This window comes from Mesorhizobium sp. M0778, assembly GCF_040320105.1.
Taxonomy (GTDB): Bacteria; Pseudomonadota; Alphaproteobacteria; order Rhizobiales; family Rhizobiaceae; genus Mesorhizobium.
On sequence record NZ_JAMYPA010000010.1, the window covers coordinates 1 to 55,134 of the forward strand.

The 55,134-nt window shown below is 59.8% G+C and carries 59 protein-coding genes, 1 tRNA gene and 2 pseudogenes (1 of these 62 only partly in view); 26 read left to right on the plus strand and 36 right to left on the minus strand.

Going from position 1 to position 55,134, the window contains the following annotated elements; translation table 11 throughout:
* Positions 1-322, plus strand: a 322-nt coding sequence (locus NKI22_RS15870; protein WP_352958586.1) for a hypothetical protein, incomplete at its 5' end; no start/stop codon positions are given.
* Positions 323-755: 433 nt separating this feature from the next.
* Here NKI22_RS15870 and NKI22_RS15875 read toward each other — a convergent pair.
* Positions 756-1,649 (minus strand): AraC family transcriptional regulator, encoded by an 894-nt coding sequence (locus NKI22_RS15875; protein WP_352850939.1) that lies wholly within the window; start codon positions 1,647-1,649, stop codon positions 756-758.
* Positions 1,650-1,811: 162 nt separating this feature from the next.
* On the opposite strand from NKI22_RS15875, the gene NKI22_RS15880 reads away from it, so the two are divergent.
* The 3 genes from NKI22_RS15880 (at position 1,812) to NKI22_RS15890 (ending at position 5,578) form a co-directional block, all read left to right on the plus strand.
* Entirely contained in the window at positions 1,812-2,369 is a 558-nt protein-coding gene (locus tag NKI22_RS15880) for a type 1 glutamine amidotransferase domain-containing protein (RefSeq protein ID WP_352816100.1), read from the plus strand.
* Positions 2,370-2,413: 44 nt separating this feature from the next.
* Complete coding sequence (locus tag NKI22_RS15885) at positions 2,414-3,841, plus strand: NAD-dependent succinate-semialdehyde dehydrogenase (protein WP_352958588.1); 1,428 nt, start codon at positions 2,414-2,416, stop codon at positions 3,839-3,841.
* Between the two features lie 366 nt (positions 3,842-4,207).
* Entirely contained in the window at positions 4,208-5,578 is a 1,371-nt protein-coding gene (locus NKI22_RS15890; protein ID WP_352816239.1) for a class-II fumarase/aspartase family protein, read from the plus strand.
* Positions 5,579-5,771: 193 nt separating this feature from the next.
* Here the strand turns inward: NKI22_RS15890 and NKI22_RS15895 are convergent, their stop codons facing one another.
* Both NKI22_RS15895 and NKI22_RS15900 read right to left on the minus strand, forming a co-directional pair.
* Positions 5,772-6,527, minus strand: a complete 756-nt coding sequence (locus NKI22_RS15895; RefSeq protein ID WP_352816241.1) for an SDR family NAD(P)-dependent oxidoreductase — start codon at positions 6,525-6,527, stop codon at positions 5,772-5,774.
* 546 nt (positions 6,528-7,073) lie between these two features.
* Complete coding sequence (locus NKI22_RS15900) at positions 7,074-7,970, minus strand: DMT family transporter (RefSeq protein ID WP_352816104.1); 897 nt, start codon at positions 7,968-7,970, stop codon at positions 7,074-7,076.
* A 162-nt stretch (positions 7,971-8,132) separates the two neighbouring features.
* Between NKI22_RS15900 and NKI22_RS15905 the strand changes: the two genes are divergently transcribed.
* Positions 8,133-9,023, plus strand: a complete 891-nt coding sequence (locus NKI22_RS15905; protein ID WP_352816106.1) for a LysR family transcriptional regulator — start codon at positions 8,133-8,135, stop codon at positions 9,021-9,023.
* Positions 9,024-9,730: 707 nt separating this feature from the next.
* Here the strand turns inward: NKI22_RS15905 and NKI22_RS15910 are convergent.
* From NKI22_RS15910 to NKI22_RS15935, 6 genes and pseudogenes are all read right to left on the minus strand, one after another.
* On the minus strand, positions 9,731-9,913 hold the full coding sequence (locus tag NKI22_RS15910; protein ID WP_352816107.1) for a hypothetical protein: 183 nt from the start codon (positions 9,911-9,913) through the stop codon (positions 9,731-9,733).
* A gap of 29 nt (positions 9,914-9,942) precedes the next feature.
* Positions 9,943-10,644 (minus strand): annotated as a pseudogene (locus NKI22_RS15915) (hydantoinase/oxoprolinase N-terminal domain-containing protein); the annotation flags it as partial.
* Positions 10,645-10,648: 4 nt separating this feature from the next.
* On the minus strand, positions 10,649-10,987 hold the full coding sequence (gene fdxA, locus NKI22_RS15920; RefSeq protein WP_352816109.1) for a ferredoxin FdxA: 339 nt from the start codon (positions 10,985-10,987) through the stop codon (positions 10,649-10,651).
* Entirely contained in the window at positions 10,984-11,355 is a 372-nt protein-coding gene (locus tag NKI22_RS15925; protein WP_352816111.1) for a group III truncated hemoglobin, read from the minus strand. The genes fdxA and NKI22_RS15925 overlap by 4 nt, the downstream gene beginning before the upstream one ends.
* Before the next feature lie 63 nt (positions 11,356-11,418).
* On the minus strand, positions 11,419-12,105 hold the full coding sequence (locus tag NKI22_RS15930; RefSeq protein WP_352816113.1) for a CBS domain-containing protein: 687 nt from the start codon (positions 12,103-12,105) through the stop codon (positions 11,419-11,421).
* Positions 12,106-12,116: 11 nt separating this feature from the next.
* Entirely contained in the window at positions 12,117-12,644 is a 528-nt protein-coding gene (locus NKI22_RS15935) for a hypothetical protein (protein ID WP_352816114.1), read from the minus strand.
* A 323-nt stretch (positions 12,645-12,967) separates the two neighbouring features.
* Between NKI22_RS15935 and NKI22_RS15940 the strand changes: the two genes are divergently transcribed.
* From NKI22_RS15940 to NKI22_RS15955, 4 genes are all read left to right on the plus strand, one after another.
* On the plus strand, positions 12,968-13,267 hold the full coding sequence (locus NKI22_RS15940; protein ID WP_352642816.1) for an XRE family transcriptional regulator: 300 nt from the start codon (positions 12,968-12,970) through the stop codon (positions 13,265-13,267).
* Positions 13,268-13,836: 569 nt separating this feature from the next.
* Complete coding sequence (gene rnk / locus NKI22_RS15945; protein ID WP_352816116.1) at positions 13,837-14,361, plus strand: nucleoside diphosphate kinase regulator; 525 nt, start codon at positions 13,837-13,839, stop codon at positions 14,359-14,361.
* A gap of 161 nt (positions 14,362-14,522) precedes the next feature.
* Positions 14,523-15,086 (plus strand): GreA/GreB family elongation factor, encoded by a 564-nt coding sequence (locus NKI22_RS15950; RefSeq protein WP_352816118.1) that lies wholly within the window; start codon positions 14,523-14,525, stop codon positions 15,084-15,086.
* Positions 15,087-15,181: 95 nt separating this feature from the next.
* Complete coding sequence (locus NKI22_RS15955; protein ID WP_256753415.1) at positions 15,182-15,310, plus strand: hypothetical protein; 129 nt, start codon at positions 15,182-15,184, stop codon at positions 15,308-15,310.
* An 82-nt stretch (positions 15,311-15,392) separates the two neighbouring features.
* On the opposite strand, the gene NKI22_RS15960 is transcribed toward NKI22_RS15955, so the two are convergent.
* Positions 15,393-16,238, minus strand: coding sequence for a LysR family transcriptional regulator (locus NKI22_RS15960; RefSeq protein ID WP_352816120.1), 846 nt, complete (start codon positions 16,236-16,238; stop codon positions 15,393-15,395).
* A gap of 126 nt (positions 16,239-16,364) precedes the next feature.
* Between NKI22_RS15960 and NKI22_RS15965 the strand changes: the two genes are divergently transcribed.
* The 3 genes from NKI22_RS15965 to NKI22_RS15975 all read left to right on the plus strand — a co-directional run bounded on the left by NKI22_RS15965 (position 16,365) and on the right by NKI22_RS15975 (position 19,403).
* Positions 16,365-17,027 (plus strand): 5-formyltetrahydrofolate cyclo-ligase, encoded by a 663-nt coding sequence (locus NKI22_RS15965; protein WP_502897701.1) that lies wholly within the window; start codon positions 16,365-16,367, stop codon positions 17,025-17,027.
* A gap of 101 nt (positions 17,028-17,128) precedes the next feature.
* On the plus strand, positions 17,129-18,724 hold the full coding sequence (gene ctaD / locus NKI22_RS15970; protein ID WP_352816124.1) for a cytochrome c oxidase subunit I: 1,596 nt from the start codon (positions 17,129-17,131) through the stop codon (positions 18,722-18,724).
* A 184-nt stretch (positions 18,725-18,908) separates the two neighbouring features.
* Positions 18,909-19,403: a Tim44/TimA family putative adaptor protein gene (locus tag NKI22_RS15975; RefSeq protein ID WP_352816126.1), complete on the plus strand. Its 495-nt coding sequence runs from the start codon at positions 18,909-18,911 to the stop codon at positions 19,401-19,403.
* Positions 19,404-19,531: 128 nt separating this feature from the next.
* On the opposite strand, the gene NKI22_RS15980 is transcribed toward NKI22_RS15975, so the two are convergent.
* The 10 genes from NKI22_RS15980 to NKI22_RS16025 form a co-directional block, all read right to left on the minus strand.
* Complete coding sequence (locus NKI22_RS15980; protein ID WP_352816128.1) at positions 19,532-20,200, minus strand: universal stress protein; 669 nt, start codon at positions 20,198-20,200, stop codon at positions 19,532-19,534.
* 11 nt (positions 20,201-20,211) lie between these two features.
* Positions 20,212-20,352: a hypothetical protein gene (locus NKI22_RS15985; RefSeq protein ID WP_352816130.1), complete on the minus strand. Its 141-nt coding sequence runs from the start codon at positions 20,350-20,352 to the stop codon at positions 20,212-20,214.
* 205 nt (positions 20,353-20,557) lie between these two features.
* A complete protein-coding gene (locus NKI22_RS15990) occupies positions 20,558-20,854 on the minus strand; it encodes a hypothetical protein (RefSeq protein ID WP_352850864.1) in 297 nt (98 codons plus the stop codon).
* Between the two features lie 86 nt (positions 20,855-20,940).
* The gene (locus NKI22_RS15995) at positions 20,941-22,476 is read right to left on the minus strand and encodes an FAD-dependent oxidoreductase (protein WP_352958591.1); all 1,536 of its coding nucleotides are present in this window, start codon (positions 22,474-22,476) and stop codon (positions 20,941-20,943) included.
* Between the two features lie 262 nt (positions 22,477-22,738).
* Positions 22,739-23,395 (minus strand): fructose-6-phosphate aldolase, encoded by a 657-nt coding sequence (fsa, locus tag NKI22_RS16000; protein WP_352816136.1) that lies wholly within the window; start codon positions 23,393-23,395, stop codon positions 22,739-22,741.
* A 139-nt stretch (positions 23,396-23,534) separates the two neighbouring features.
* Positions 23,535-23,906, minus strand: a complete 372-nt coding sequence (locus tag NKI22_RS16005; RefSeq protein WP_352816138.1) for a DUF488 domain-containing protein — start codon at positions 23,904-23,906, stop codon at positions 23,535-23,537.
* Positions 23,903-24,124, minus strand: coding sequence for a hypothetical protein (locus tag NKI22_RS16010; protein ID WP_352816139.1), 222 nt, complete (start codon positions 24,122-24,124; stop codon positions 23,903-23,905). Before NKI22_RS16010 ends, NKI22_RS16005 begins: the two co-directional genes overlap by 4 nt.
* A 42-nt stretch (positions 24,125-24,166) precedes the next feature.
* Positions 24,167-24,574: a c-type cytochrome gene (locus NKI22_RS16015; RefSeq protein WP_352816140.1), complete on the minus strand. Its 408-nt coding sequence runs from the start codon at positions 24,572-24,574 to the stop codon at positions 24,167-24,169.
* A gap of 114 nt (positions 24,575-24,688) precedes the next feature.
* A complete protein-coding gene (locus NKI22_RS16020; RefSeq protein ID WP_352816142.1) occupies positions 24,689-26,458 on the minus strand; it encodes a GMC family oxidoreductase in 1,770 nt (589 codons plus the stop codon).
* Positions 26,459-26,484: 26 nt separating this feature from the next.
* Entirely contained in the window at positions 26,485-27,246 is a 762-nt protein-coding gene (locus tag NKI22_RS16025; RefSeq protein WP_352938106.1) for a gluconate 2-dehydrogenase subunit 3 family protein, read from the minus strand.
* 187 nt (positions 27,247-27,433) lie between these two features.
* Between NKI22_RS16025 and NKI22_RS16030 the strand changes: the two genes are divergently transcribed.
* Positions 27,434-28,285: a LysR family transcriptional regulator gene (locus tag NKI22_RS16030; RefSeq protein WP_352816146.1), complete on the plus strand. Its 852-nt coding sequence runs from the start codon at positions 27,434-27,436 to the stop codon at positions 28,283-28,285.
* A gap of 17 nt (positions 28,286-28,302) precedes the next feature.
* Here the strand turns inward: NKI22_RS16030 and NKI22_RS16035 are convergent, their stop codons facing one another.
* From NKI22_RS16035 to NKI22_RS16045, 3 genes are all read right to left on the minus strand, one after another.
* Positions 28,303-29,133 carry an ATP-binding protein gene (locus NKI22_RS16035; protein WP_352816148.1) on the minus strand — a complete coding sequence of 277 codons (831 nt, stop codon included), beginning with the start codon at positions 29,131-29,133 and terminating at the stop codon, positions 28,303-28,305.
* 110 nt (positions 29,134-29,243) lie between these two features.
* Complete coding sequence (locus tag NKI22_RS16040; protein WP_352816150.1) at positions 29,244-29,768, minus strand: plastocyanin/azurin family copper-binding protein; 525 nt, start codon at positions 29,766-29,768, stop codon at positions 29,244-29,246.
* Positions 29,765-30,178, minus strand: coding sequence for a DUF5602 domain-containing protein (locus NKI22_RS16045; protein WP_352816152.1), 414 nt, complete (start codon positions 30,176-30,178; stop codon positions 29,765-29,767). Before NKI22_RS16045 ends, NKI22_RS16040 begins: the two co-directional genes overlap by 4 nt.
* A 417-nt stretch (positions 30,179-30,595) precedes the next feature.
* Between NKI22_RS16045 and NKI22_RS16050 the strand changes: the two genes are divergently transcribed.
* The 6 genes from NKI22_RS16050 to NKI22_RS16075 all read left to right on the plus strand — a co-directional run bounded on the left by NKI22_RS16050 (position 30,596) and on the right by NKI22_RS16075 (position 35,198).
* Positions 30,596-31,141, plus strand: coding sequence for a PTS sugar transporter subunit IIA (locus NKI22_RS16050; RefSeq protein WP_352816154.1), 546 nt, complete (start codon positions 30,596-30,598; stop codon positions 31,139-31,141).
* A gap of 177 nt (positions 31,142-31,318) precedes the next feature.
* Positions 31,319-31,783 carry a group III truncated hemoglobin gene (locus tag NKI22_RS16055; protein ID WP_352816156.1) on the plus strand — a complete coding sequence of 155 codons (465 nt, stop codon included), beginning with the start codon at positions 31,319-31,321 and terminating at the stop codon, positions 31,781-31,783.
* Between the two features lie 61 nt (positions 31,784-31,844).
* Entirely contained in the window at positions 31,845-32,306 is a 462-nt protein-coding gene (locus NKI22_RS16060; RefSeq protein ID WP_352816158.1) for an RrF2 family transcriptional regulator, read from the plus strand.
* A gap of 173 nt (positions 32,307-32,479) precedes the next feature.
* The gene (locus NKI22_RS16065) at positions 32,480-32,623 is read left to right on the plus strand and encodes a hypothetical protein (protein ID WP_352816160.1); all 144 of its coding nucleotides are present in this window, start codon (positions 32,480-32,482) and stop codon (positions 32,621-32,623) included.
* A 182-nt stretch (positions 32,624-32,805) separates the two neighbouring features.
* Positions 32,806-33,120 carry a pyocin activator PrtN family protein gene (locus tag NKI22_RS16070; RefSeq protein ID WP_352816162.1) on the plus strand — a complete coding sequence of 105 codons (315 nt, stop codon included), beginning with the start codon at positions 32,806-32,808 and terminating at the stop codon, positions 33,118-33,120.
* Positions 33,121-33,716: 596 nt separating this feature from the next.
* Positions 33,717-35,198, plus strand: coding sequence for an aminotransferase-like domain-containing protein (locus tag NKI22_RS16075; protein ID WP_352816164.1), 1,482 nt, complete (start codon positions 33,717-33,719; stop codon positions 35,196-35,198).
* A 39-nt stretch (positions 35,199-35,237) separates the two neighbouring features.
* On the opposite strand, the gene NKI22_RS16080 is transcribed toward NKI22_RS16075, so the two are convergent.
* From NKI22_RS16080 to NKI22_RS16115, 8 genes are all read right to left on the minus strand, one after another.
* Positions 35,238-36,947 carry an IlvD/Edd family dehydratase gene (locus NKI22_RS16080; protein ID WP_352816165.1) on the minus strand — a complete coding sequence of 570 codons (1,710 nt, stop codon included), beginning with the start codon at positions 36,945-36,947 and terminating at the stop codon, positions 35,238-35,240.
* 45 nt (positions 36,948-36,992) lie between these two features.
* Positions 36,993-37,625 (minus strand): class II aldolase/adducin family protein, encoded by a 633-nt coding sequence (locus tag NKI22_RS16085; RefSeq protein WP_352850874.1) that lies wholly within the window; start codon positions 37,623-37,625, stop codon positions 36,993-36,995.
* 82 nt (positions 37,626-37,707) lie between these two features.
* The gene (locus NKI22_RS16090) at positions 37,708-39,225 is read right to left on the minus strand and encodes an amidohydrolase family protein (RefSeq protein WP_352958594.1); all 1,518 of its coding nucleotides are present in this window, start codon (positions 39,223-39,225) and stop codon (positions 37,708-37,710) included.
* A complete protein-coding gene (locus tag NKI22_RS16095; protein WP_352816169.1) occupies positions 39,226-40,269 on the minus strand; it encodes a s-methyl-5-thioribose-1-phosphate isomerase in 1,044 nt (347 codons plus the stop codon).
* 59 nt (positions 40,270-40,328) lie between these two features.
* Positions 40,329-41,159: a nucleoside phosphorylase gene (locus NKI22_RS16100; protein WP_352816171.1), complete on the minus strand. Its 831-nt coding sequence runs from the start codon at positions 41,157-41,159 to the stop codon at positions 40,329-40,331.
* Positions 41,160-41,190: 31 nt separating this feature from the next.
* A complete protein-coding gene (locus NKI22_RS16105; RefSeq protein WP_352816173.1) occupies positions 41,191-41,940 on the minus strand; it encodes an ABC transporter permease in 750 nt (249 codons plus the stop codon).
* Positions 41,937-42,719 (minus strand): ABC transporter ATP-binding protein, encoded by a 783-nt coding sequence (locus NKI22_RS16110; RefSeq protein WP_352816174.1) that lies wholly within the window; start codon positions 42,717-42,719, stop codon positions 41,937-41,939. Before NKI22_RS16110 ends, NKI22_RS16105 begins: the two co-directional genes overlap by 4 nt.
* A 5-nt stretch (positions 42,720-42,724) precedes the next feature.
* A complete protein-coding gene (locus NKI22_RS16115; RefSeq protein WP_352816176.1) occupies positions 42,725-43,795 on the minus strand; it encodes an ABC transporter substrate-binding protein in 1,071 nt (356 codons plus the stop codon).
* Between the two features lie 941 nt (positions 43,796-44,736).
* On the opposite strand from NKI22_RS16115, the gene NKI22_RS16120 reads away from it, so the two are divergent.
* The 6 genes from NKI22_RS16120 (at position 44,737) to NKI22_RS16145 (ending at position 49,680) form a co-directional block, all read left to right on the plus strand.
* Positions 44,737-45,072: a hypothetical protein gene (locus NKI22_RS16120; RefSeq protein WP_352640863.1), complete on the plus strand. Its 336-nt coding sequence runs from the start codon at positions 44,737-44,739 to the stop codon at positions 45,070-45,072.
* Between the two features lie 119 nt (positions 45,073-45,191).
* Positions 45,192-45,260 (plus strand) — tRNA-OTHER (locus NKI22_RS16125).
* 240 nt (positions 45,261-45,500) lie between these two features.
* Entirely contained in the window at positions 45,501-47,390 is a 1,890-nt protein-coding gene (locus NKI22_RS16130; RefSeq protein WP_352816178.1) for an adenylate/guanylate cyclase domain-containing protein, read from the plus strand.
* Between the two features lie 160 nt (positions 47,391-47,550).
* A complete protein-coding gene (locus tag NKI22_RS16135) occupies positions 47,551-47,736 on the plus strand; it encodes a hypothetical protein (RefSeq protein ID WP_352816180.1) in 186 nt (61 codons plus the stop codon).
* Positions 47,737-47,884: 148 nt separating this feature from the next.
* Positions 47,885-48,076, plus strand: coding sequence for a hypothetical protein (locus tag NKI22_RS16140; RefSeq protein ID WP_352640869.1), 192 nt, complete (start codon positions 47,885-47,887; stop codon positions 48,074-48,076).
* A gap of 26 nt (positions 48,077-48,102) precedes the next feature.
* On the plus strand, positions 48,103-49,680 hold the full coding sequence (locus NKI22_RS16145; protein ID WP_352816184.1) for a B12-binding domain-containing radical SAM protein: 1,578 nt from the start codon (positions 48,103-48,105) through the stop codon (positions 49,678-49,680).
* 298 nt (positions 49,681-49,978) lie between these two features.
* Here the strand turns inward: NKI22_RS16145 and NKI22_RS16150 are convergent, their stop codons facing one another.
* From NKI22_RS16150 to NKI22_RS16160, 3 genes and pseudogenes are all read right to left on the minus strand, one after another.
* The gene (locus NKI22_RS16150; protein WP_352640873.1) at positions 49,979-50,212 is read right to left on the minus strand and encodes a hypothetical protein; all 234 of its coding nucleotides are present in this window, start codon (positions 50,210-50,212) and stop codon (positions 49,979-49,981) included.
* A 191-nt stretch (positions 50,213-50,403) separates the two neighbouring features.
* Positions 50,404-51,427: pseudogene (locus tag NKI22_RS16155) on the minus strand (LuxR family transcriptional regulator).
* A gap of 8 nt (positions 51,428-51,435) precedes the next feature.
* Positions 51,436-51,621: a hypothetical protein gene (locus NKI22_RS16160; protein WP_352816186.1), complete on the minus strand. Its 186-nt coding sequence runs from the start codon at positions 51,619-51,621 to the stop codon at positions 51,436-51,438.
* A 481-nt stretch (positions 51,622-52,102) separates the two neighbouring features.
* Here NKI22_RS16160 and NKI22_RS16165 point away from each other — a divergent pair, with 481 nt between their 5' ends.
* On the plus strand, positions 52,103-52,891 hold the full coding sequence (locus tag NKI22_RS16165; RefSeq protein WP_352816187.1) for an extracellular solute-binding protein: 789 nt from the start codon (positions 52,103-52,105) through the stop codon (positions 52,889-52,891).
* A 596-nt stretch (positions 52,892-53,487) separates the two neighbouring features.
* Here NKI22_RS16165 and NKI22_RS16170 read toward each other — a convergent pair.
* On the minus strand, positions 53,488-54,525 hold the full coding sequence (locus NKI22_RS16170) for a phosphatidylglycerol lysyltransferase domain-containing protein (protein WP_352816188.1): 1,038 nt from the start codon (positions 54,523-54,525) through the stop codon (positions 53,488-53,490).
* Positions 54,526-54,790: 265 nt separating this feature from the next.
* Positions 54,791-55,134, minus strand: partial view of a glycosyltransferase gene (locus tag NKI22_RS16175; RefSeq protein WP_352640883.1) — the end only. Its footprint extends 379 nt past the window's final position; 344 of the gene's 723 nt are visible here — the last part of the coding sequence; its start codon lies beyond the right edge, outside the window; the stop codon is at positions 54,791-54,793.

The window sequence follows — 55,134 nt, forward strand, 5'->3', positions numbered from 1 at the left end:
TTTCATGAGAGATCTCCTTGGAAAATGCGTCCCTTCACCGCGTAAAACTGCGGCTAAAAAATTTTGTTCCAAACCAATGGAGCGAAACGGCAAGCGATCCGAGTGGCGGAACAAGCTCCACCTGATGACGTTACCCGCCTATGGCGACCCCGCTGCGAACAGCATAATCAGCATCCATGAGGTATCGATTGAGGATATCCCATTGCTAGTCTCCATTACGCGTTGGGCCAATCAACCCCTTCACTCGCAAGCCACCACCAGCGTCAGTGTCGAGGTTACCCTACTTCTGGAACCCGTCCTATCGCATGCGCGGCCGGGCTAGCTGAACAGCGCGCTCAGCCGTTGTCGGCCGGCCTATTGGCGAAAGCAGCTCTTCGTGCATCATCGCCCGCGGAAATCATCAGTGCTTCAGGGTACAAGCCCTCATTTTCAGCATGGTCCGTCAGGAACTCGCATTCGCTCACTCAGGATTGACAGCATCAAACTTGGGTACGCTTGCCGAATGGGAGCTCAACCGCTCTCGCCTGACCGGACCCAGCTTCTCTTGACGAGCATGGCTTTTAAACACCGCACGAGATCAGAATAACTGATGACCGGCCATTGCGCCGCGACATTCCATGGCTTGCTCGGCATGATGGTGGTGCTGCCGCCGTCCACCACCAGTGCCTGCACGGTGAACCACGGTCAGGCCCTGACCGAAAACTCGGTGACTGCGTCGTTGGGAAGCTTTGTCAGACCACGGCGCCCATCGCTAGCTATGCGGCAACGTTCATCCGCTCCCTGGCCTGCTTGATGTCACGGACAGGCGGTACGCCAAACATTCGGCCGTATTCGCGCGTGAACTGCGGCACGCTTTCGTAGCCGACCGCATAGGCGGCGCTGCTCGCGGGCATGCCGTCTGACAGCATGATGCGCCGCGCCTCAATCAGGCGCAACTGCTTCTGGAACTGCAGCGGCGAGAGCGAGGTGATCGCTCTGAAATGCTGGTGGAAAGAGGAGACACTCATGCCGGCCTTCTCCGCTAGCTGCTCGACGCGAAGCGGTTGCGCAAATCCTTCACGGATGAGAGCTACTGCTTTGCCGATGCGCTGTGCATGGCTATCGGTAACGCCCAGCGCGCGGATGGCCGAGCCATGTCTGCCCGCGAGAAGCCAGAAATGCAGCTCGCGCACGAGCTGATCCCCAAGCACGGGCAAGGCCGCCGGCCGATCGAGCACGCGCATCAGCCTCAAAGCGGCTTCGGCGACTTCTGCCTCGGTCATGTCGACGCGGACGGGTCCGCCGACACCTGCCTGCACGACGCGCATCTCCACGGCCAGCCGCTCGATCACCGCGGCGTCGAGCTCGAGGACCAGCGAATAATAAGGCACGCCGGCGTTCGCGCGGGTGATCTGGCTCACAGTCGGCACGTCCGCGGCGATCAATAGCGAGTCGCCGGCGCCGAACTCGAAGGTCTGGCTGCCCATGGTCACGCGCTTGCCACCCTGGACGACCAGAGCCACCAGCGGGCAGTTGATCGCATATTGCAACTCGCTGGAACGAGTGGCCCGGATCGTACTCAACCCCGGCACATCGGTTCTGGCAATGCCGTAACTGTCGGCATTGGCGTCGGCATGGCGGCGAACGGCTTCAAGCAGCGTGTGTGTCATTGCAGCGAGTATATTCCCAAGCGCGCGACGCACAATCCACCTCGGAGTAATAGGCAAGGAAGCCGAAGCTTTGGGCAACCGCGATGTCCGGGCCGGGGCGATTGTGCCGGTCAACGGGAGCGGGATCCTAGATGGCTCCCCCCGCAGTCGAGGAGAGTTCAGATGACCGACCTTTCGAACCGCCATGTCCTGATCCTGTCTGCTGACGGGTTTGAGGATGACGAACTGTACCTCCCCCGTCAGTCGCTGCTCGACGCCGGCGCGAACGTGACTCTGGCCTCGCCCGCTACGGGATCGATAAGCGGCGTCGTCTACGATATGGCGACGGGCCGCTCGAACCCCTCCGAGCGGGCGATTGCGCCCGACGTGCAATTGTCCGACGTCGATGGCGCCGCCTACGACGCGCTGATCGTGCCTGGCGGCGTGGTGAACCCGGACAGGCTGCGGATGACCGAGGAAGCAGTTCAGATCGTCCGGCAATTCGACGCGGCCGGCAAGCCGGTGGCCTCCATCTGTCATGGCCCCTGGGTGCTAATTGAGGCCGATATCGTGCGCGGCCGGCGCACCACCGGCTGGTACTCCGTCCGCACTGACCTGAGGAACGCGGGATCGCAGGTCCTGGACGCCGAAGTCGTCATCGATGGCAACCTCATTACCAGCCGCATGCCGTCCGACATCCCGGCCTTCACCAACGCCATTGTCAAAGCGCTCTCGGGCTGAACCGCCCCACCCGATCAGCGTGCCCGCAAGCCAGGAGACTTTCCATGACCAGCATGTTCCAGCTTCTGATCGCCGGCGAGAGCCGCGAAGGCTCCGACCGTATCGCAGTCGATGTCGTCAACCCCGCTACCGGCGAGGCTTTTGGCAGTGTGGCCTTTGCCTCCAAGTCCGATATCGACGAGACGATAAAGGTCGCCTTGGGCGGGCTCCGATCCTGGCAGGCCGTGCCGCCTTGGGAGCGCGGCCGCATCCTCAAGGACGCGGCCCAGCGCCTGCGCGCAGACTTCGTCCGCATCGCCAATGTCATCACCCGCGAGCAGGGCAAGCCGCTTCGCGAGGCTTGCATCGAGATCGAGCGCTCCGCCGATTTCCTCGAATGGGGGGCCGAACAGGCGCGGCGGATTTCCGGCCGCATCGTCCCGGCCCGCGCGCCCGGTCAACGCATTGAGGTGCAACCGCATCCGATCGGCGTGGTGGCCGCCTTCACGCCCTGGAACTTCTCGATGGCGCTTGCTGCGAAGAAATTCGCAGGCGCGCTTGGCGCCGGTTGCGCGATCATCTGCAAGCCCTCGCAGGAAACGCCCGGTTCGGTGATCGAGATGGCCAAGGCACTGCTCGAGGCGGGCGTCCATCCGGCCGCGATCGCAGTCGTGTTCGGTGACGCCAACGATGTCTCGACCCAGCTTATCAATGCGCCGCAAGTGGCTAAAATCACCTTCACCGGCTCGATCCCGATCGGCAAGCGCCTGGCCGCGGCCGCCGGGGCAGCGATGAAGCCGGTGACCATGGAACTCGGCGGCCATGCACCGGTGATCGTATGCGGTGACGTCGACCCCGAAGCGACGGCCGAACTGCTGGTGCATGCCAAGTTCATGAATGCCGGCCAGATCTGCCTATGTCCTTCACGTTTCTTTGTCGAGGCGAGCATTGCGCAGCGCTTCACGGCGCGCTTCGTCGAACTGGCCAATGCGTTGCGCGTGGGCGACGGCACCGATCAGCAGACACAGATGGGGCCGCTCGCCAACGAGCGCCGGGTCGACGCCATCGCAAGGCTTGTCGACGACGCACGCGCACGCGGCGCGACCATTCTTGCGGGCGGTAAGCGGCTGGACCGACGCGGCAACTTCTACTCGCCGACCGTGCTGATCGATGTGCCCGACGAGGCGGCCATTCTGCGCGAGGAACCTTTCGGTCCCGTGGCGCCAATCCTGCCGTTCAACGACGAGAAGTCGATGCTGGAAAGGGCGAACGGGCTCGAATTCGGCCTCTCTTCCTATGTCTTCACCCATGACGGTGCGCGGCAGCGCCGGCTGGTCGACGCCCTGCAATATGGCGTTGTCGGCGTGAACGGGGGCCTGACGCACCAACCCGAAGCACCGCTCGGCGGCTGGAAGGAAAGCGGCATCGACACCGAAGGCGGCATTGAGATCCTCGATCCGTACCAGATTACCAAGCATGTGAACCTGCAGTGAGACAGCCCGGCGGGAGCGATTCCGATCCACCGTGTCACCGCGATGGAGGGCGTCGTGACCCTGATCGACGCAGGGCCTACGCTGCTTGCCAATGTGTTGACGCTGTTCTCCAGAACGGCGTGAACATCTTGCACAGCCAATCTGTCGAGCAATGGCGGGCGCTGCAGGCGCCCATCCCCGGGCCGGCCAGCGCCCATGTGCCGATCGCCGCGTCCGTGTCGATCACAATGGTCGCCCGCGGCAACCATTTGGCTCGCCCTGCTCGCCACCGTCGTCCTCACCATCGAGAGGGAAAGCGACTGTGCTCGCCGCTTGATGCGCCTGCATGATCAAATCGACACTCAAGCAGCGTACCGGAGACCTGTGATGAACACCCTTTCCCTGATCGATTCTCCCTTTTTCGGCGCGAGCTTCACAGACCCCGAAATGCGCTCGATTTTCGACAGCGGCGCATTCATGGGCCGTTGCGTCGAGACCGAAGTCGCACTCGCGAAGGCACAGGCGCGCCTCGGCATGATTCCTGCCGAAGCTGGACTCGGCATCGCAAACGCCGCCAATCACCATCAGTTCGATCTCGAGCGCCTGGGGCGCGAAACCGAGATCGTCGGCTATCCGATCCTACCGATCGTCGAACAACTCGCACATGCGGCAGGGCAGGCCGGGCGCTATCTGCATTGGGGAGCAACCACGCAGGACATCATGGATACCGCAACGGTCCTGCAGGTCCGCGCAGCGCTGGACCGGATTGACCGCCAACTTACCGAAACGATGGGCGCATTGCGACAGTTGGCGAAGGCGCACCGCGCGACCCCTATGGCTGGACGCACGCATCTGCAGCACGCGCTGCCGATCACCTTCGGCTACAAGGCGGCCGTTTGGCTGAGCGCGCTCGAACGGCACCGCGAGCGCTTGGCGCAAATGCGCCCGCGCGTACTTGTCGTACAATTTTCCGGCGCCTCGGGCACACTGGCATCCCTTGGCGACAGAGGACTGGCGGTGCAGGAGGAACTTGCGCGGATCTTGGAGCTGGCTACGCCGGCGATCACCTGGCATTCGTCGCGCGACGGCATGGCCGAAGCTGTGCAACTGCTCGCCCTGATCTGCGGCAGCCTCGCCAAGCTCGCCTTCGATATCTCCATCATGATGACGACCGAACTCGGCGAAGTTTCGGAACCCTATGTGCGCCATCGCGGCGCATCGAGCACCATGCCGCAGAAGCGCAATCCGATCTCGTGCGAGCTCATCATCGCCGCCGCAAAGCTGGTGCGCCAGCATGCCGGATTGATGCTCGACGCAATGGTGCACGATTTCGAGCGCGCGACTGGCCCGTGGCATCTCGAATGGGCGGCGGTCCCCGAAGCATTCGCGCTGACGGCGGGCGCACTTAGCCCAACCCACTTCCTGCTTTCCGGGCTAGAAGTGCATCAGGAACGCATGCGCGCCAACCTGGACGTATCGCGCGGCCTGATCGTCGCCGAGGCGGTGATGATGGCGCTCGCGCCGATTACCGGAAGGCAAACGGCGCACGACCTCGTCTATGCCGGGTGCCGCCGCGCGCTGGAAACCGAACAGTCGCTCTTTGAGGTTCTCGCGGGCACGCCCGAGGTTGCCGCCCATCTTGGGCTGAAGCGTCTGCACAAGCTAACAGAGCCGACCAACTATCTTGGGTCCGCCCAGGAGATGATCGACCGCGTCCTCGGCGGCGCCAAGGCTGGCCAGCCAGCCGATCTGGCGTAGTCCTGCGGCCTTGCGGCTCGGCCTGAGCTGCCCGCATAAGCGGGCGCTTGGCGTCACAGAACCTTTCCAGCAACCGCCGTTCGATCCGAAGAAAGTACCGTCCAATGACCGCACCGCATGAGTGCCGAAAGGGCGCTGCCGCGAGACCGCGGCGGCGCCCTTGTTGATCTTTACCTTGACCGGGCCGGTTGCCTTAAATCACCTGCCCGCCAGAAACCTCGATCCGCTGCGCGGTAATCCAGCGATTGTCGGGGCCGAGCAGATTGGCGACCATCGGGCCGATGTCGTCGGGCAAGCCGACGCGGCCCAGCGCGATCATGTTGGCAAACTGCTTGTTCAGCTCAGGCATGTCACGCACCGCGCCGCCCAGGAAATCAGTCTCGATCGCGCCAGGCGCCACCGTGTTGACGGCGATGCCCCGGCTTCCCAGTTCCTTGGCCATATAGACCGTGAGGATTTCCACCGCGCCCTTTGCGGCGGAGTAAGCCGAAAAGCCGGGGTACGAGACGCGCGTCAATCCCGTAGAGAAGTTCACGATGCGGCCTCCGTCGGCAATGAGCGGCAGCAGAGCCTGCGTGAGGAAGAAGACGCCTTTAACATGGGTGTCGAAAAGTGCGTCGAATTGAGCTTCGGTGGTTTCGGCGAAACTTGCCATTTCACCCTGGCCGGCATTGTTGACGAGGTGGTCGAACCTATCCCGTCCCCACGTGGTCGACAGTTGGGACCTGACTGTATCAGCGAAGCGCCCGAACGAGCCGATGTCGGTCACGTCGAGACGCAGCGCCACGACCTTACGACCCATTGCCTGAATCTCGGCGACGACGGCCTTCGCCTGCTCGTCGCCCCTGCGGTAAGTGAAAATCACGTCGCCGCCACGGCGCGCGATGCTTATAGCGGTGTTGCGGCCGAGGCCACGGCTTGCACCAGTGACGAGCGACACAGTCGTCATTGAAATTCTCCTTCGGATCGATTGTTGCGACGCAACTGTTATGGGCGTGGGCGGCCCCCACCGGTTGCCCGTTCGTCGGGTAGACTTGCCTAATCCTGCGACGACGTCGTTATCCATCCTATCCATCAGTGGTGGGTGGGTTCGCCGCTTGCCATCAGCGTGATTTCGCTTCGGGATGCGCCAATACGCGCCAGTCGCCGTCGCGCACTCGCCGGCGACGCTGCTCCCGCGCGATAGCTGGACAGCAGGTTCGCAAATGCGGAACCCGCGGGCTTCGGCGGCAATCACCGGGGCGCCGACGGGAACGAGGAAGCGGTCACCGCAATGGCCAGAGATGTCGCTGCCTGTATGAACGGCAGATCCAGTGGGAGGGGCGCAGGCCACGGCCAAAGGCGCCGTCGAGGGCAAAGCGGCCAAGAGCGTTATAACCGCAACGGGCCGTATGCGGGCATTCAGCTTTTTGCTAAGGGCAAGCTAAAGCAGACTTGGATTCAGCGTGTGGACCGTGCGTAATATTGTTCCGGGTTGCTTGAAGTCCAACTGGGACTATCCGCGCGCCGTCAGCCAGACTCCTACGACCGTCACAGCCAAGCCGAAAAACATCGCCGGCGTGAGAGGCTCCGAGAATAGCACCCAAGCCCACAGCATAGTTACGGGGGGACTCAGATAGATGGCGGCGCTGACCTTCGCCACGGGGTACATGCTCAGCATCGTGTAATAGACCGAATAGGCGGCGAAGGTGGCAATAAACACGAGCCAAACCATTCCGATGGCGAACTCAGCCGTCATCGGCGGCTCAACCCCTCCCTGAGCGATGGCGCAGATGCCGAACAGGACCGCGCCAGTCAGCGTGTGAACGCAGAGGCTCTGGTGGACGGGCATGTTCAGCGACTCCCGGCCCCTGCGGAGGACCGACGCGAAGGAGAAGACCATCATCGAGCCAAGGGTTAACTCGTAGGCCCACAAGGGCGCAGTTCCGAAGCTCAAGCTGTCGAAAGATACAATCAGTACGCCCGTCACCGCGACGGCAGTGCCAAGCCACTGCCGCAGGTTTAGCCGTTCCCCCAGAACAGGCTGCGACATGGCCGCGACTGCCAGCGGCACAAGATCAGAGATCAGCGCGACCAACCCGGTCGGCACGCGTTGCTCGATCGCGAGCGCGAAGCCGCCGAGATAAATGAAGACGGCCATCACGCCGAACAAGGCTTGGGATATGACCGCGCGCAGGCGCATCCTCGGCCCGAACGCAAGTGCGAATGGAAGGAGGATGACTCCTGACAACAGTGTGCGCCAAAACAGTAGGACGGCTACGCTGGCTTCTTCGCTTGCGTAACGGATGCCAACGAAACCGGAACTCCAGGCGATGATCAGCAATCCCGCCAACAGAGGATAGAGAATACGGTGACGGGTCACAATTTCTGAAAACGAAGAAAGGGCTGTCACTTGCGTGCCTAGGTTGCATGTCGCTACCGAGTAGCCGACCTGCAGGCATCGGGCACATGACAAATATCGATTGGGTGATGACAAACATGCCATCAAGTTCATACCGTGTTGTCAAAATGATGCTGACGCGTTCATGTATAGCAATCACAGCGGAAGTCGCGGATGACCGACATCAACAGCAGACGACTGGACATCGACGCGTTGCGCGCAATTCGTGCTGTCAAGCTCCATGGCGGTGTCACCAGAGCAGCCGACGCGCTCGGGCTGACGCAGTCCGCGGTAAGCCACAAAATCAAACGCCTGGAAACGAGTCTCGGATGCGAGATTCTGAACCGACGGCCCGGTGGCGGGATGTTCACCTCCGACGGCGAAAAACTCCTCGAGTACGCAGCGAAGATTCTTGCGCTGCACGACGAGGCTCTTGTGAGCTTGGCGAAGTCGGACCTGGCAGGCCGGATCATGCTGGGCCTCACCGAGGACACGACATGTTCGGATCTATCGCGCATCCTCGGCCGCTTCCACCGCTTGCACCCCCAGGTCACCGTGAGGACGAAAGTCCGAATGAGTCTCGTGCTGAGGTCAATGCTTGAACGCGGTGAACTGGACATGGCGATGGTGCAGGTTTTCTCTCACGAGATCCGACCAACCGACGTCGTGCTGTTTCGGGAGGACCTGCACTGGGTCAAGTCCCGCGAACTGTCGTTCAGCCGTCAAGGCCCGATCCCGTTCCTTTCCTTCGACGACGACTGCTTCTACCGACGCTGGGCGATTGACATCGGGCAAGACGGCGGAGTGGAGCTCGAAACCCTGTTCGAATGCTCCAGCGCTGCGGGTATCGTAGCCGCCGTAAGCGCGGGATTGGGTGTTGCTCTACTCAGCGATCGTCATATTCTCAAGGACATGGAGGTTATCGACGGCGTCCTACCTGAACCTCCCGGGCTCGCCTATATTGTGCGGCGGGCCAAGAAGGTCCGAAATCCAGCGCTCGACAGTCTGATATCTGACATTGCGAGCGAGATCAGCCGATACGGCAGGCTAACGCTGGCCAGCTAGACTAGCGTCACTTAATAGGTGCGGCGCGTGATTTGCTCGCCGAAGCCAAGGGCCAGATCAACGCTCGTATCATCCTTTTGCGGCCGCGCTGCACGCCGGTTTCTATGCGGTGGTCAGCGGGCGGAGACCGGGTCATGGGCGGGCTGTACTTGGGCCAAGCCGCATGACGGCTAAACCGGCCCAGACCCGACCTTCTATCCGAGCGGTGAGTTGGATCGCTGGGACAGATTGATCCTGATCGTCCGCAAACCCACACGCGAACTGCCGCGGGAAAAGACGGCACCGCCAGAGTCGCAGAGAGGCGGTTCATTCGGCCCGAGAGGCGTTGGTTAGAGAAATTTGCGTTCGGAATCCGTGGTTGATCGGGACGTCAGAGCGCTGAGTAAACGCGATCATGCCCAAGCGTGGAAGATCACAAGTGGTCACTCGATACATGCCCCAGTTAACGGCACCACCTTTCCAGAAGAAAGTTACAAGCAATTGATAAATAACATGAATATGGCCACAGTGGTTTGATTCACAATGATCCTGCTTGATAGCCCTCGGGAATTCTAGATCATACTCGGGCACGCTTCGGATGAATTTTCTTTGAAAGCAGCTACTTACAAGAGTGTGTGAATCGGGCCCCAACGTGCCCTCAGTTATTGATCTTGGCCCGAGGCTAGGCGACGAGTTATCATAGCCAAGATCTAGGCCCCGTCACAGCGTCACGACGCGATCCGCGGCCGTCCGATGGCGGTCGCGACAACGATGGCTTCGACGAAACTGCGTTCGCCTTCAATTGTTGTAACCCTTATGTCCCGTGCGATTTCGATCCGCGCCTGATCGGTCCCGGCGCGCTCGGCAAGACCTGCCGCCAAGACGCGAATGTGCGCTTCGGCGGCGGTCATTGCTTCGTCTTCGGTATCGTAGTCGTCCAGCCGCTCGCCTGCATGAGCGGAGCGAAGATCCCGCGTCTTGCCAGAAAGCCTTCCGTGGCGTCGACAAGGCGATCGATCATCGAGATCAGTCGCGCATTGAGAAGCGTGGTTAGCGCCCGACGCGGGCCGCCGAGTTTCGACGACAGTTCGTGTGAACAGGTCACTGGGAGCCCGGTACGCTCGCGGATGATGTCACGCACCGTGATCTCATGTTCGGGATTGCGAACCGCAAAATAAGAGGCCACGGCGACGCCTGAAACCGTGTCGGCGAGAGACGGCAGCGCAGCCATGAGAGCGTCCAGCACGAGCTGACGCGGATCGCCGTGGACGTCGTGTCCGCCCGGGCAAAAAATCACGGGATCGGAGCCGAGGGCTTTTGACAATCCGTTCCGGGCAAGATCGGCTTCAGCGAAGCCGATCATCACCAGCGCGACCCGGCCGCCCTGCCCCTCTACGAGCGCGTTGGTTGCGAGCGTGGTCGACATCGAGACGAGCTTGATCGCGCTGGGTTCGCTAGCGGCCTCGGATAAAACAGCGTCGACCGCGCCGGCGATGCCCTCGGCAAGATCGTGCCGCGTGGTCAGCGATTTGGCCTTGGCCACGATGCCTGTTGATTCCGACCACAGTACGGCATCGGTGTACGTCCCACCGGTGTCGATGCCCAGATACAGAGGCGACAGCTGATGCGCATATGCCTTCATTTGATCAGTCGCCCAGCCCGGGTTCCGGCGAGAAATATTTCGCGAGCTTGTTCGCTTCGCCGTCGAACGCCTTGGCGTCGACGGGTGGATCACGCTTGATCGCAATATTAGGCCACACAGACGCGTACTCAGCATTCAGCGCAAGCCAATCGTCGAGACCAGGCGCGGTATCGGGAAAAATGGCCTTCGCGGGGCATTCGGGCTCGCAGACGCCGCAGTCGATGCATTCATCGGGATGGATGACGAGCATGTTCTCGCCTTCGTAGAAACAGTCCACAGGACAGACCTCCACACAGTCCATGTATTTGCATCTGATGCAATTGTCAGTGACCACGAACGTCATGCGGCGTTTCTCAGCCATGGCCGGTCAGAGCGATAGAACAAGAACAGCTTCAGACTTTCAGCTATGTGGGCGGCCTTCAGCCAACAGAGCCCCGCGGTCTCGCTGTCCAGCAATTCGTCGCAACTGTCGCCAAACAAGGCGAGGCACCGGTCGAGCAGACCGATCTCCAATCCGCCTATATGCGTGCGGACCGCGACGAGACTTCCCTTGTAGTACCCGGTGGTCAACATGACCGAGGACCAGAAATCGTACATCTTCGCCAGATGCGTTTCCCAATCGCCAGCAACGACGCGCTCGAAAATCGGCCCGAGTTCTGCGTCGGCGCGGATCTTGCCGCAGAAGGAGTCGACGAGTAATCGAATCTTCACTTCGGAAATCGGGGCTGTCTGCGTCAAGGGCATAGCGCTAATCCGACTCCTCAGACCACGCCGTTAGGTCATATCGAGCGGAATGCGGTGATCATCGATAGCCCGCACGCCAGCGGTGTTTTCAGCCAGAATGAGCGAGGCTTTCCGCTCCTGCTCCGAAAGGTAAGCTCCCCAGAAGGTGACCACGCCGTTGGTCACGGTCACGTCCGGACTTCGGGTCGAGGGCCATGATTCGGATCGCAAGGCGTCTAGAATCTCCAGTCTGATACTGCTGTCGTCATGCGAGACCGGAGCGCGCCAACCTTTCCTGGCGACGACTAGGGCTCGCACCAGATTGGCGCGACTGACGATCCCCACCACCTGTCTGTCGCGCAGCACGGGAACACGCTTGATCCGATTGTGTTCAAGCAGGGTTGCGATCTCGACGACTGGCGTACTCTCGACCACCGTCGCAACTTGCATTGTCATGACGTCGGTCACATGCGCGGAATGAGACTTGACGTAGCCTTCCGCAAGACCGGCGTTATTGGCAAAAAACCGAAGCCAACAGGAACGACCCTGCGGCGCCGTACCGATCTCCGCCCGGCGGATCAAGTCTCCTTCACTGACGATACCCAGCAGCGCACCTCGATCAATCACGGGCACGGCGCTGATCCCGTGAGACAGGAGAATATCGGCGACCTCATCCACCGTACTGTCAGGCCCTACCGCGATGACCGGTGACGTCATCACGTCCTTGGCGATCAGCATTTCGTTCTCCTTCACCTGTCTGCAGGCGGCGGAACCGGCGGCAAGGTCCTTCGAGAGCCTTGCCCGTTGTGTGACAGACCAGGATTGAGGCTGATCGCACGATAGAACTCCCTTGCATGGAAAGCATAGGCTTCCAGATCGGCCGGATCGCCAGCGAACAGCCCCATGTCCTCGGCTTTCCGGAAGAACCAGGGAGCGGGTAAACCAGGTTCGAGTGCCTTCACGGCAACAGCCGCAAGCAACGGCAGGCCTTCGGCCGCATCGTCGTCCATCAGTTGTTCGAGCGCATCACGGATCACGCCTGTTGCGTCGGAACCAACGATGCTCTCGGCCAGTCTTGCATAGGTGATCGGCAGCCGGGTCTGTGCTTGCAGGAGCAGTTCCTCGCGCAGCCGTGTCTTGAGGGCATTGTCATCCGAAGGAGTGATTGGACCGCGGTCATCTACGTCGAGGCGGCTGGCAGATACCATTCGCCCGACCACATGACGCTGAACCCTGCCGGAAAGTATTCTGCCGAAATCATGTTCAAGCCTGTCCATTATCATCATCGCCGAGCCCAAGGCGCCCTTCGCGCGATATCGCCAAGAACTCCCCTGGCGTTGAGACCTGCTGGCTGGCACCCAATCTGTCAATTTCGCTTCGTATGAGCTTCACTCATCCTTATCTGCAAGACAAACGAAATTTGTTGCCGCTTTAGCACAATTATTTTGCATCAGAATTCGATTGCGGGGCGTGACGCAGCCCTTCCCTTTTCGAATTCGATATGCACTTTTGATTGGGTTAAGCCATCGCACCCCGGAGTGTCCTTGGCTTTCAGCAAGCCGCGATTTCGGCCCCGAAAGCGGCAGCAGGAGATTTTGCGATGATCACTGGTGCTCAATGCCGTGCCGCTCGCGCGCTGGTCGAATGGACCCGTGACAAGCTCTCCGGCAGTTCAGGCGTGGATGCTTTGGTCATCGAGGAATTCGAGCGTCGGATCAGCCTTCCCGACCAGGATGTCTGCGACACGTTGCAAACCGCGCTTGAAAACGCCGGCGCCGTTTTCATTGCCGAAAACGGCGGCGGTATCGGCGTTCGTCTGAAACTCAACCGCTCGGAAGTCAGGCGGATCGGCGTTCTGGAGAATGAGGGTGGCATCGTCGGAACAGACGCCGTTCCATAGACTCAAGGTTTTCGGGCTCGATGAATTCACGGCCACAGCCCGTGGCTCGACAATCCAGAATTCGCATTGGTCGGACAATGCAAACAAGGGAGGTGGCCGTCATGACGGTTACCTGGGACGCTCTAACTCAGGAGGAGCAAACGGCACTCAAGCGAATGAACCGCGGGCCTTACCCATCTCTATCAAAAGCCTTGGCCGAACGCCTTGTCTTCCTCGGATTGGCGGAAGAAAGACCGAGCGGGACCGGGATAAACAGGGCCGGAAGAGAGCTGGTGATAACTACGCTGCTTGGTGCTCGCCCTGACTAACTTAGGGTTGATGCCCGCCATGGTGCACCAAGGCCGCTGGCTTGACTTCCCGGATTGCTTCACCAACTATGGTCTTATGAACGCCGCAGTCAAAATTCATCGCGATTTTCTTTTCCGGGTTTGTCCCATAGCGGGAATGTAGCCCCCGGCTCAGTTGCCATACGCCCTGAGCCGAGGGGCAGTGCGTTAACCCACATGGGATGATCCGCAGGGCCGCGAGCTTCTGGGGCATCGGCGTTTTTCAGCAAGTTTTTCCACGAATTGACTCAGTTCCGGCACCCTTGGTGGGCGGCTGGTCCGGGCAGAAGCACGAGTATTCAAATGCAAGACAACACGAAAACCCGGCGCAAGCCGAACATCCGCATCTCGCAGTCGGATCATACGCGTCTATCGGCCCTTGCGAGCACTGTGGCTGTACGAAATCCGGAGGCGGCAGATGAGCTGCTCGCCGAACTCGAGCGCGCGCGCATCGTTGCCGATGGTTGGGTCTCCGCCGGCACCGTCCGGATGGGCTCGATTGTGACGTTCAAGCCCGACACCGGCGATCGGAAAACAGTCACGCTGGTTTTTCCTGGCGATGCGGATATCTCCGAAAACAAGGTTTCAATCCTCACGCCGATCGGCACGGCCCTGATCGGTCTCTCGGCCGGGCAGTCGATCATGTGGACTGCGCGCGATGGGCGCCGGCACGAACTGTCGGTGCTTGCGGTGAGCCAGCCCGCTCCAGAAGGCGATATGGCCGATCGGCGCTTGCCAGCGTCTTCGACAATTGCGGCGGGCGTCTAGACATGGGCGTCTCCATCCGTCTCCTCAATCACGCGGGCAGCCTCATCGCGGGAGTGTGACCCCTGCGCCGGCCTATCCTGGCCCGGCACAGGGGTAGCTTTCCTCACCCGATCAATTGCTTGACGCCGGATCCCTTGCACAGGGCCGGCCGGAGACGCGCCATGTCCACTTTCGATAGCTGCCAACTGACCACCAAGGACTACACGATACTTGAAGTGATGCAGGAGCGCCGCCCTGCCCGTGGTGATGCCTTCTCGACGATACTTCAAGGGAAGATTTCGAGCGCAGTTGTGGTGTTTCGGGAAGACATCCCAGCAACCGTCGTGACGCTCAGCAGCCGCGTCGCGTATCGGGTAAACGACGGCCCTGCCGAAATCCGCATCGTCGCACATGGCGACATGCGCGGTCTGGTTGGCATGCTTTTGCCGATCACCAATCCGCGCGGCCTTGCGCTGCTCGGTCTGGCCGAAGGTCAGTCCATTTCCATTTCGACTGCGGACGGCGGCCTTGAAACGCTGACCGTCCAAGAAGTGGTTTATCAGCCGGAAGCCGCAAGGCGCGAAAGATTGAAGCTGGCGGGGGGTGTTGAGCCGGGCTCGTCGCGACCGGACGGACCGGTTCTCCGCGTCGTTCATCGTTCGGAGGAACTGCAGGACAAAGCGGAGAACAAAGTCGTGGCGGCTTTCGACACCGGTTTCGACGACCCTGGTCCGTCGGCCGCCTGACACTTCGACTATCCCAAAGGCTGTAAAGGCGGATAGACAAGCGTTCCGTTAGCCCTTGCCTGTACCAAGATAGGTCAACAAACTAGGATCTGATTATGGATGATTACGACAACCAGAAAGGCGCCAAGCCTGAAGATGTGCGAGCCGCGTTGAGAGGCTGGGCGTTCTTCGCCGTTCTAATGACCGGAATCTTTGGCTTGGCCTACGCTTTGATCGAAATGTAAATGACCGACGAAGCCGACCAGTTTGTCATTGGAGTCTTTGCGGGCCTTGCAATAACGCGAACCGTGGTGCCTGGAGGGAGGATCATTGCACAACCTGCTTCAATCCGCGTAGCGCCTCCTGCACGTCGGCGCGCGCCTCGCTTGCTTCTGGATAGACTGCATAGGCCGGATAGGTGAATTCGGGCGCGCCTTCCACGACCTCCAACTGGCCCGCCTCGATATGGGGAGCTGCTGCGCCCCTGCGGAAATAACCCATCCCGCCGGCGCGCAGAATGTAGCTCAGCCCAAGCGGGCCAAGGCCGACCATCAATCCCGGCTCGCCGAAGGCAGAGGAACTGGCACCATGCTGGGCCGCAAACAGCGGCCCCCAATCGACATAGACATAGTCCTTGGACCCGGCCGGTTCCCCATCCCTGTCGGTGGTCCGAACCAGGACGAGCTGCTCCTCGACGAGAAGCTCTACCCTGAAACCCGGCAGCAGCTTCGGCGCATAGAGTACCGCAATGTCCAGAACGCCAGTCCTGAGCTGCTCGAGGAGCTGGTCCGGCACGCCGACCTGGGCTTGGATGGCGATTTCCGGCCTGGCCTTCTTCATCCAGACCAGCCAGTCGAGCAGCAGCGGATTCCACAGGCTGAGCTCTCCACCCAAGGCAACGACGCTTGTCCGTCCCGATGGGATGGCGAGCTGGTGCCGTGCCCGTTCCCAGATTTGCACGAATGACTGGGCGAACCGCTCGAACTCCCGGCCCGCCGGCGTCAGCTGCGCGCCATTGCGGTTGCGGATAAAGAGCTGACGTCCGAGCTCTTCCTCCAGCGTGCGTATCCGAGCGCTGACCGTGGTCTGGGTGACGTGGAGCCGGTCGGCGGCTTTCAGAAAGCTGCCGGAATGAACGATTTCCAGAAACGTGCGAGCGCGGTCGATGTCCATCACAGCTTCCAGTTCAGTGCAATAATCTTGCACTAATACAGCATTTAATTCCGTTTGCCTTCCTGTTTTACGCAGCGCAACGTCCAGATAGGCGGGGTTTCCGCTGCAACCGATATGGAGCGTGCGATGTCTGATCAGGAGGATGTTCACCCGGAGACGAGAGAATATGCCTCTCCTCCGTGCTTCATGCACGAACTTGTTCCGGGATACGGCACCGAGTCGGTTGGGCGGGAAGACTGGCCGGATGTCTGTCGATGGCGCAAGGCGGAGCGCAAGCGCCTGATCGACGAGCGTCTCGCTGTCGATGCCGAGGAACGCCTTGCGAGGTCTTTACGCATCTCTTCCGCTTTCGACCTGGCTGTCGGCCGGGTGAGCGGCCGCATCATCAGTGGCTACTGGCCTTTTCGAGGCGAACCGGACCTTCGCAACTGGGCGATCCGGGTGATCGAGCGCGGCGGGCGGATCGCGCTGCCGGTCGTCATCAAGAAAGGCTGGCCGCTGGAGTTTCGTATCTGGGGACCGGGAGACCCACTTGAACGCGGCATCTGGAATATTCTTGTCCCGTCACACGGGCCTTCGGTCCAACCGGATGTGGTCATCGCGCCCGTTGTCGGTTTCGACCAGTCTAATTATCGCCTGGGTTATGGCGGCGGCTTCTTCGACCGGACCTTGGCCGCCGCGCCGAAGCGGCCTCTCGTCGTTGGCGTCGGCTACGCAGGCAGCAGAATCCAGACCATCTATCCGCAGCCACACGACATTCCGATGGATGTGATCGTCACGGATGAATGAATGATCGCGGGCAAGACGTAGCCTCCGGTGATGGCGGATCGCAGATGCCGTTCATCGTTGAGTCCGTCTGCCTGCCGGCAGTGAAGAGCAGGAAGTCCATCATGTCTAATCCAGCCACGACCTTGGATGATCACAGGCCCCCTTTTATCGTCCGGTGGCTGTTCTCCACCAATCACAAGGATATCGGGACGCTTTACCTGCTGTTCTCGATCATGGCGGGGGTCTTCGGTACCGCGCTTTCCGTGTTGATCCGCATGGAGTTGCAGCAACCAGGCTTGCAGATATTTAGCGATCCGGCAGTCTACAACGTCGTCGTCAGCGCCCACGGCCTGATCATGATCTTCTTCGTGCTCATGCCGGCCCTGATCGGTGGCTTCGGCAATTGGATGGTGCCGATCATGATCGGCGCACCCGACATGGCCTTTCCACGCATGAACAACATTTCCTTCTGGCTGTTGGCGATGTCGTTTATCCTCTTCATCACCTCGATGTTCGTTCCAGGAGCACCCGGCACGCTCGGCCATGGCGGTGGCTGGACGCTCTATCCGCCACTGTCGACCTCAGGCCAGCCCGGCCCTGCCGTCGACCTCGTCATCCTTTCGATCCACCTTGCAGGAGCGTCATCGATCCTCGGTGCGATCAACTTCATTACGACCATTTTCAACATGCGCGCACCCGGCATGACGATGCACAAGATGCCTCTGTTTGCCTGGTCGATGCTGGTCACCGCCTTCATGCTTCTCATGTCGCTGCCCGTGCTTGCCGGCGCGATCACGATGCTGCTCACGGACCGAAACTTCGGCACGACTTTCTTCGCGCCCGAAGGCGGCGGCGATCCGATCCTCTACCAGCATCTGTTCTGGTTCTTCGGTCACCCCGAAGTCTACATCATGATCCTGCCTGGTTTCGGCATCATCAGCCACGTCATCTCGACCTTCGCCAAGAAGCCGATCTTCGGTTACATCGGCATGGCGTATGCGATGGTGGCAATCGGCGCGATCGGTTTCGTGGTTTGGGCACACCATATGTATACGGTCGGCCTGTCCGCCGACACGCAGCGTTACTTCGCCTTCGCCTCAATGGTCATCGCCGTTCCAACCGGGGTGAAGGTGTTTTCGTGGCTGGCGACCATGTGGGGAGGATCGATCGGGTTCAAGACGCCGATGCTGTGGGCTCTCGGCTTCGTCCTGCTCTTCACCATCGGCGGAGTCACCGGGATCATGGTCGCCAGCCCCGGCATCGACCGCTCGTTGCACGACACCTATTTTGTGATCGCCCACTTCCACTACGTGCTGTCTTTGGGCGCGGTCTTCGCCATCTTCGCCGGCTTCTATTACTGGTTCCCGAAGATGACTGGCTACATGTACAGCGAGACGCTGGGCAAGCTGCATTTCTGGCTGATGTTCATCGGCGTCAACCTCGTCTTCTTCCCGCAGCATTTTCTGGGCATGGCCGGCATGCCGCGACGCTATGCCGACTATCCCGACGCTTTCGCTGGCTGGAATTTCGTGTCGTCCATCGGGTCCTACATTTCAACGGCCGGACTTGTCGTCTTCTTTGTCACGGTTGCGGAGGCCTTCACCCGCAAACGTCAAGCTGGCGCCAATCCATGGGGCGAAGGGGCGACCACGCTCGAATGGCAGCTGCCGTCGCCGCCGCCCTTCCATCAATGGGAACGCCTGCCGCGCATTGTCTAAAAATTCAGCTCCGGTTCCGAACCGGCGCCTGCTTCGACATTCTGTCGGGAGAACGTCATGAACGAAACCACAGATCCAAACAACCAGATCCTGCTCGTGGCGATCATTGCGTTTTATTGGGCATTGCTGGGCAGTTGGGGCCAAACTCTACCGCGCTCAGGCAACGACAAGGCCAAGCGGGACGATGCGCCGACAGAGCAACGAACCGGCAGTATCGACGACACGTCCTGCGCGGACACACGCTCCGGATGCGATCCGAGAGATCGACCCAAATTTCGACCTTGCCGCGTTTCTGACCGGCGCCAAGATGGCTTATGAAGCAATCCTGCGCGCGTATGCGGACAGCGACATCCCAACGTTGAAGCGCCTCGTCGGGCCGGAAGTGCTCGATATCTTCGAACGAGCGATTGCCGGGCGCCGGGATCGGGAGGAGATGCTGCAACTCACCTTCATCGGCACGAACGAAGCAAAGGTCGTCGACGCTCTTGCGGAGAATGGTACCGCTGAGATTGCCGTTCGCTTCGTTTCCGACGTGGTCAGCGTTACACGCTCGGCCAACGATGCGATCGTCGCCGGCGATCCCCAGCAGATCGTTGAGGTGATCGATACGTGGACGTTCGCCTGTGACACCCCGTCAACGAAGCGCAATTGGATGTTGATCGCCACGGAAGGCGAGTAACGAGTGAATGCTCTTCCGATGCCTGCCTGACAGCCTTGTCACTGTAGATGTGCGGTCAACCCGGAGCGCTCGAGCCGCGCGGAATTTGCAGGTTTTGACAATGTGCATCCACGACTTGCGGATCACGATCAATTCGACATGACCCGGTTCAGTCGATCGTTTTCAAGCAGCGAGCGGGTAGCACCGCCAAAGATCCACTCCCTGAACCTGCTGTGGCCGTAGGCGCCGGATATGATCAGATCCGCATGCATCGCTTCGGCCACATCAGCGATCGATCCACCATCAGATCTTTCCGGAAAAACATCAGCCTTCGCCCTTACGCCGTGGTTCGAAAGGAAGGCGACGACATCGTTCAGGCTGTTCCAGGTTTCATCGGTCGCGTCATCTTCGATCGTGATTACACGAACCTCCTGAGCCATTTGCAAAAAGGGCATGGCATCAGTAACCGCACGCCTGGCTTCACGCGTATCCTTCCATCCGACAAGAACCTTGTTGATGCGGAAGTTTTCCTGGTTGGTCGAGGCGACAAAGACAGGCCGTCCTGCCTGAAGGATCAGGTTACCGAGGTCGGTGGAACGATGAACGTTGCCGGGAGAGCCGCCCTCGGGCGAAGCTGTGACGATGAGATCGGCCACACGCGCCGAGCCGATCAGCAAGCGAGTGGGATTGCCCACCGCCCCGCGCCATTCCGTATCAACCGAAGCGCCGGCAAGCCCTTCGAATTCCGCGTGGAGTTCCTCGATTCGTCGCGTGATGTTCTCCCGTTGGCGCATCATGCTGTCGCCTTCGAAGACCACTCCTCCTTCCATTACGACAGGCGGCGGAACGTCGGCAGCCGTGAGACCGACCAGACGCGCATCGAATGCTGGGCCAGATCGACACCGAGCTTGATAACAGGAGCGACCATACCGTCGATGTCGAGATTGAGAACGATTGACTTGTAGCCCATTTGGGTTTTCCTTCCATGGATTGGAGATAATGCCGGCTCGGCAAAGGGAAAACGTCAACAGACGCCCTGCCGCGAAACGCGGCTTCGCAATGCGGCCAACCCTCAAAAGCCGGAGGTCTGCCTCGCAAAGTTTTCGAAAAACTGGTGACGAACGATCGGTGTCGTGAAGTGCGCCGGCCGGCGTGATCGTGAAGGTCCCCTGGCCCTACTCGAACATAATCCGAGCGGTACCTCTTTTGGCGATCAACATTCTCCGAGCTTCCTGGACCCGCTCAGCCTGTAGTTTGGTATAGGGCCCCATCGGCCGCGTCTTTTCATCGCCGCGACGGACCCGGCAGTACCAGTGGCCGCTGTCCGAGAAGATTTCAACCGAGGTCGGCGTCTCATCGGACGCTTCCCTGACGACCTCCTTGGCGAACTCGACGATCTTTGAATAATGCTGAGCGGGCGCAACCGTGGGCAAACCGCTGGTAGTGTCAAGTTCCTGTTGCACTGTGGACATAAGTCGAACTCCTTTCGGTCACGACGACACACCGCTCCGCCATTCTGGCTGCGCTCTCTCCGGATCGCGGTGCCCGAGAGCGCTTACTAGATTGCCATTTGGCGCTCCATTTCCAACTCCGCCTCCAGACTTTCGACGTCGCGAAAGATCGACGCGACAGCCAGCGTACGCCCTTCGCGTTTGAAGCGGAGCAGACAATCCTTGGCAGTGATGTCACCATCGACCGCAATCTCGTCCCATCGCCCCGCATGGCCGACATAGTTGATGGGAACATCGTAATGCTGGCTCCAAAAGAACGGCACGGCGGCGTACTTCTCACGCTGTCCGAGCATGTTGAGTGCTGCGGTTTGCCCCTGCCTCTCTGCAACCACCCAATGCTCGACCCGAATGTTCTCGCCGCTGTGAGGGTCTGGCCACCGCGCAATGTCGCCGGCCGCGAATATCCCCGATGCGCTCGTCTCCAGAAAGGCGTTCACGACGACACCGCGATCGACGTCGAGCCCAGCCTTTTCGGCGAGCCCGAACCGCGGTCGCACGCCGATGCCGGCGACGACGAAATCCGCCGTCAATGTAATGCCGCTGCTGAGTTTCACCTTGCTGCCATCAATGCTGCTCGCGGTATCCTCGAGATGGAATACGACACCATTTTCCTCGTGGAGGGCGCGGATGAAGTGGCCCATCTGCGGCCCCAGGACCCGCTCCATGGGCCGTTTACCTGGTGCAACGACATGAACGTCGATATCGCGCGCGCGCAGGGCCGCGGCAACTTCCAGGCCAATGAAACTGGCGCCAAGCACGATGGCGCGGCGCGTAGTCGTGGCTCGCTCGATGATCGCCTTGCAATCTGCGAACGAGCGCAGCGTGTGAACGTGTGGCTGGTCGGCGCCGGGTATGGTCAGGCGCACCGGTTCGGCTCCGGTTGCAAGGAGTAGCCTATCGTAGGGAGTCCGGGCTCCGTCTGCGAGTACGACCTCGCCAGAACGGGCATCGATGCCGACGACGTTCGCATTGAGACGCAGGTCGATGTCGTTCTTTGAATAAAAGCTTTCCCCACGCAGCGGAACCCACTCCGCCGGCGCCCTGCCGGCGAGGTAATCCTTGGAAAGATTGGGACGATCAACGGGTGGCGCTTCGTCGTTGCTGAGCATGACGATGCTGCCCTGATAATGTTCGCGCCGGAGTTTTTCGGCCGCCGCGAAACCGGCCGCTCCGCCGCCGACAATGACGATCTTCTCTGGAACCTTGCCAGAGCCCCCGTCGCGCAGCTTCGGAGCCGTCCGTTTGCGCTTCTCGCCCACGAATATTCGATCATCGCGTTGTTCCACCGACCAGCAAGCGAGTGGATTAAAGGCTGGCGCGCGTAAGGCCTCGCCTGTGCGCAAATCGAAGCACGCGTGATGCCAGGGACACCGAACGGTATCCTCCACCACAAGACCGTCGACGAGCGGCCCGCCGTAATGTGTGCAGGTCGCGCCGATGGCGAAGACCTCAGTCCCGCGGCGCACCAACAACACCTGTTCCTCGCGACAATGGCCAACGAGCTTTCCGCCATCGGGCAGATCCGAGAACGCGATGCCCTGGACCAGATCCGGCCCGATCAATTTGGTATGGCCTTCAGCCATTTTCTTCTCCTTGGCGAACCGGTGTCAAATCCCGAGACGCGGGAAATCTCCGGTCCACCAACCTCGGAACGCCGCGTGCCTGGCTGGCGTGCCGTCAGTGTCTTGGCATCGCTAAGTGCCTGAGCGTCCAGACACGTTACTTGATGCGGTTTGAGCCGCTGATACTACAGTCTCCCGCCATCTTCGGTGTCATGCAAACGAATTTAATCGGTGATTGTGTGCAAGTTTTATGCTGGCTTCCCGAGTAATTCCCTGCAGCCGATTACAGGATAGCTTGCCCCGTCTTACCCCAATCGGCGAGAAAGGACTCGAGACCCTTGTCGGTGAGTGGGTGCTTGGCGAGGTTTCTGAGTACTTGGGGTGGCACGGTCGCAATATTGGCGCCCGCGATCGCCGCCTGTTTCACATGGAGAGGCGTGCGAATTGAGGATGCCAGGATTTCCGTCGTGAACGTTTTGTCGTTGTCATAGATCGTGCGGATTTCTCGGATCACTTCCATGCCGTCCAGACCGAGATCGTCGAGCCTGCCGACGAACGGCGAAATGAAGGTCGCGCCTGCCTTGGCGGCGAGCAGTGCCTGGGTGGCTGAAAAGCACAGGGTGACATTGACCTTGTGTCCGAGCTGACTGAGTGCCCGGCAAGCCCTGAATCCATCCCAGGTGGATGGCACCTTGACGGCCACATTGGCGGCAATGCTGGCCAAACGCACTCCCTCGGCGATCATGCCGTCGAAGTGGATCGCGGTGACTTCCGCTGAAACCGGGCCGTCGATTGTCTGGCAAATCTCCTTGATCACATCTCTGATCGGTCGGCCGGTCTTTGCGATAAGGGACGGGTTCGTGGTCACTCCGTCGAGAAAGCCAGCAGCAGCAAGCTCGCGAATTTCAGATATGTCTGCGGTATCGACAAAGAATTTCATTGTTTTTTTCCTCAACTGAACGCGCCCAACGATGATTGGATGTATCTTCCTTGGTTTGGTTCCGGAGAGACGAGTTTGTTGTCGCGGTTGTGATCGCAGTCGGCGAAAGCAATGCAAGTGCAGGAGCGACGTGACGTCTCTATCGATGTCTCAGCAAAATCTCTCTAAGGACGACGGCATCGTTGTGGGCCTCGTCATGAGCCGAGTAGACGAGTGTGACGTCGCCCTGCCGTATCATGTCGCGCAGTCGGTCGAGTTCATCGCGATGCTCATGGATTTCCGCCGCATATCGCCGGCGGAATTCCTCCCAGCGGGCTGGATCATGTCCGAACCATTTCCGAAGCTCGGTGCTTGGCGCGAGTTCCTTCATCCAATCGTCTATGGCGGCCTCGGTCTTCTTGACCCCTCGCGGCCAGAGCCGGTCCACCAACACGCGTGTGCCATCGTCGGCGGCAGGGCTCTCATATGCTCTTTTCAATTTTACTGTCTCGTGAACCATTTTTGCGCTCATCGAAGTCGTGTCCTGTCGGTCTCTGTGTCGTTGACAGCGTCGAGAAGGTCGGAAAATTCGCTTCTAAGGATTGCCTCGTCGGCTGCATCCGACACGAACACGAAGATGTCGCCGCGATATCGCTCGATCCAGTGATGGCCCGCACCATGGCTGCGCAGGTAGTCGCCGATCTGATGGATCGTGGAATACCCCAGGCCTTGGTGCAGAAGGAACTTCATACAGCTTGTGCTTTGCAGCCGGGACAGGTCGCCCCGCCTAGCTCAGGGGCCGACCTTCTGACCCTGAGCGTTGAACTGTTTCAGGTAGGCGATGACGTCGGCGATCTCCTGGTCCTTGCTGAGACCGGCGAACGCCATCTTTGTGCCGGGAACCAGTTTGCGCGGCGCGCGCAGATAGGTCGTCAGCGTCGGTCCATCCCAGGTCAGACCCGAATTCTTGTTCGCCGCGGAATAACTGTAATCGGGATATGCACCGGCCGCTCGGCCCACAACACCATTTAGGACCGGACCCACTCCGTTCTTTGCGTCAGGGCCGACCTTGTGGCAGGCCATGCACCGTTTGAAGACGCCGGCACCGGCTTCGGCATTGCCGGACAATGTGTCCTGCGCATGGGCCGAACCGACTGCAATGAGAACCGCGGTCGCCAATCCAAGCATGGTCGATTTCATGTTTGCTACCTTCAATGAGCTGCGGGCTGGTTCCGGCCGAACTGGGCCTCGGTAACATGAGTTCGAACCATACCAGTCTGCCGGATCCGAACTGCGGATCCGGCAGACGTTGCCTCAGGAGGAAACCAGTGGGCCGGGGTTCTTCAGATACTGGTTCTTGATCGCGTCCACTGCCCAGTAGGCAAGAGCACCTACCGGTCCGGTCGGGTTCTTCCCGGCGTTCTGGGGAAACACGCAAGCGCCGGTGACGAATACGTTCGGGACATCCCAGACCTGAAGGTATTTGTTCAGAACGCTGGTGCTTGGATCAGCTCCGAAGACTGCCCCGCCTGTGTTGTGCGTGCTTTGATAAGGCACGATCGAATAGGGCACGGGGGGAATGCTCCGATCGACCTTGGTCGCACCCATCTCCTTGGCGATCTTTACGCAGATGTCAGCCTGACCGTTCATCTGCTTTACCTCGTTGTCCTGGAAGTCGAACGTCATCCTCATCAGCGGACGTCCAAAGACGTCGGTGTAGGTCGGATCAAGGCTCAGGTAGTTCTGGCGGTAGGCCATCACCGCGCCTTGATTGCCCACGCTGGCCGCGTGGTCATAATTGTCGACCACTGCCTTCTTCCAGTCGGAGCCCCAACGCGGCGTCCCGTGCGGTGTTGGATGCGACTGGATCGGCCGGGCACCCGAGTTGCTGCAGCTGATACCGCCGCCGCCGATGTAGCCGGCTTTCGCGAAATCGTAGTTATCGCCGTTGAAATCGTCCATGGTCGTGCCGAGCGCGCCTGCCCCCATGAAGCGATTCAGTATGGTTTTCTTGTCGAAGAAGGCGGTAGCTCCGCCACCGCACTGATAGGCATAGTTGCGGCCGACCACGCCCTTCCCTGTTGCCGGGTCATAGGGCGCGCCAATCCCCGAATGCAGCAGCAGGTTGACGTTGCCGAGGGCATAAGCCGACAGGATGATGAGGTCGGCAGGCTGTTCGAATTCGCGCCCGCGTGCGTCGAGATAGGTGACGCTGACCGCCTTCTTGCGGGTCGAGTCGAGATTGACCTTCAGCACGATCGAGTTGGTGCGCAACTCGAAATTCGGGTTCTTCACCGCCAGAGGAATGACGGTGAAATGCGGGCTCGCCTTGGCATTCGCCTCGCAGCCAAAACGCTCGCAGAAGCCACAATAGTGACATTGGCCGAAGGCCACGCCATCGGGATTGACGTAATCCCGTGACGCGTTTGACGAAGGATTGGGGAAAGGGTGGTAGCCGAGATTGCGGGCCGCCTTCTCGAACATCACCATGCTCTGCGCGGCAATCATCGGTGGATTGGGGTACTCGTCCTTTCGTGATCCCTCGAAGATGTTGCCGCCATCGATCTTCCGGCCGTTTATATTGCCCGCCTTGCCGGAGGTGCCGCAGGTTTTTTCGAACTTGTCGTAATAGGGCTCGAGGTCGTCATAAGTGATCGGCCAGTCCTGCAGGTGCATATCCGCAGGGATGATCTTTTCGCCGTATTTGTCGACCGTCCGGGTGCGCGCCTGATGATCCCATTCGAGCCAGCGCCAGGTCACGCCGTTCCAGTGCACGCCGGCGCCGCCGACACCCTGGCCGGGCAGGAACGAGCCGAGTTGACGCATCGGCAGCGCCGTTTGCGATTCACTGTTGCGGAATGTGATGGTTTCGCGCCGCACATTCTGCATGAGATCGTGGCGGGCGGCATACCGCAGTTCGTCGTGGATTTGTGGATCGATGAAGTCCGGATTGGAATCGCGCGGGCCTCCCCGCTCAAGGGCGACGATTTTCAGCTTGGTCGATGCAAGCTCCTTGGCGATGATGCCGCCCGTCCAGCCAAGGCCGACAATCAGGATATCGACAGCGTTGAGTTTGGTGGCCATGTTACAGTCTCCTCTTCTTCCGTCGACTAAATGAGATCCTGGATGCCCTTCGGTTCAGCCGTATAGGGCTTGTTCCGAAACGGCTCGATCTTGTCCATGTACATGGCGTCGGCGCCGGGGAACCCGATCATCTTCCAGGCGGCGCTGTCTTTGTTCCCGCCATACATCGGGTCGGCGAAGTAGCCCTCGATCGTGAGCTGCAGCAGAAGTCCGAAGAAGTGTGCGGTCGGGACCGTTGGAAGCTCAATCTTCTGGCCGTCGAGATCAGCTATCACCGCAGCACGATCTTTTGCTGACAGGCCGTTGAAGGTGCTCTTGTGGTTTTTCTGCACATAGGTGCTGACGTCGGCGATGCCGGCCCGGATCAATTCCGATGGCGTCATCGGCAGTTGATAGCCCTGCTCTGGCGTACCCTCACCAAACGGTCCTTCCAGATACAGACGGTCGCCCTTGCCGTATCCGCCGGCCATTTGCCGATCGATGTAGATCGCAACGCCAAGTTCCTTGGCGCCGGGGCCGGTTGAATCGCTGGGAATGAGGGTATCGACCGCCGCCTCGACGAAGGCGGATTCGTTGACATTGAAGAATTCGTAGCCCGAGTCCCCAGCATAGGGTTTCGTGGCGTCGGTTACGTGATGGAGCGGTTTGCCGGCCGTCGCGGCCACCATTTCGTCCGCCGATGCGGATCCTCCAAGCGGTAGTGTACTCGCGGCCGCGCCAGCCGCGCCGAACAGCTTCAGAAAGTCGCGACGCCCAACATCGCCTTGGCTCTTTTCTCTTGTCGACATGATTTCTCCTGTGACGCTGCAGGCAAAACGATGTCTGGGGATGGAGAGAGCTTGCGCCCGCTCCAACCGGCGCTGCGCAGCATCCAGCGCTAGGCTTGGTGGAATTCTTCGAGCCTAGTGCTGGAGCTAAGTATCTAGCAAACGAAATTGATTGACATTTAAACGCAACTTTTATGCTATATGTCTTATGGATATTGAGCTCGCCCGCACTTTTATCGAGATCGTTTCGACAGGGAGTTTCATTCGAGCCTCGGAGCGCCTGAATGTCGCCCAGACGACCGTAAGCGCACGAATCCGCAACCTCGAGCAGCAATTGGGACGGGCGCTTTTTGTTCGCCACAAAGGCGGAGCTTCGCTCACCCCGGCCGGTGAGCAATTTCTGCGCCACGCCCCGATGTTCGTCCAACTATGGCAACGCACCCTTCACCAGGTAGCCGTGCCCCCGGGACGCCGAGCTGTTCTGACGGTCGGCAGCGAAGTCAGCCTTGCGCAACCTCTGCTGCTCGATTGGGTCCGATGGATGCGCGGCTCGCTTCAGGATATTGCACTTCGAGTACACGTCGATGTGCCGCAGGATTTGATCAATCAGGTCGCGTCGGGAATGGTCGACTTAGCTATCATGTACGCGCCCCCGCACAGACCGGGTTTGAAGATCGATCTGCTTCTGGAGGAAAAACTCGTCCTTGTGACTACCAATTCCGAAGCGCGCCTGCTGGACGAATCCGATTATGTTTTTATGGATTGGGGGCCGGATTTTGGACTTCACCACGGGATGAATTTCCCGAGTGCCGCGCCGGATCTTTCTTTCGATCTCGGTCCGCTCGCACTGAGCTATGTTCTTGCGACTGGCGGCTCCGGATATTTCAGGATGAGTTCTGTGCAACCTCACTTAGAGGCCGGCCGGCTGCACCTTGTGCCTGAAATGCCGCAGTTCTCCTATCCGGTTTATGCGGTGCAATCCGCAAGTGCCGACGAGAGCGTAGTAGGTCCTGCCCTGGCAGGATTGCATTCCGTCGCACGCGACGAGACCAAATTGTAGGACCTCTCGTTGGAGTTTTAAGTATCCGTTTGGATTGACGGAAACAGAAGGTCGACCGTTGTTCCAATCCCGCGTTCGCTCCTTATTCGGATCCGACCATTAACCATCTGCGCCAATGCCTGCACTTGCGACATCCCTATCCCGGTGCCCTTCTCACCCTTCGTCGTGAAGAAAGGATCAAACACCTTTCGCAAGACTTCCGGAGGCATGCCGCAACCGTGGTCTTTGACCCGAACGCATGCGTAGGTACCCGGCCCGGGCGGGTCAGGTGTCGCGGTCGTCTGCACAAATCGCTCAGTGGTGACGTGGATCTCCCCACCATTTGGCAACGCATCTCGTGCGTTCATGACGAGATTAAGCACTGCGCTGTCGAAAAGTGCGGGATCGATCAAGCAGTCTGGGACATCGGAGCCAAGCTCCAGCTTGACGCGGACATCAGATCCCGCGCCATACCTCAGGAAAGGCTCGAAAGACCTCAGGAACTCATTCAAATTGCCAGCGTGGGCATCGAGTTCCTGGTGCTTTGTGAAGGCGAGTAGCTGTGAGGTTAGCTCGATCCCTCGATCGATCCCTTCCCGTGCTGCGGCAATGTAGGCACGCACGCTTTCGGGCGCCTCGGCTCTCCGCTCGGCGAGCCCGAGCCCGGATTCGATTACTGCCAACAGATTCCTGAAGTCATGGACAATACCGCCTGTCAGCTCGCCTAGCGCAGCAAGCCGGTGCGTTGCACGCTCGCGTTGCTCGGCAGCAGTTCGGACATCGAGACGCGTGTCCGGCACCGGGCTGCTCGCGTCGCTTTCGGCCTGAGAGGGTGGTTGAGTTTCACACGGAAACACGCAGCCTGTCATGAAAGTCGCCCCTATAGGTCACTGACGACACCCAAGAAACTCGCGCTCCCAATAGCATCGTCGTATTCGATCCCATTTGTGCTGAGGGCTGCGCCTTTCATGCGCATGATCTAAGCGCGCCGGACGACCCTTTTCGCCATGATGTCTTCGACAGTCGGGAATGCCTTGAGGGCCTCCTCCGGTAGGTCGCCATTTGCCCCGATCAGTTCAGCCCAGCCATGTGCCTCTGGTCCGCCGACGATAATACGGCCAACCATTCCGGCATGCTCATGCGGGATACAATAATAGTCGTAGACCCCCTGCTCGGTGAAGGTCACCGAAAAGCTCTCGTTGGGCAGGAGATAGTCGGAATCCCATGGCTTTGCCGCCTTGGGCATGCGAAGCGGTCGCTCGAAGTTTGCCGGATTGTACGCCGTGGTCGTGTGCGAATTGCCAGGATTGAGATTGGTCCAGCGGACCGTCTGTCCTGGTTTGATCACAATGCCGATCGGGTCGAACCAAACGTGTGAACCGTCCTCGCGGCCTTGCATCTTGATTTCGACCATCTCGGCAGCCCACCCCGAGAGAGAAGACAGGGAAAGGGCGGCGGCAAGACCGCCGCCCGCGCCCAACACCTCACGACGCGTCAGTGTCATTTGGCGACCCGTGCCTCGTCTGCGGCTGAGACATGCCACAGCACCACGTGGACATGCGGCTCTTCGACCCCAGGATGGCCGGCATTGTAGTAGACGTCGACATGGTCGACATTGCCGCCGGGCGCGGCAAGGTCGTCAAAACGCTTGTCCGGATTGAGGTCTTTGATCGGCAGCATATAGATGGTGCTGACAAGCTTGCCTTCGTGATCATAGGCAAGGAACGGGCCGGCCGGTAATGTCGTAGGATCGACAAAAAGTTGGCCCATGCCGGGTAGGAAGTCGGGCAGCTTCACAAGCTTGCTGACCTGTTGGTAAGGTGCGGCTGGCGGGGATTTGGTGACCTCAGACGCCGCCATGGCGCAAAGCGAGCTGGCCATTGTCACGACAAGTGCGAGGGGGAGTATTTTCATCACGGTATCTCCTTGTTGAACTAAAAAACCGCGATGGCCGAAGATCTGGAAGAGGTCCAAAAATCCGATTTTCACTTGCTGGCGCGGCCTGTTCGCGTCCAGCCAGCAAGCAGGAGACTGTTCTGATCGTCAAACGAAATTAACTGGCATTTCAGTGCATTATTTCTGCTAATCGGGTGCGCACCTGTTTGCTTGATTTAGGAAAATCTTTCACTACCTCTGAATTGCTATGAATATTTTCCACCTCGATTTCCGGCCGCCGAGACTCCTCAAAACGGGTCATTAGCCCGGACGCGAGAATGCCTTGGCTCCGCGTCCGGAAAAGCCAGCATCTCAACACCTCATCTGCCCTGTTTAACCAGTGCGGCTGAACGCTGATTTGCGATCGCCGTTTGGATCGACTTGGAGTTGACCCTGATGATCTCCCCCGTCTTGTCAGAGGAAGACATTTCGCTTGACCTTGCGACAAAGGGAAAGCAGTCAGCCTTATCAAAAATCGCGATCAGGATTGCGCGAAGAGCCGAGCTTGACGAGCAGGTGGTTCTCCGTGGTCTCTTCGACCGCGAGGGTTTCGGCTCGACGGGCATAGGTCGTGGCGTCGCAATCCCCCACGCTCTACTGGGTATGATCTCTTCGCCTGTCGCGTCTTTGACGCGCTTGGCCCAGCCTATCGATTTCGGCGGCCCCGACGACGACCCCGTCGATCTCATTTACACTGTACTCTGGCCGCGCTCTGCCAGTTCCGCCTTCCTCCCTGCCCTTTCGCAAATATGCCGGGTGCTTCGGACATCTCAAGTTCGGGAGCGACTCCGAGTGGCAGAGTCATCCGATGAGGCGTTGGCGATTCTGGAAACTGAGCCGCTTCCGGCGCATTCTTGCCGCGTCGGGCATGGTATCGAAATACCTAAGCAGTTCAGCAATGCCTTAGAATCCAGTGGCGCGGCAAGAACCACAGCCACCTAAGAGGCTCGTCACCAGCGGATTGGGCCAGGCAGATCCGCTTCAGCGTCGGATTCCCACTGCATGTGTGCTTTGTTGCGCCATAACATAGATTGACAATCTATCTTTTATGTCGCATCCATCGAGGGGCGAACCCAAGGCTTGAGCCCGCTCGCATTGGGGAAAAACAGGAGCGTCCAGATGAGTGAGAAAGGTCAGAGTAGGAGAACTATCGTCGTCGACGGCGTCATGTTGCCGGACGTGCTCGACGAGACAATGATCCGCGGCGTGGTCCACGGTTTTTATGACGAAATTCGTCGTGATGACATTCTCGGCCCCATTTTCCACGACCGGATTGAGCCCGACAAGTGGCCGCAGCATCTGGCGAAGATGTGCGACTTCTGGTCTGCGACGCTACTTCGGACTTCGCGATATGTAGGCCGGCCACTACCGCCACACCTGGCCATAGCCGGTCTCGGCGAGGCGCATTTCCGTCGCTGGTTAAAGTTATTTCGCGCAACGGTACGCCGCATTTGCCCGCCCGAGGTGGCAGCGCTCTTTATGGAGCGCGCGTTGCGCATCGCTCACAGTTTCCGTCTCGCGGTCGCCTTCAGCCGTGGCGAGACTACGATTGGCATCGAACCTATTGCCGAGAAAGACCTGTGATGCCGAATTGGTTTGTTAGTGGTTCCCATAACGGCACGCCAACCCAGGAGGGGAACCACCGGTGAGGCTGACCAACTTCTCGGACTATGCTTTGAGGATGCTGATGTACGCGGCCTCCGCCGGCGATCGCCTGATCACGATCGAGGAGACTGCTCGCACGTTCAAGGTGTCGAAGACACACCTCAACAAAGTCGCCAATACCCTGACACGCGGCGGTTACCTGAAGGCGGTCCGCGGCCGTTCCGGCGGTCTTGTTCTGGGGCTCCGGCCCGAGATGATCCGAATCGGCGATGTCATACGGCTGACCGAGCCGGATTTCGCGGTTGTGGAGTGCTTCGCCACGGGAAACCAATGTGTGCTCACCGGCTCCTGCAAGCTTTCCGGCATGTTTGGCGAAGCGATCGCCTCCTTCCAGAGCACCCTTGACCGCTACACGCTGGCCGACGTCACGCTGATGCCTCAGGATTTCCTCGGCAAGCCGCCACCACTCCAAGTTTCCGGCGTGGCTCAAAGCGGCGAGTAAGGTCGACATCTCTTTACGATCGGAGACAAAATGTGACGCCGCGAAGGATCAAGAGCCGCACCATCTTGTCGCCGGATCGATTTGAGAACGGAGCAGACAGTCGTCACAGTCACCTACGCAGGGTTGCCCCTTTTACCGGACGCAGGCCGATTTTTCTCGCACGGAGACGAGCCATGGTTGAACCAAAGAAGAACGATAAGGCGATAACAAAGCAGTTTGACTCTGGTGTCGAGCCGGACAACAGTTTGTTGCCGATGCTGATCGGCGGCCTTGTATTGATCGTCATCGGCGCGATCATAGTCATGATGTTCGTCTAGTTTCGGAATGACTTAGGCGCCGCTCCGCAGAAATCACATTTTTTCACTGCGAACCTGCTCGCCATACTTTCCTTGTACACGCTTTGAACGACCGCGCTATCCATTTGGCGTCGATTGCTCCAATTGAACTTCGCTGCAACCCCGTTGATCATCCCTCGGATGGCTGGCGGCGAGCGAAGAAATTGAACACACTCTTCCTACTCATGGCGCAGTATGAGGGACGCGTGATTGTCCCCGCTGAGACCGTGTGCAAGGATTATTTTCCCCACCTGACGCTCACCAAATTCTTACGAAAAGTGAGCATTGGAGAAATTGAGCTTCCGCTAACCCGAGCAGAAAGAAGCCAGAAGAGTGCCAAAGGCGTTCATCTCCAAGACCTAGCTTCATACCTCGATAAGCGCCGCGAAATTGCACTATCTGAAGTGCTCGCCTTCCGACGTAGCAAGCGCTCCCGCGGCCCCTTTGCGCTTGGAGTTCAGCAGTCCCTAGATGACTGATAGGACGCTACCTCCCGTCCATTCGTGTCGCTTCCCCGAAAATACGCGCGATATTGCACAAGCGCTCCGGACGAGTACAACTACAGTACAACTTAAAGGAATTGATACCTCTTACTTGTTTAATATACGTTGCTTTTCGCGACGTCCGTCCAATCCATCATCGGCGCAATGGCAAAATTCATATATTTTTCAATCATTTATATACAGTTTTTAAACCACACCGAGATTGGACAGACTGACATTGCCGGCCTCTATGATATGTGCCCCATTTCATTCTATTTTTTAAGGCGTAACCATTCAATGTCACTCAACACCCCTTTTCTGCCCATGGCACAATACTAGGCGCGCCTTAAAGAGTGTCGGTGCCCGCCGCGATTCGAAACCTGGCGTCCGCCTCTGGAGGGCGACGTTCGAAATCGTTGCAATTGGGCGCACGAAGGCGCGGGGTCATGTTCGCTATGGCACGCATCGTCCGATTAATCCGATCACGCGCGACTCCACTTCAATCCTGAACAGATAGACCGGCACTCCCGTTTCGTCTAAGAACCAAGTTTTATTGTATACGGAACCAGTGTCGCAATCAGCGAGGGCCGCATTTGGGCATCAACAGCGTGCGAAAAAGCGACCCGACGCTTGTGTGGGAACAACTCCTCGCGAAACCAAGGAGATCAAAGGGTTCGCTGGCTATGCAACTTGTCGCGTCGTTTATCGACGCGATAGATAGCAAACAGATTCCGGAGGGGGTTCGCGTTCCCTCAAGCCGGGCAATCTCAGAGCATCTTGGCGTCGGTCGCAATACGGCAATTTCCGCCATCACTACCCTCATGGAGCAAGGTTACCTCGTTTCGAAGGATCGCTCCGGCGTATTCGTCGCCCCGACGATCACGCTGAAGCCGGCCTCAGTGCCGGCATGGGCTGGGTCGGATGCGTTCGACTGGAATGCGCGGCTCGGCCTTTGCCGTCCCGATCCGAACGGTGGTTCGGAGGAAGCTCCGAAAACCCTGGTCACCCATAATTTCAAGTATGGCCAGTTCGATCTCAGCACGTTTCCGACATTTCACTGGCGTCAGTGCGAGCGCAGCGCATCGGGCCTGTCAGAAATAGCGCAGTGGGGCCGGGACATGTTCGATCGCGACGATGCCGAACTCGTCGAAAGCCTGCGAAGGCACGTCCTGCCCAACCACGGCATATGGGCTGAACCGGAAGATATATTGGTAACGTTGGGAGGACAGGAAGGACGCTATCTCGTCGCGCAGCTCCTGAGCAAACCGGGTGTCACAATCGGCGTTGAAAACCCAGGACTGCCGGACGTCAGCGAGATGGTGTCGGCAACCTCAGCGGGCCGCGTGTGTCTGCCGGTCGATGAGGAAGGAGTGTGTCTCTCTCCGGAGCTCAAGCAATGCGATGTGGCCTTCATAATGCCCGGGCATCAATGTCCGACCACAGCGGTGATGTCATTGGAGCGGCGGGAAAAGGTGCTGGAGCTGGCCAAGAGAAGGGACATGATAATCGTGGAGGATACGTATGAAACCGAGCTCCTCAGCTACGGCAAGATGACACCCTCGCTCAAAAGTCTCGATCGAGAAGGGCGGGTTATTCACATTGGCAGCCTCTCGAAAGCTGTCGCCCCCGGTCTTCGCCTTGGCTTCGTCGTCGCCGCACCGGTTGTGATCAGGGAGCTTCGGTCAATCCGTAGGCTTGTTCATCGCCATCCGCCCGGGAACATTCAGAGGGCGCTCGCGATGTTCATCGACCGTGGCTACTACCATTCTTATATTCGGCGAGTGTCGCAAACGTTGGCAAGCCGAACGAAGATCTTTTTCGCGTCGGTGAAGCGCCACCTTCCTTATGTGACCATGCGACATCATGAGGGGGCGGCGTCTTTCTGGGCCGAGTTTCCATCCTCGGTAGACGCCGGAGAACTTTGCCGGGAAATGGCGGCGCGTGGAATTCTGATCGAGTCCGGCGCGCGGTTCTTTCTGGATGGGCCGAAGAACAACTATCTGCGCATGGCAGTGTCTCAAGTCCCGGAGAACAAGATCGATTCCGGGATCGCCACGATAGCGCAAGCGATCTGACCGTAGGTGGCGTGACCGATGAACGCTCCTGCCCTGCGTTCAGCATTTCGGCTTCGCTCGCAGGAAATTGAAATCACAACCGTCCTCGGCTTGAAGAACCTGCTCGAAATGCAGTCTTGCGTAGCCTCGCCGTGCGGCCGCATGGGAGGGCGGGCGCCACTCGGCGCGGCGCTGCCGGAGCAGTTCGTCGTCGACGAGCAAGGCCAAAACCCCGCGCTCGACATCGAGTTCGATATTGTCGCCGTCCCGCACCAGCGCCAGAGGGCCTCCCACCGCCGCTTCCGGCGAGACGTGCAGGACGATGGCGCCGAACGCGGTGCCGCTCATCCGCGCGTCCGAAATCCGCACCATGTCCTTCACGCCGGCTGCTGCCAGTTTGCGCGGAATCGGAATGTAGCCGGCTTCCGGCATGCCGGGAGCGCCCTTTGGGCCGGCGTTCTGCAACACGAGAACATCGTCCGCCTTGACGTCGAGATCGGCAGAATCGATTCGGGCGGCCATGTCCTCGAGCGAGGTGAAAACCACGGCCCGGCCCGAATGTTTCAGCAGGGCCGGGCTCGCGGCCGCCTGTTTTATAATCGCTCCGTTGGGTGCAAGGTTGCCGCGCAGGACACGTATGCCGCCCCCCTTGTGAATCGGATTGCTTATCGGACGCACGACGTCGTTCGGCCAGCTTTGGGGTTGAGCGGCGAGGTTCTCACCGAGGCTTCGACCCGTGACAGTGAGGCAGTCCTTGTCGATCAGATGCTCGATTTCACGCAGGATCGCAGTCAGCCCCCCTGCCTTGAACAGGTCCTCCATATAGTGTTGCCCAGATGGTTTGAGATCCACCAGAACGGGCGTTTCTGCACCAAGCCGATCCAGTTCGCTAAGGTCGAGATCGAAGCCAAGCCGTCCCGCGAGTGCGGCCAGATGGATCACGCCATTCGTCGATCCGCCCACCGCCTGCAGCACGCGCAGGGCGTTCGTCATCGACCGTCGGGTCATGATCTGAGACGGCAGCAGCCGTTCGGACGCCAGCGCGACAGCGCGTTCGCCCGTGCTCTCTGCGTGGCGCAGCCGGTCCGCATGGACGGCGGGAATGGCAGCGCCGCCTGGCATCATCATCCCGAGCGCCTCGGCGACAAGCGCCATCGTGCTGGCGGTGCCCATGACCATGCATGTGCCGGGGCCGGGAGCCAGCTTGTCGCCGATCTCCTCGATTTCGCTCGAATCGATCACGCCGGCGCGGTGCTGGCCCCAGAAGCGCCGGCAGTCTGTGCAGGCGCCAAGCCGCTCGCCCTTGTGGCTGCCGGTGATCATCGGGCCAGTGACGGTCAGGATGGCTGGCACATCGGCGCTTGCCGCGCCCATGAGGAGTGCGGGAACGGTCTTGTCGCAACCGCCGATCAGCACGACGGCGTCCATCGGCTGCGCTCGGATCATTTCCTCCGCGTCCATCGCCATCAGATTGCGCAGGAACATGCTGGTCGGATGCGAAAACGCCTCATGCATTGACACGATCGGAAACTCGATCGGCAGACCGCCAGCCAGCATGACGCCGCGCTTGATCGCCTCGATCATGTCCGGCACCGAGCGGTGACAGGCATTGTAGCCGGAAAACGTGTTGGTGATCCCGATGATCGGACGCTCGAGCGCGCTGTCGGAATAGCCCATCGCCTTGATGAACGCCTTGCGCAGAAAGAGAGAGAACCCCGCGTCGCCGTAGTGGGCCAGCCCGCGCTTCATGCCGATCGGCTTCTCAGCCATGAGACTGCATTCCTCCAACTGGATTAATCGGGCGGCGCGCCCTCGTCAGCCATAGCTCTTGTACCGTTCGATCGCGATGTCGAGTTCGCTCTGGCCCAGCATCACCACGTTGCCCGCCTGCCGGGTCTGGATGAACTGGCGGCAAAGAATTTCCAGGCGCAGCGCGGCGTTGAACGCTTTCCGTAGCGATGTGCCGTGGCTGATCATGCCATGGTTACCGAGCAGACATGCGGTCCTGCGTTCCAGCGCCTCCACGGCCGCCTCGCCCAGTTGCGGCGACCCGTAGGTGACATAGGGTGTGCACCGCACATCGTTGCCGCCAAAAGCGGCGATCATGTAGTGGAACGGCGGAAGCGCCTGCCCGGTGCACGCCATTGCAACGCAATGGTCCGAATGGGTGTGCACCACCGCGTCCGCCTCCGGATAGGCTTTGTAGATCGCGGCATGCATCGACCATTCGCTGGAAGGGCGCATGCCGGCCGCGCAATGTCCATCAAAGCCCGAAAGCACAAACGCCTCCGGCGTGATCGAGGCTGCCGAGGCTCCGGTCGGCGAGATGATCATAGAATCATGATACCTGACGCTGATATTGCCCGCTGCCAGAAAGATAAGTCCGACGCTATCCATCTCGCGATAGACCCGGGCGAGTTCTTCGCGCTTCGCAGCTTCAGTGGACATTTTCGGCTCCTGCTTGTTGTTGGCGTCTGGCGACCTCTCGGATGTCGCCATGCCGCCGGAAAGAATTCGCGATCAGGATGGGCTAGGACGAGCCGCATCGATAAGCGTCGGTCCCCGATCCTCGACCGCATGCCGGACATTGATGGTCGGGGAATGCCCCTCGTTGCCATGCGGCGTACGGGGCATGCAGGCTCGCAATCTCGTCGCGGCGCTCTGCCGCAGCTGAGCGCAGGTCCTCGGCCAGCCGCCTTGCGTCAGCGAGCACCGAACTCTCATTGAGAGTCGTGATAGTCCCGTTGCGCAACAACCAACGGCCGTCGACCATGAGTGAATGGACGTTGCGTGGGTCGGCGTGGACGACGATGGAGTTCAGGCTCTTCGACGAGGCCGCCATTCCGACGGCCTCCAGATCGAGCACCAGAATGTCGGCAGCGGAATTCGCAGTAAGCAGACCTGCGGGTTGCGAGCCGCCAAGCGCCCGCGCCCCGGCTGTGGTGGCGGCATTGAAGACGTCGACCGGGGCAAGCCATTGGTCGAAATCCGTGCCCGGATCGCGTGACGAGATCAGCATATGGCGCATGACCTCGAAGAGGTCGTGCCTGCCGCCGGTGTTGGAGCAGTCCGTGCCAAGTGCCAGGTTCAGACCTGCATCAAGATCCTCCCGGACACGCTTCCGTCCGGAGCCGAGCATGCCGTTGCTGAGCGGGTTGTATGAAACCGTCACACCAGCCGAAGCGAGGAGTTCGCGCTCGCCAGGTTCGAGCCAGATGGCGTGCCCGACCGACAGCCTGCTGTGGAGCAGTCCGGCATCCGCCAACGCCCGGATCAAACCCTGCGGCCAACGCTTCCGCGCGGCCTGCGCCTGGGGGAAGGTTTCCAGCAGATGCGTATGGCTACCCAGCCCAAGTCTGTCCTGAAGGTCCCGCCACAAGGTCCAGAGCGCCGGCGAGCAGCGCTGCGGCGAGTTCGGGCCCGCAAGCAGCGTCACGCGTCCGTCACCCTTGAGCCGTATTTCGGCGTCGAGCCCTACATAGGCGGCCCAGATGTCTTCGAGCCGCTTCGGCGCCAGCGGCGCGATCTTCTCGACAACTTTCCGGTCGAACGGTATGTCGAGAATATCTTCATCCCACATATCGGCGAAGAATGGCGCGAACCCGATGCGCAGGCCGGACTCGATATGCGCCGACAGGGCCGATTCCGCCCGGTGCGTTTGCGGAAAGTGGTCGATGTAGCCGCCGATGCCGTTGCGGATCATCTCGACATTGGTCAGTTGAGCCGCGACGCGCACCGCTTCGTCGGTGAACTCCCGGCCATAGTTGATCGCGTAGTAGGACCACAGTTCCAGCGGCAGCGAGTTCTCGGTGCCTCTGAGGAGCGTCGAGTTCGAATGCACATGGCAATCGAAAAACGGCGGCATGAGCACCATGCCGGACACGTCAATAACCTCGTCGGCACCGATCGCGGCTGCTTCCGCTTCCGCCGGCGACAGGACAGAGATGATCCGGCGTCCGCGGATCAGAATACCGCCTTCCGCCAGGCCCGCATGACCACCGGGCCATACATGCCCTCCCTTCAGGCAAATTGTTCGATCGCCAGCCATTCAGGCCGCCGCCGGTTCTGCAAAACGGTCGCGGATCATGGTCGGGGCGAAAACGCCCGCGGCAGTCGCGATTGCCGAAACTAGCCTGGGCGGGGTCACGTCGAATGCCGGATACCAGCCCCTGGCCAGCGGCGTCGCCGTGCGCATGCCCAGGCAGTGCAGGACCTCTTCCCCGTCGCGTTCCTCCATTCGAACGTCGTTCGGCGTGGACGCCTTGGCGTCCGGGAACCGAACCATCGCCACGAAAGGGATGTCAAAATTGTTGGCGGCGATCGCGAGCTGGAGCGTGCCGACCTTGTTGATCACATGGCCCGAAAGGGTGACGCGATCGGCGGCAGTCATCAACTTGTTGACCATACCGCGGTCCATCGCATGGGCGGCCATGCTGTCGGTTATCACCGTTGCCTCGATGCCCATTTCCGCCACGCTGTGGGCGGTCAGCCGCGATCCCTGCAAGTAGGGACGGGTCTCGGTGCAGATCACCTTGATCCGCTTGCCGGCGCGAACGGCTGACGCCAGCGCGTCGATGATCCCCGATTCACCCCAGCAGTGCGTCAGGATCGTGTCTCCGTCCTCGATCAGTTTTGCGGCATTTTCGCCAAGGTTGCGGCTGTGTTCGTGCTGCCTCGCCCAGGCCTGCCGGGCCATCGCCTCGACGCGTTCGCCAAGTTTTTCCTCCCCGGCGACCGCGCGTGCTCCCGACAGGAGATACGTGATCACATCTCTGATGTTGTTGTTCGTGGGTCGCGTCCTCAGCAAACGTTCGGCAGCGCACGAGAGCAGTTCCAAACGCTCGTCCACCTTGAGGAGCACTTCCGCCCGCCGGGCCGCAAGCACGAAGCCGGCGCTCGCGGCAAAGAACGGTCCGCTGCTTTGGGTGACCATCTGCTCGATCGCGACGGCCACGTCTTCGAAGTCGCGGCAATCGACATATTCCGTCTTCAACGGAAAGATGCGTCGGTCGAGGATGCGCACCATTTCCTCCTCAAGCAGAATGCTTTTAGCAATAAGCGTCGGCATAGTGACTGGATCAACCATCACCATCTCCCATCCATCGTTGTTTTAGGCATATTCCCGGCGGATCCGCCGAGTGGATTACCGCACTAGATGTCGCGTGACGTTATGTTCACACGTTCGGCCTCTCGCGACCTGCCGTCCCACTCCGTCAACCGCTTGACAGCATCCGCCGCGACCTGGCAGGCCCGCGCCACTCCGCCGCTCTCACCCCAGACGCCCGTGATGCGGTTTGCGACGACGGAGCAGACGGAGCCCGCCCGGAAGCCGTACAGCCGCGACAATGTCAGCAGCGCCGCCGTCTCCATCTCGAAATTCAGAATGCCGGCTCGCTTCATCTCTTCGAGAATGCGCTCCCCTTCGAGCGACACGTAGCCATTGTATGCAGGACGGCCCTGTCCGGCGAAAAAGGAGCCGCTCGTGCAACCGGTTCCGACTCGATAAGGCTCGCCGTTGGCAACGGCCGCGTCGACGAGCGAGAAGGTGACTTCGAAGGAAGCTGCAGCCGGAAACTCGTTGCGCACGTAGAAATGCGACGTGCCGTCAAGCCGCACCGACGCATCATTGATGATCAGCGAGCCGGTCGCGATGTCCTCCTTCAGCGTGCCGCAGGTGCCGACGCGGATGAACGTATCGACCCCCAGTTGTGCCAGGTCAGCGAAGATGGAGTCGAGCGACGGCGCGCCCACCATGGTCGAGACGGCGCCGATGCGCGCACCCTTGTAGGTGCCGGAGGCGGCCCGATACCCCCGCGGCAGGTCGATCACCCTCGCCTCGTCCCACTGCCCGGCCATCAGGTCCACCCGGTCCGGGTCGCCGGGTAACAGCACATAGCGCGGCAGATCGATCTCGCTGAGCGCGTTGATGCGCCGCCGGTCGCCGCTGTTGGCGGTTGCTGTCTTCACATTCTCGTCGGTCATTTTCCAATACCTTTCGGCGACATCTGTTGTTCTAGTTGGCGCGCCATCTGACGATGTAGCGCTCAAGCAATGTGACCAGGCCGAACATCGACAGGGCGAGAGCCGATGAAGCGGCGATCGAAGCGTAGAGAAGTTCGGTCCTGTAATCGAAAGTCGACTGGATGATGAGCATGCCGATGCCTCGTTCGGCGCCGACCCATTCACTGACAATTGCACCGATCACGCTGCTGGTTGCGGCGATCTTGAGCGCTGTGAAAACAAACGGCATCGACCGCGGCAGGCGAAGCCTCAGGAAGACTTCACGCCGAGTGGCTGACAGGATCTTCATGAGCTCCATTTCCGAATGCGACACGGACTCCAGCCCCCTCAGCGTGTTCACCAGTGTAGGGAACATGCAGATGATTGCTGCGATGGCGATCTTGGAGGTCATCGTCAGGCCGAAGATCAGGATCAGCACCGGTGACAGGGCGATGATCGGAATGGTGTTGAACAGGACGACGATCGGGAAATAGACGCTCCTTATCCGCTGGCTGTGAACGAACAAGGTCGCGAGCAGGAACCCGATGCTGTTGCCGATGCAAAAGCCGCCGATGGCTTCGACCGCCGTCGGCCGGAGATTGTCCCACAGCAGCCATCGATATTGCCAGATCGCCCTCCCGACGGTGAGAGGGTCCGGCGCTATGAACGGACGAACCCCAAAGCCGACGATGACGGCCTGCCACAACGCGATCAGCGACGCGAACCCGATCAGTGGCCAAAGCCACGCGAAACCGTTCCTCATGGCCGCTCTCCGTGGCCATGAGCCTGTTCCAGAACGGTCCGCAGGTCTGCGGTGATCTCGAAAAAAGCGGAGGATTTGCGATCGATCGAATTGTCTGGCTTCTTCGCGTCGAGCCTGATCTCCTTCACGATGCGCCCGGGGTGGGCGCCCATCACGACGATTGTCTGGCCGAGGAAAGCGGCCTCGGAGAGGCTGTGGGTGACAAAGACGATCGTTGTTCCCGTCTGATGCCATATCTTCAGCAGTTCGTCGTTCAAAGTGTCCCGGGTGATCTCGTCGAGCGCACCGAACGGCTCATCCATCAGCAGAATGTCCGGCTGCGTGACCAGGGCTCTGGCGATGGCGACACGTTGCTTCTGTCCGCCCGACAATTGCCAGGGATAAGCATCCTCGCGTCCCTTCAAGCCGACGAGTTCCAGCAATTGCAAGGGGTCGCGGCTTTCTCGATTGAGGCGCGGCCATCCGCCCACCTGCAACGGCAGCGCGACATTCTGCAGCGCGGTACGCCAGGGCAGCAGGGTCGCCTCCTGAAAGACGAAGGAGAAGCGCCGATGGCGACGGGATGCGCCCGGGCTTGAACCGAACACCTCGATGTCGCCCGAGCTGCTTTCCAGCAAATCGGCGATGTTGCGCAGCAGGGTCGACTTGCCACAACCGGACGGTCCGATAAGGACCATGAACCGCCCTGTCGCGATATCGAGCGAGATGTTCTCGAAGGCAACGACCGCTCCAAAGGACATGGAGAGGTCGGCGACCTTGATGGCAAGCTGGGAGCTCATAAAGATCAACCCAGCTTGGGACGGATGTCCGCCGTCATCTCGAGGATTTCCCACGTGACGCAGTCGTCGACGACGGGGACTTTGCCCGGGAACTTCCCGATCTCCTTGAATAGATCGATCTGGGTCGAGAGCTTTTCGCGCTCATGCCAACCCCAGCCTTTCTCCTTTGTCGTTTCGTCAAAGGCGAGCGACATGATCAGGTCGACGGTCTTGTACTCGATCTCCCGATCGAGCGCCGGATACGCGTCGCATAAGATGTCCACCGCGGCGCGGCGGTTCTCGAACGCCCAGCCCCAGCCTCTTGCGACAGCGCGCAGGAACTTTGCCAGGTTCTGCTTCTGCGGTTCAAACGCATCGGCAGCGGTGAAATACGCATTCGCGTAGTTCGGCACACCCGTCTTGGCCGGTAGCAGCGTCACGATGTCGGGCCCAAGAATCGACAGTGCCTTGGTGTTGGTAAGGAATCCCGTGACCGCGTCGACCTGACCGGCGACAAGCGGCGTCATGTCCGCGCCCATGGTCACGACGTTGACCTTGGAACGGTCGAGGCCGTTCTTGGCCATGATCAGATCGAGCAGGTAACGGCCGTTCGGATTGATCGCGACCGTCTTGCCGATGAAATCCTGCGGCGTTCTGATCGGCTTGCCCGGGAGAGAGACGTAGGCATAGGGCGAGTAGCGGAAGCCGCAGGCGAAAAGCATCAGCGGCCGACCGGCCTCGAAAGCCGTAAAGAACTGGGCGGTGGACGAAAGCTGGCCGAGCTGCGCCTGTCCGGCAAGAATCGGCGGGACGGTCTGGGCATTGGGCCCTCCCGGGCCGAAGGTAACCTCCAACCCCTCATCCTTGAAGAAGCCCTTCTGCTGCGCGACGATGTCGCCAAGCTGGCCGTTTCCAATCAGCCAGTCGTATTGAATCCTGAGCGGAGTGACGTCATCCGCATGGGCAGGGCCAAACGAAACCACCGCGCCCCCACCGGCAGTCAACGCCGCCGCCTTCAAGAAGGTGCGTCTGTCCAGTTTAAATGCTGCAAATGGCGCTTGATAATCTGTTGTCATTACCAGTTCCCCTTTTGGCAAGTTTTTTCGTTGCACATGCTGTTACGCGCCCGCTCGGCCTTCGATAAGAACCAGTTCTGAATCAGTTCGGAACCAGCTAGCAATCAGAGGCATTATACGAAGGCTGGAAGTCCCGGTCTCTGCACGGGCGCATCGCGAGTTGATCGGCCGTGGCGATGCCGGCCCGCCCCTCACAGGAACGACCCCACGCTTCCCTCTGGATGTCCGATTTCAATCCTACTGCGGTGGAGGGCCAGAGCACCGGTCGAAACCGCCTTCGCATAAGCGCGGCTACGCTGCAGATCAAACGAGCCGGCACGCCCCACTACGAAATCGTATGGTAGCAATATGGTTGCAATCCTATCGCGCCCAACACTCTTCCGCACGCGACGATCTTATTGGCAATATTGGAGTTTTTGGCGCACCTGACAGGATTCAAACCTGTGACCTCTGCCTTCGGAGGGCTCAAAGCCGGCGCATAAGCCACATCACCGGTCGCTCGGAAAGGCGTTCATCTCCAGGACCTCGCTTCATACCTCGATAAGCAGTGCGAAACCGCACTGTCTGAAGTACGCGCCTTCCAAAGTAGCTAACGCTCCCGTGGCTTCGTTGCGCCTGGAGATCACAATCCCTAGATGACCGACAGGATACTACCTCCCATCCGCCATTCGTGCCTCTTCCCCGAAATGCGCCCGGTTTTTGCCCAAGCGCTCCGGACGAGTACAACGACAGTACAACTTAGAGGAATTGATTCCAGCTAAGTTGTTGAATATAAGTTGATTTTCGCGACATCCGTCCAATCCATCATAGGTGCAACGGCAAGTCTGTGGTCTTGATATTTCAGCATTTTTTCTTTTAACATCAAATCGTTAGACCCTGTCGAGCGCACACGAATTTACGCCAGAATACGACCCTTTTCGCCACGTTTCGATCTCTCAGTGCACACGGAGCGCACACGAAAAATGGCCACCTATACAAAGCTCTCGTCCGGTTCCTGGCGTGTCCAAGTCCGTCGCAAAGGTCGCTACGTCAGCGAGACCTTCCTGCGCCGAGACGACGCACGACGCTGGGCAACCGAAACCGAGCGCCAAGTCGATCGTAGTGAGACGCCGACCAAGTCCCGTATAGCGCGCCTGAAAACTTTCGGCGAACTCATCGACCTTCATATCGACGACATGTGCGATGTAGGCAAGTCCCCTCGCCGCTCCAAGGCCGCGGCCCTCGATATGCTGCAGAGGCATCTTGGGAAGTGCAGCATCGCGAGGCTGAATTCACGATTGAACAGGTTGCGCTGGTGACTGGGCACAAGGACTGGAAAATGCTGAAGCGGTATACGCACCTTAAGCCCGAGGCGCTCCACTCAGTGCTGGCGAGCCGTGCTGCCTAGCGCGATGGCCGCTTGCATATTCGGATTGCAGCGATAGCCGAAAGTTCAAACCAGACTACGAATCTGGGGGTCAGGAGTCGAATCTCTTCGGGCGCGCCAAATTTCCAACCTATTGAGTTGAACCAGTTTTCCGAAGCGTGCGCCCGAACAAAAGAGAGAACTGTCTGGGGGCCCATTCGGCACTATAAGCGACGTCTGTTTCCCAGGTGTGGTCCGCCTTTGGGACTCGGTGCCGATCTCGCCGCAGACGAACTTGAGGCAGTACACCTTCCGCTCGGATAGACTCCTGACCCGACCGTCCATACAATCCAGTCTGGCCTCCAGGAACAGAGGCATCACATGGTAGGAGAAAGCGTCCAACGCCGGCTTGCAGCGATTTTGAGCGCCGATGTGGTCGGCTACAGCCGACTGATGGAGCTTGATGAAGCAGGAACCCTTGAGCGTTTGCGAAACAATCGCAGCACGCTTGTCCTGCCCGAGATCCAGAAACACGGGGGGCGGGTCGTCAAGCTCATGGGCGACGGTTTGCTCGTAGAGTTCGCGAGCGTCGTTGCGGCTGTGAGTTGCGCCCTGGGTATCCAGCGGGCAACCGCCGAGTGCCAGTCCGATCTGGAGGAATCCCAGCGGATACGCTTCCGGATCGGGGTCAATCTGGGCGATCTGATCGTCGACGGGGACGACCTTTACGGCGAGGGTGTCAACGTGGCTGCCCGGCTCCAGACGTTGGCCAGCCCTGGAAGCGTTGTCGTTTCCCAGACTGTTCGCGACCACATAGCGGGAAGGCTCGCCGTGACGTTCGGCGATTTCGGAGAGCACGTCGTCAAGGACGGCGAACGCCCCATCCGCGTTTTCGGGGTAAGCCTTGTTGAGGCGAGTGGAGCACAAAATCCCAGAGCGGAGCGTTCGAGCGCCAGACCGGTGCGGCCTGCGATTTGCGTCCTGCCTTTCATCAACATGAGCGGCGATGCCGAGCAGGAGTATTTCAGCGATGGCATTACGGAGGACATCATCATCGACCTGTCCAAGGTTTCCACGCTCTCCGTCACCGCCCGCAATACCGCTTTCACTTTCAAGGGCAAGGCCGTCGATGTGGGGCAACTTGCCAGGCAGTTGGAGGTTACTCACGTTGTCGAGGGCAGCGTCCGCAAGGCCGGTGGGCGGGTGCGCATTGCCGCGCAGCTGATTGATGGAGCCAGAGGCGATCATATCTGGGCAGAGCGATACGACCGCGATCTGAACGACATCTTCGCGTTGCAGGATCAGATTGCGCAGGCCATTGTTGCCGCATTGAAGGTCAAGCTGTTGCCGGCCGAGAGGCGGGCGATCGAACACCGCGCGACCAATGATCCCCGCGCCTACCAGCTCTATCTGCTGGGCCGGCATTACCTGCAGCATGGGCCGCGGCAGGTGGAAATAGCTCTCCGATTCTGTCGGCGTGCCGTGGAAATCGACCCCAACTACGCCCAGGCATGGGCCATGCTCGCGCTTTACCAAGCGGATCGGTATCTCGCTGGAATGTCGCAGGACTCGGGCATGTCAGCCGCTGAGAGGGCCCTTTCGCTGGATCCGACATTAGCAGAGGCCCACGCCGCCAAGGGGCGGATCCTGGGCGAGCTCGGCCGCTACGAGGAGGCTATCACGGAGCACGAGGAGTCGCTGCGGCTCGATCCGGACTCCTATGACGTCCGCTACTGTTTCGGCCGCACTCACATACGATTCGGTGACCATGAAGCGGCGATTAGGCATTTCGAGCGAGCTGCTGAGCTTCTCGATACGGACTATGTTTCCCCCGGCTTTGTAGCCCAGAGCTGCCGGGCGCTCGGCTGGCACAACGAAAGCCTCACTGCGGCGCGACAGTCGGTGGAACGCGCCGAAATGGAGATCGCGGTACGCCCCGACAACGCTCATGCGGTGGGGAGCGGCGCTCTCGCATTGGCTTACCTGGGGGAGGTCGAGCGTGCCAAGGAATGGATTTCGCGCGCGCTCATCGTCGTCGATCCCGACGACACGCTGGAACAGTACAATGTAGCCTGCGCCATGGCTCAAGTCGGGGAGTTGGACGAGGCTTTCGATCTATTGGAATCCTGCATCGGTAGGATACCCGCCCAATTCGTGAATTGGGTCAAGAATGACAACGACCTCGACCCCCTGCACCGTCATCCACGGTATCAGTCCCTGATCGCAACTGCTGAGGAGAGGTTGAGGGCCGCCGAGGCCGCGCGCAGTTGAGCGCCGACTGGACCGAGAACCGCAGGGCGCTGAGTATTCTTACTTCGTAACAAGCAAATCCGTCGCACCAGTTTAGCCGTCGTCTTGACAGCCACCGGGGGTCGTGCAATGTTTATTAGCTTCTTCTGATATATACTGGCCCTAATTGCAGGAGGATTGGATGGTCAAGAAGAGCCGCCGGATCAGCAGGGTAAATATATCAGTAAAAGTGACGATCATCCCGGAGGACGAGGCAACCGACGAAGAAAAGAATGATCCTTCCGTTGCTAAGATAGAAATTGGTGGGGAGGATTTTATTATAGTTGCCGGTCGTGCGGACGTTAAGCCGGCTCCCAAGAAGAAATGAGCCAACAGCCGTGCCGAAACGCTCCGCGAAAGAGCTGAGATCGCTGCGTTGGCATCTGGCCTCCGATGCCTACTGGCGCCGAGAAGAGGAAGACATCGTCATCGCAACGAAAGGCACGATATTGAGATTGAATTCGGGGAGCGCCCGTATGCTCGAGGCGCTTGTCGGCATACCGAAGGCCGGCCGCCTTTTGAAGAGCGGTACGTTCCAAGAGAATGAGGTCGAATCGCTGCTGAGGCTTTTGGTGAGCGAGAACATTGTCGTGCCGGGTGAAGACAGAAAAGCGTCGCGCTTGCAGGAAATTACGTGCATCGATGCGCAAATAACTCCCGGATGGTAGCGCGGCATTGATGTGAGGAATTCGGGTTGGCACGCCGGGAGAAAGCCACGGAAATCGCGCTGGTGAATGTGCCGTATGGTTCGGCTGACGGCGAGCGCAGCATGCGGCCACTCGGGTTGAGCTACCTCGGAGCGTTTCTCGCCGACCGGGGCGTACGCGCCAACGGTTTCGACTTCTCCGATTCTTCAATGAATCCGACCGAGATCGTCGAGCGGTATCGGCTTGCGGACTATCCCGTGGTCGGTCTCTCTTTCTACAACATAAACGCCAAGGCCGCTTATCGGCTGGCCGAAGCCGTTAAGGCTCGAAACCCGCACTGCGTGGTCGTGGGCGGCGGTCCGCACGCGAGCGCAGCCCATGCCACGCTTTTCGAAAGGCATCCAGAAATCGACCTCGTCGTGAGAAACGAAGGCGAGGAGACCCTTCTGGAAGTCATCGAGGCACTCCGCTGCAAGCTTCCGCTGAGCGGAATCAGCGGCATTTCCTACATGAGCGGTGGCCGCAGCGTCATAGCGCCCGACAGAAGCCGCCTGGAAAACCTGGATGACCTGCCGGCCCCTGCCTTCGATTTCCAGTCCGAAACCGAAGAGAACCCGTTGTTCTACTTCGACAGGGTAAGCGGAACGCGAAAGCGTGCGGTGGGCCTGGTCTCGAGCAGGAGTTGCCCATATAGCTGCTCGTTCTGCGCGATCATCCTGATCGGCCGGCAATGGCGAAAAGCGAGCGCGGCCAAGGTCGTGTCCGATCTGAAGGAGCTGGAAGCCAGGAATGGGCTCGAATACGGACACATCTACTTTCTGGACGCCAACTTCTTCGTAAACGCCAAGCGGGCGCTGGAAGTGGCGGAATCGCTTCACTGCTATCGAGCGGACATCACCTTCAGCTTTTCCACGAGGGTGAACCAGCTGATCAAGGGCAAGAGCCTGCTTTCCGAGCTGCAGAGGCTTGGATTGAGAGCTGTCGAACTGGGTATCGAAAGTGGCAGCAGGGACGCGTTGAAGCGGTTTGCGAAAGACACCACGCCCGAGCAGAACGACGAGGCGCTGCATCTTCTGAAGAGTCATGGAATACAGCTGATTTTTGATTTCATCATGTTCGATGCGGAGGCAAATCTGAATGACCTCAGGCGCAACGTCGACATGATCGAGAGGAACAATCTCGACTACCATGTGCCATGGGAGCATATCTTTTCACATATGACGCCGTATCTCGGAACCGACATTCGGCTGCACTATGAAAAGATGATGGGTCATGCTTTCGACGAGGACGAGCTGCCCCATCCGAGCGATCTGTTTCAGGATCCGCAGGTAAAGGCTGTCTTTGACGAGTTGAGCAAGCTTCAGGCTCACGTCCCGAATATCGCGCAGGCGCTGTTCCGCACCGAAGCGCGGGTCAGGGGCTCCGCAAGCTGGGGACGCGATGAGGCGCGGGAAAAGCTGAACGCGGTCACGCTCCGGCGCCTTCCGTTCCTGGTGCTTAGAAATCTTCTCAGCCAAGCCAGACAAGGCGAAACTGTTTCGCTTGCCCGGGCGATACCGCCGTTCACCGACGAAGCTGGCAGTTCATACGATCTCGAGGAGTTCCTGCACTGGGCTGCGACTTGAATTCATATCAACGGGCATGGAGATAGGAGACAGCCGCAAGCGTCTCGAGCCCCAATTCCTCCCCCAATGCGGCGATCACGGTTGCCACGCGACCACGCACCCGTGGAGGAAGCTGCATCAGCCCCTCGATCAGGCGCCGGCCTTCCGCCCTGGCGATAAAGTCGATGCGCTCATCGACCGGCAGGGGGCGGCTTCCCCGCTGGTCTCACGCGTCCCCAACACCTCGCCCGTGACGGTGGCCGTCCGGTCCCAAGACACCGGCACTCTCCAGTAGCGCGACAGGCGATTGCCGATACGTTTAAGCGCAACTGGCGTTGGTGACCGAAGTGTCGAGATAGCCGATCTGCTGCAGCGCGATCGAAAGGGCCATGATCATCCGCCCTTCCCGAAATATCAGCGGCAGCACCAGCAGTCCGCCAATCAGACAACGCATGCCGACCGCGCTCAGCGGATCGAGATTCTGCTGGATATTGCCGAAGCCCCACAGGGCCGCGACGAACAGAAGCAGAAGATTGGCATGCAGCTTCGACATCTCTTTTCGCTCTGCGTTAAGCCTGTCTGGGCCGACTACGGACACAGGGCCTGGCTCCAGCCGGTGCAAGCAGCCTGCCGCCATTCCATCCGTATGTCCTGAAGGTGCGCTGAAACTGTTCTGAAACTGTGGCGGGCCGACACATTGCCTTAGGAGGTGGTGCCGCTCAGCCGCGGGATGCCACCGCCGTGCTACTTGTTCGGCGCCTCGGCGCTGAGCAGCGAACGCATCAGTGCCGCCTGGCTACGCACCCCGGTTTTGTCGAAAATGCGCTGCAGCTGGGTGCGCAGAGTATTGATGCTGACTGCAAGGAGATCTGCGGCGCTCTCCAGGTCGTGACCATCGACGATCAGGCGGGCAAGTTTGACCTGCGCGGGTGAGAGACCAAAGATCTCCCGCGCCACATCGACCCGGCGTGCGACAATCTCAGCATCGTCGAACGAGACCAGCGCCTTGCCGTCCTCAAGCAAGACCCAGCAATGGAGCGGCACCCCCGCCGCGTCCTCGCCAAGTGCCACCGCCCAGGCCTGCTTCGGCGCGACGCTCAGCGGTCTCTGGCCCTGTAGCTCGTCAAAAGCCCGGCTCACAGTGTCACGAAGCGCTAAGTCGCGCTCGCGCCGTTTGGCGCGTAGGCGCCCAGCGCTGACGATAAGCCCTGGATGGCTACGCATCCGCTCCCGCGCCAGCCGGTTCATCCATAAGATCCGCGCATCGGCGTCGACCTCGACCAGCGGACAGGTCGCCTGTTCAACGGTGCTCTCCATCATCACCATGCAGCCGATTTTCCAGACACCTTCGGTCCGATGCATGATTTTGAGCACGCGCTTCAGATCATCGCCGGTATCGGTCCCGATCTGGTCGTAGGTGATCCATGCCATATTCCCGCTGACGATGACGTTGACCTTCTCCCACCGGACGCGCTCCGCGAAGGCCTTTTTCTCCGGGAACCGCTCCACGATCTTCCTAAGTCGCGCGGAGATCGCGTCCCAGCCTTCGTCTACCCGGATACCCAGCGAGGCAAAGGCCTCCATGCGCCGGGTCTGCGGCGACTGCACCCAGTGGCTCGCCAACGCCTCGAAGTCCCGCTGCAGCCAAGCCTCGGTCTCGCCACGGGATCACAGCCAGGATCGCGGCCTTGTCGGCCTCGCTTTCGTCCATCCCATGATCTCCGATGAGGTCGGGTCGCAGCATAACATGGCTGACATCTCGTAACATGACATGCCTCAGATAAGGGTTATGCCAAGGATCAGGATCACGCCGGCCGTCATCGCGATCGACCCAAGCAGTCCCTGGTTCAGGTGCGGCCACGCAATTTGGTCCGAGTAGTAGCGGTCCTCCGCCCAGGCACTCATCGGCCCCGGTCGGGCGGCGGTGTGAATGTGTGTGGCGGCGAGACTGTAGATGTCCATAACGTCCTCCGGTCCTTGCGCTCTCATCTCGGGCATCCTGGCACGGACAGGCGCCCTGACCTGTCATGCGCGCGGACGACAGCCGAAGAGCCGACGGGTCTAAGGGCTTCAGGCCTCAGGCGATCGGCCGTGATCGACGGGCCAAGGTTTCCCAGATCCCGGCTTACAGATGGCTGATGGGAGGGTCGAACTCACTAAAGCAGTTGGCGCACCAGCGAGCGACCACGCGTCTGAGGAAATGCCTCCAGGCATCTGCGATCAGCACAATCGTGGTCCGGAGATCGAACGAGCGCACCATTGAGTCTCGATCGGCCCGCTGCTTCTCAAGATAACGGGCGAGCGCAACATCGTGGCGCAGCGGCGCCAGCGCGTAGCGCAGCCGCGGATCTTCCCTGGGATCATCGTGCCAGATAGGCCACTCGTTCGGGCCGTGTTGCCGCCCACTCCGATGAAGGTGAAGCCGGCCTGCTGGACCTTTTTCATGTCGGCGAACATATCGTCGAGCGAGGCCCATTTGGTCGGGTCGACGCCGGCCCTCGGCGGCGACCTTCTTGTTGTAGTAGATCATCCCGTCGATATGGACGCGTTTCAGGCCGGCTATCTCTTTCATGCCCTGGTCGCTGCCGTCGCCGGCCCGGACATATACAACCGCTTCTATGGTGAAACGCCTGACAAGACTGTGTTCGACGAGAAAGGCCTGCGCGACGCGATCGACATGTTCCGCAAGATCACCAGCCAGGCCGACGCGGGCTGGGTGAACCGGCAATGGAACGAGACGACCAGCACGGTCATTTCGGGCAAGACGCTCATGCAGATCCATGGCGACTGGATGAAGGATCAGTGGAAGGCCAACAAGAAGGTGCTCGGCGAGGATTTCGGCTGCATCAACATTCCCGGCACCAAGGCGCTATCGGTGACGGTGGATGCGTTCGGCATCCTCGGCGGCCAGCCCGATGACGTGCTCAAGGCAGAGCTCGACTTCGCCGGTACCGTCGTCGACCCCAAGATCAACGCCGAGTTCGCTTCCATCAAGGGATCGAGCCCGGTGCGCCTGGACGTTCCGACCGACAAGCTCGACGCCTGCAACCAGCTCGTCCTCGACTCGCTGAAAAAGCCCGGCTTCAGCGTCCAGAATCCTTTCAACATATCCGACACCGACTGGCTGAACTCGGTGTGGAATACGATGTACACATTCCAGGGCGACCCCGACATGACGGTCGACGACGTCATCGGGGATTTCCGCAGCGAATACGCGGCGGTCTTCCCGTAATATTGGTTGAGTCCGCGCCGCCCACCTGCCTCGCGAGTTCGTCGAAGGACGATACCCTCTCCCGTGAACGGGGAGAGGTTGATCGATCATTTGGCCAACTCAACGCGCTGCCACTAACCCACGGGAAACATTTTGCGCAACAGATGACGGGCGCAACTCCTGCATCCATTGACAGTCGTCATGCTCGGCTGGAGAATGAAGAAGGTCAACGGCGATAGCCATGCGGGAAGGCAATGGTCCAACCGCCAGATACCGGACACCGTCCTGGCAGCGTCGTCGCGGTCATCGTCATTTGTTTGATCATCGTTGCTTTGTTCTTCATAGGCTTCAGATACTCAAGGCCAGGCCAAGGTACCCTCGTTATTCCTGGCGGTACGCTGCAGCAACCGTGAATCCGACCCCTTGGCGCTGATGTGGAGCCGTTCTCGGGCTACCAAAAGTGCCCCGGCGGGACTGGGGACGATCGCAAGAACGGTCCGGCGCTTCGCAGCCGGTCTTTTGCATCCCGCCGCGCCTTCCTTTCCCACCTAAACAACCAAGCCTGGTCGGTTAGAGGTCGACCATACTGGGAGAAGACGAGCCCCATCCACCAGGCACTAGACGGCCCTGATCAGCCGGAGCAGAGAAAGCGCCTCGAAAAAGCTCCCCTTGCGAAAGGCGAGATAGGTTGGCTCTTCGATACCGTGGAACCGGCGCTTGAAGGCCGCCTGCCCCTGCAGGTTGAAGCGGGTGCGATTGACCCACGACGATTCATAGGCGCGCTGGAAAGCGCGCCGCCAGAAATCGCTTTCGACAAACCCGCTGGGTCCGATTTCGACCAGCGGCGACAGGCCGAGGGTGACGACGGAAACACCTTCATTGCGAAAGCGGTCGACCGCGAATTTGGTCAGGCCGATCTCGGCATGCGCTGAGGCATCGATGTGCTTGCGCTTGAACGAGGTGGTGTAGCCGATGACCTTGCCGTCACTGAACAGCGGATCGAAATCCAGCAAGGCAACGAGCTCTCCATCCGGACCGTGCAGGACGAAGCGGCGCATGTCGATGCCAAGGTGATCGGCAAAGGGCCTGTTGAGAAACCTCATCTCCCAGCGCTTGACGATGCGGTCTGCCCGCCAGTTCTGGGAGAGCCTGGCAATCTCGTCGAGGAAAACGGTCCCGTTGTCCTCCGCAAAGGAAAACCCCCTCCTCAAGAGCCAACGTTCGGAATAGCGCACTGTCTCATTGCGCCTTCCGGAAAAGTCGTGGCCGGGCAGGACAAGCCTGGTGTCGACGCCGAGGCGGTTGACGTGATAGCCAAGCCCGGCAAGCACGCGCGCCGTCTGTTCGCCGATCTGCACGAACCACGGGCTGCCGGCAACCTCGACGAAACGTTTGATATAGTCGCGCCGATCGGCCGGGGCAGCCATTGGATCACCGAGCGCGAAATGATGTCGCGTTTTGCTGCCGTAAGCGATGTAGCCCTGGGCATCGCCGAAGTAATGAAGCCCCTTCTGCACGGCGGTCGAATAGGCAAGGGAAAAATCGCCATGGCGACGAACCAGCGCCAGGCGCTCGACATGGTTCAGCTGCAGCCGCGGTATTTTAGGCCCGCGGTTTTCCAAGAAACGATCGAGGCGTCTTCGCAGTGACGGCATGGTCGACTTTCGCGTGCCGGCTAGGCCGATGAAAGAGCTGACGGACCTCAGACCGATCATATTGCCGCGAGCTGATCCTTACCTGGGTGCGGCATCTTATCCGGCCTGAGCTGCCAGATTTAGGCACAATCCGTCCCCGGTCCCGCCCCAAGGCGGCACCACGCATTGTTGTCGACGCCTAGCGTCTGACGGCTGGTTGCTGCGCTCTTCGCGACACGAAATCGATTCCACTTCGGAAGCGCTCACCTGCCAAACACGATGGCGCTTATCGAACTGCGCTCTGAGAAGATTGTGCTTGATCTGAAGCCAGGAATTCGTCGCGTTCTGCTATCCACAAATCGGCATAGTCGACATTCTGCCACTCGGCAAACCACGGGCCGCCGCTCGTATAGTGGACCGCCTTAGGTGTGCCGACAGCAGGCTTTTCGTTCCAGCCTTCGAGCCAATTCCACTCTACCGGCAATGAGCCCAGATCTTCGTCGGCAACCCACTGCATTCGGTGAAGATAGGCGCCACTTTCCTGGTTCACGACCTCTGGCGTGAGCGATTTGACCGAGGGATGCGCGCAATTGAACAGCATCAACGACGACCAGTTTTTCCGAGGATAGG

What these genes read in the sequence shown, in the direction of transcription:
- NKI22_RS16090 (WP_352958594.1), bottom strand. Translation starts at nt 39,225, where the DNA reads ATGGCTGGCGATCGAACAATTTGCCTGAAGGGAGGGCATGTATGGCCC.
- NKI22_RS16030 (WP_352816146.1), top strand. Translation starts at nt 27,434, where the DNA reads ATGGATATTGAGCTCGCCCGCACTTTTATCGAGATCGTTTCGACAGGG.
- NKI22_RS16165 (WP_352816187.1), top strand. Translation starts at nt 52,103, where the DNA reads ATGTCGGCGAACATATCGTCGAGCGAGGCCCATTTGGTCGGGTCGACG.
- NKI22_RS16095 (WP_352816169.1), bottom strand. Translation starts at nt 40,269, where the DNA reads ATGGTGATGGTTGATCCAGTCACTATGCCGACGCTTATTGCTAAAAGC.
- NKI22_RS16025 (WP_352938106.1), bottom strand. Translation starts at nt 27,246, where the DNA reads ATGTCGACAAGAGAAAAGAGCCAAGGCGATGTTGGGCGTCGCGACTTT.
- NKI22_RS16140 (WP_352640869.1), top strand. Translation starts at nt 47,885, where the DNA reads ATGCTCGAGGCGCTTGTCGGCATACCGAAGGCCGGCCGCCTTTTGAAG.
- NKI22_RS15895 (WP_352816241.1), bottom strand. Translation starts at nt 6,527, where the DNA reads ATGACGACTGTGTCGCTCGTCACTGGTGCAAGCCGTGGCCTCGGCCGC.
- NKI22_RS16100 (WP_352816171.1), bottom strand. Translation starts at nt 41,159, where the DNA reads ATGACCGACGAGAATGTGAAGACAGCAACCGCCAACAGCGGCGACCGG.
- NKI22_RS15950 (WP_352816118.1), top strand. Translation starts at nt 14,523, where the DNA reads ATGTCCACTTTCGATAGCTGCCAACTGACCACCAAGGACTACACGATA.
- ctaD (WP_352816124.1), top strand. Translation starts at nt 17,129, where the DNA reads ATGTCTAATCCAGCCACGACCTTGGATGATCACAGGCCCCCTTTTATC.
- NKI22_RS15965 (WP_502897701.1), top strand. Translation starts at nt 16,365, where the DNA reads ATGTCTGATCAGGAGGATGTTCACCCGGAGACGAGAGAATATGCCTCT.
- NKI22_RS15955 (WP_256753415.1), top strand. Translation starts at nt 15,182, where the DNA reads ATGGATGATTACGACAACCAGAAAGGCGCCAAGCCTGAAGATGTGCGA.
- NKI22_RS15875 (WP_352850939.1), bottom strand. Translation starts at nt 1,649, where the DNA reads ATGACACACACGCTGCTTGAAGCCGTTCGCCGCCATGCCGACGCCAAT.
- NKI22_RS15880 (WP_352816100.1), top strand. Translation starts at nt 1,812, where the DNA reads ATGACCGACCTTTCGAACCGCCATGTCCTGATCCTGTCTGCTGACGGG.
- NKI22_RS15885 (WP_352958588.1), top strand. Translation starts at nt 2,414, where the DNA reads ATGACCAGCATGTTCCAGCTTCTGATCGCCGGCGAGAGCCGCGAAGGC.
- NKI22_RS16040 (WP_352816150.1), bottom strand. Translation starts at nt 29,768, where the DNA reads ATGACACTGACGCGTCGTGAGGTGTTGGGCGCGGGCGGCGGTCTTGCC.
- fsa (WP_352816136.1), bottom strand. Translation starts at nt 23,395, where the DNA reads ATGAAATTCTTTGTCGATACCGCAGACATATCTGAAATTCGCGAGCTT.
- NKI22_RS16160 (WP_352816186.1), bottom strand. Translation starts at nt 51,621, where the DNA reads ATGGACATCTACAGTCTCGCCGCCACACACATTCACACCGCCGCCCGA.
- NKI22_RS15940 (WP_352642816.1), top strand. Translation starts at nt 12,968, where the DNA reads ATGATCACTGGTGCTCAATGCCGTGCCGCTCGCGCGCTGGTCGAATGG.
- NKI22_RS16135 (WP_352816180.1), top strand. Translation starts at nt 47,551, where the DNA reads ATGGTCAAGAAGAGCCGCCGGATCAGCAGGGTAAATATATCAGTAAAA.
- NKI22_RS15985 (WP_352816130.1), bottom strand. Translation starts at nt 20,352, where the DNA reads ATGGGCTACAAGTCAATCGTTCTCAATCTCGACATCGACGGTATGGTC.
- NKI22_RS16130 (WP_352816178.1), top strand. Translation starts at nt 45,501, where the DNA reads ATGGTAGGAGAAAGCGTCCAACGCCGGCTTGCAGCGATTTTGAGCGCC.
- NKI22_RS16085 (WP_352850874.1), bottom strand. Translation starts at nt 37,625, where the DNA reads ATGTCCACTGAAGCTGCGAAGCGCGAAGAACTCGCCCGGGTCTATCGC.
- NKI22_RS15995 (WP_352958591.1), bottom strand. Translation starts at nt 22,476, where the DNA reads ATGGCTGAAGGCCATACCAAATTGATCGGGCCGGATCTGGTCCAGGGC.
- NKI22_RS15975 (WP_352816126.1), top strand. Translation starts at nt 18,909, where the DNA reads ATGCGCCGACAGAGCAACGAACCGGCAGTATCGACGACACGTCCTGCG.
- NKI22_RS16080 (WP_352816165.1), bottom strand. Translation starts at nt 36,947, where the DNA reads ATGGCTGAGAAGCCGATCGGCATGAAGCGCGGGCTGGCCCACTACGGC.
- NKI22_RS15960 (WP_352816120.1), bottom strand. Translation starts at nt 16,238, where the DNA reads ATGGACATCGACCGCGCTCGCACGTTTCTGGAAATCGTTCATTCCGGC.
- NKI22_RS16110 (WP_352816174.1), bottom strand. Translation starts at nt 42,719, where the DNA reads ATGAGCTCCCAGCTTGCCATCAAGGTCGCCGACCTCTCCATGTCCTTT.
- NKI22_RS15905 (WP_352816106.1), top strand. Translation starts at nt 8,133, where the DNA reads ATGACCGACATCAACAGCAGACGACTGGACATCGACGCGTTGCGCGCA.
- NKI22_RS15910 (WP_352816107.1), bottom strand. Translation starts at nt 9,913, where the DNA reads ATGACCGCCGCCGAAGCGCACATTCGCGTCTTGGCGGCAGGTCTTGCC.
- NKI22_RS16005 (WP_352816138.1), bottom strand. Translation starts at nt 23,906, where the DNA reads ATGAGCGCAAAAATGGTTCACGAGACAGTAAAATTGAAAAGAGCATAT.
- NKI22_RS16065 (WP_352816160.1), top strand. Translation starts at nt 32,480, where the DNA reads ATGGTTGAACCAAAGAAGAACGATAAGGCGATAACAAAGCAGTTTGAC.
- NKI22_RS16050 (WP_352816154.1), top strand. Translation starts at nt 30,596, where the DNA reads ATGATCTCCCCCGTCTTGTCAGAGGAAGACATTTCGCTTGACCTTGCG.
- NKI22_RS16045 (WP_352816152.1), bottom strand. Translation starts at nt 30,178, where the DNA reads ATGAAAATACTCCCCCTCGCACTTGTCGTGACAATGGCCAGCTCGCTT.
- NKI22_RS16150 (WP_352640873.1), bottom strand. Translation starts at nt 50,212, where the DNA reads ATGTCGAAGCTGCATGCCAATCTTCTGCTTCTGTTCGTCGCGGCCCTG.
- NKI22_RS15890 (WP_352816239.1), top strand. Translation starts at nt 4,208, where the DNA reads ATGAACACCCTTTCCCTGATCGATTCTCCCTTTTTCGGCGCGAGCTTC.
- NKI22_RS16055 (WP_352816156.1), top strand. Translation starts at nt 31,319, where the DNA reads ATGAGTGAGAAAGGTCAGAGTAGGAGAACTATCGTCGTCGACGGCGTC.
- NKI22_RS16120 (WP_352640863.1), top strand. Translation starts at nt 44,737, where the DNA reads ATGGCCACCTATACAAAGCTCTCGTCCGGTTCCTGGCGTGTCCAAGTC.
- NKI22_RS16035 (WP_352816148.1), bottom strand. Translation starts at nt 29,133, where the DNA reads ATGACAGGCTGCGTGTTTCCGTGTGAAACTCAACCACCCTCTCAGGCC.
- NKI22_RS16105 (WP_352816173.1), bottom strand. Translation starts at nt 41,940, where the DNA reads ATGAGGAACGGTTTCGCGTGGCTTTGGCCACTGATCGGGTTCGCGTCG.
- NKI22_RS16170 (WP_352816188.1), bottom strand. Translation starts at nt 54,525, where the DNA reads ATGCCGTCACTGCGAAGACGCCTCGATCGTTTCTTGGAAAACCGCGGG.
- NKI22_RS15930 (WP_352816113.1), bottom strand. Translation starts at nt 12,105, where the DNA reads ATGCTGATCGCCAAGGACGTGATGACGTCACCGGTCATCGCGGTAGGG.
- NKI22_RS15935 (WP_352816114.1), bottom strand. Translation starts at nt 12,644, where the DNA reads ATGGACAGGCTTGAACATGATTTCGGCAGAATACTTTCCGGCAGGGTT.
- NKI22_RS16015 (WP_352816140.1), bottom strand. Translation starts at nt 24,574, where the DNA reads ATGAAATCGACCATGCTTGGATTGGCGACCGCGGTTCTCATTGCAGTC.
- fdxA (WP_352816109.1), bottom strand. Translation starts at nt 10,987, where the DNA reads ATGACGTTCGTGGTCACTGACAATTGCATCAGATGCAAATACATGGAC.
- NKI22_RS16010 (WP_352816139.1), bottom strand. Translation starts at nt 24,124, where the DNA reads ATGAAGTTCCTTCTGCACCAAGGCCTGGGGTATTCCACGATCCATCAG.
- NKI22_RS15990 (WP_352850864.1), bottom strand. Translation starts at nt 20,854, where the DNA reads ATGTCCACAGTGCAACAGGAACTTGACACTACCAGCGGTTTGCCCACG.
- NKI22_RS16020 (WP_352816142.1), bottom strand. Translation starts at nt 26,458, where the DNA reads ATGGCCACCAAACTCAACGCTGTCGATATCCTGATTGTCGGCCTTGGC.